At 72.5% G+C, this 55,368-nt stretch carries 54 protein-coding genes, 1 tRNA gene and 1 pseudogene (2 of these 56 cut by a window edge); 18 read left to right on the forward strand and 38 right to left on the reverse strand.

The features are described from left to right. Positions 1-137: the beginning of a histidinol-phosphate transaminase gene (locus tag JRG78_RS08505; protein WP_432806403.1), read on the reverse strand. The gene continues 964 nt to the left of window position 1, outside the view; only the first 137 of its 1,101 coding nucleotides appear in the window; its start codon is at positions 135-137; its stop codon lies beyond the left edge, outside the window. A 127-nt stretch (positions 138-264) separates the two neighbouring features. Next, on the reverse strand, positions 265-618 hold the full coding sequence (locus JRG78_RS08510) for a LysM peptidoglycan-binding domain-containing protein (RefSeq protein ID WP_259606278.1): 354 nt from the start codon (positions 616-618) through the stop codon (positions 265-267). Positions 619-881: 263 nt separating this feature from the next. On the opposite strand from JRG78_RS08510, the gene lexA reads away from it, so the two are divergent. After that, entirely contained in the window at positions 882-1,562 is a 681-nt protein-coding gene (gene lexA, locus JRG78_RS08515) for a transcriptional repressor LexA (protein ID WP_259606279.1), read from the forward strand. 96 nt (positions 1,563-1,658) lie between these two features. On the opposite strand, the gene metE is transcribed toward lexA, so the two are convergent. Together metE and JRG78_RS08525 are read right to left on the reverse strand one after the other, a co-directional pair. Further along, a complete protein-coding gene (gene metE / locus JRG78_RS08520) occupies positions 1,659-3,977 on the reverse strand; it encodes a 5-methyltetrahydropteroyltriglutamate--homocysteine S-methyltransferase (RefSeq protein ID WP_259606280.1) in 2,319 nt (772 codons plus the stop codon). Next, positions 3,974-4,918 carry a methylenetetrahydrofolate reductase gene (locus JRG78_RS08525; protein WP_259606281.1) on the reverse strand — a complete coding sequence of 315 codons (945 nt, stop codon included), beginning with the start codon at positions 4,916-4,918 and terminating at the stop codon, positions 3,974-3,976. The genes metE and JRG78_RS08525 overlap by 4 nt, the downstream gene beginning before the upstream one ends. A gap of 188 nt (positions 4,919-5,106) precedes the next feature. Here JRG78_RS08525 and JRG78_RS08530 point away from each other — a divergent pair, with 188 nt between their 5' ends. Continuing rightward, positions 5,107-7,098 carry a S9 family peptidase gene (locus JRG78_RS08530; RefSeq protein ID WP_259606282.1) on the forward strand — a complete coding sequence of 664 codons (1,992 nt, stop codon included), beginning with the start codon at positions 5,107-5,109 and terminating at the stop codon, positions 7,096-7,098. Positions 7,099-7,119: 21 nt separating this feature from the next. Here the strand turns inward: JRG78_RS08530 and smpB are convergent, their stop codons facing one another. The 3 genes from smpB to ftsE all read right to left on the reverse strand — a co-directional run bounded on the left by smpB (position 7,120) and on the right by ftsE (position 9,716). Then, positions 7,120-7,596 (reverse strand): SsrA-binding protein SmpB, encoded by a 477-nt coding sequence (gene smpB, locus JRG78_RS08535; RefSeq protein WP_259606283.1) that lies wholly within the window; start codon positions 7,594-7,596, stop codon positions 7,120-7,122. Between the two features lie 141 nt (positions 7,597-7,737). Further along, positions 7,738-8,652: a permease-like cell division protein FtsX gene (ftsX, locus tag JRG78_RS08540; protein ID WP_259606284.1), complete on the reverse strand. Its 915-nt coding sequence runs from the start codon at positions 8,650-8,652 to the stop codon at positions 7,738-7,740. Next, positions 8,649-9,716 (reverse strand): cell division ATP-binding protein FtsE, encoded by a 1,068-nt coding sequence (gene ftsE / locus JRG78_RS08545; RefSeq protein WP_259606285.1) that lies wholly within the window; start codon positions 9,714-9,716, stop codon positions 8,649-8,651. Before ftsE ends, ftsX begins: the two co-directional genes overlap by 4 nt. Before the next feature lie 169 nt (positions 9,717-9,885). On the opposite strand from ftsE, the gene JRG78_RS08550 reads away from it, so the two are divergent. Continuing rightward, a complete protein-coding gene (locus tag JRG78_RS08550) occupies positions 9,886-11,211 on the forward strand; it encodes a DUF2510 domain-containing protein (RefSeq protein WP_259606286.1) in 1,326 nt (441 codons plus the stop codon). Between the two features lie 65 nt (positions 11,212-11,276). Here the strand turns inward: JRG78_RS08550 and prfB are convergent, their stop codons facing one another. Further along, complete coding sequence (gene prfB / locus JRG78_RS08555) at positions 11,277-12,386, reverse strand: peptide chain release factor 2 (RefSeq protein ID WP_259606287.1); 1,110 nt, start codon at positions 12,384-12,386, stop codon at positions 11,277-11,279. A 107-nt stretch (positions 12,387-12,493) separates the two neighbouring features. On the opposite strand from prfB, the gene JRG78_RS08560 reads away from it, so the two are divergent. Continuing rightward, positions 12,494-13,714, forward strand: coding sequence for an MFS transporter (locus JRG78_RS08560; RefSeq protein WP_259608173.1), 1,221 nt, complete (start codon positions 12,494-12,496; stop codon positions 13,712-13,714). Positions 13,715-13,719: 5 nt separating this feature from the next. Here the strand turns inward: JRG78_RS08560 and JRG78_RS08565 are convergent, their stop codons facing one another. From JRG78_RS08565 to JRG78_RS08595, 7 genes are read right to left on the reverse strand one after another with little or no spacing between them, the layout of a single operon-like run. Continuing rightward, complete coding sequence (locus tag JRG78_RS08565) at positions 13,720-14,148, reverse strand: pilus assembly protein TadG-related protein (protein WP_336297678.1); 429 nt, start codon at positions 14,146-14,148, stop codon at positions 13,720-13,722. After that, positions 14,145-14,591 carry a TadE family protein gene (locus JRG78_RS08570; protein ID WP_259606288.1) on the reverse strand — a complete coding sequence of 149 codons (447 nt, stop codon included), beginning with the start codon at positions 14,589-14,591 and terminating at the stop codon, positions 14,145-14,147. Before JRG78_RS08570 ends, JRG78_RS08565 begins: the two co-directional genes overlap by 4 nt. 7 nt (positions 14,592-14,598) lie before the next feature. Then, positions 14,599-14,985, reverse strand: coding sequence for a TadE/TadG family type IV pilus assembly protein (locus JRG78_RS08575; protein ID WP_259606289.1), 387 nt, complete (start codon positions 14,983-14,985; stop codon positions 14,599-14,601). Between the two features lie 17 nt (positions 14,986-15,002). Further along, the gene (locus tag JRG78_RS08580) at positions 15,003-15,200 is read right to left on the reverse strand and encodes a hypothetical protein (RefSeq protein WP_259606290.1); all 198 of its coding nucleotides are present in this window, start codon (positions 15,198-15,200) and stop codon (positions 15,003-15,005) included. 22 nt (positions 15,201-15,222) lie between these two features. After that, positions 15,223-16,161: a type II secretion system F family protein gene (locus JRG78_RS08585; RefSeq protein ID WP_259606291.1), complete on the reverse strand. Its 939-nt coding sequence runs from the start codon at positions 16,159-16,161 to the stop codon at positions 15,223-15,225. Further along, on the reverse strand, positions 16,158-17,015 hold the full coding sequence (locus JRG78_RS08590; RefSeq protein WP_259606292.1) for a type II secretion system F family protein: 858 nt from the start codon (positions 17,013-17,015) through the stop codon (positions 16,158-16,160). Before JRG78_RS08590 ends, JRG78_RS08585 begins: the two co-directional genes overlap by 4 nt. Then, on the reverse strand, positions 17,012-18,154 hold the full coding sequence (locus JRG78_RS08595; protein WP_259606293.1) for a CpaF family protein: 1,143 nt from the start codon (positions 18,152-18,154) through the stop codon (positions 17,012-17,014). The genes JRG78_RS08590 and JRG78_RS08595 overlap by 4 nt, the downstream gene beginning before the upstream one ends. A 105-nt stretch (positions 18,155-18,259) precedes the next feature. Here JRG78_RS08595 and JRG78_RS08600 point away from each other — a divergent pair, with 105 nt between their 5' ends. The 3 genes from JRG78_RS08600 (at position 18,260) to JRG78_RS08610 (ending at position 19,563) form a co-directional block, all read left to right on the forward strand. Next, entirely contained in the window at positions 18,260-18,538 is a 279-nt protein-coding gene (locus JRG78_RS08600) for a hypothetical protein (RefSeq protein ID WP_259606294.1), read from the forward strand. Between the two features lie 84 nt (positions 18,539-18,622). Then, positions 18,623-18,704, forward strand: a tRNA-Leu gene (locus tag JRG78_RS08605). Between the two features lie 67 nt (positions 18,705-18,771). Beyond that, positions 18,772-19,563: a DedA family protein gene (locus JRG78_RS08610; protein ID WP_259606295.1), complete on the forward strand. Its 792-nt coding sequence runs from the start codon at positions 18,772-18,774 to the stop codon at positions 19,561-19,563. A gap of 28 nt (positions 19,564-19,591) precedes the next feature. Here the strand turns inward: JRG78_RS08610 and ku are convergent, their stop codons facing one another. Then, the gene (ku, locus tag JRG78_RS08615; RefSeq protein WP_259606296.1) at positions 19,592-20,452 is read right to left on the reverse strand and encodes a non-homologous end joining protein Ku; all 861 of its coding nucleotides are present in this window, start codon (positions 20,450-20,452) and stop codon (positions 19,592-19,594) included. Between the two features lie 67 nt (positions 20,453-20,519). Here ku and JRG78_RS08620 point away from each other — a divergent pair, with 67 nt between their 5' ends. Further along, positions 20,520-23,057 carry an ATP-dependent DNA ligase gene (locus tag JRG78_RS08620; RefSeq protein WP_272653296.1) on the forward strand — a complete coding sequence of 846 codons (2,538 nt, stop codon included), beginning with the start codon at positions 20,520-20,522 and terminating at the stop codon, positions 23,055-23,057. 45 nt (positions 23,058-23,102) lie between these two features. Here the strand turns inward: JRG78_RS08620 and JRG78_RS08625 are convergent, their stop codons facing one another. The 6 genes from JRG78_RS08625 to JRG78_RS08650 all read right to left on the reverse strand — a co-directional run bounded on the left by JRG78_RS08625 (position 23,103) and on the right by JRG78_RS08650 (position 27,294). Beyond that, complete coding sequence (locus JRG78_RS08625; RefSeq protein ID WP_259606298.1) at positions 23,103-24,023, reverse strand: cation diffusion facilitator family transporter; 921 nt, start codon at positions 24,021-24,023, stop codon at positions 23,103-23,105. A gap of 133 nt (positions 24,024-24,156) precedes the next feature. Next, positions 24,157-24,750: an RdgB/HAM1 family non-canonical purine NTP pyrophosphatase gene (rdgB, locus tag JRG78_RS08630; protein ID WP_259606299.1), complete on the reverse strand. Its 594-nt coding sequence runs from the start codon at positions 24,748-24,750 to the stop codon at positions 24,157-24,159. Then, the gene (rph, locus tag JRG78_RS08635) at positions 24,747-25,538 is read right to left on the reverse strand and encodes a ribonuclease PH (protein ID WP_259606300.1); all 792 of its coding nucleotides are present in this window, start codon (positions 25,536-25,538) and stop codon (positions 24,747-24,749) included. Before rph ends, rdgB begins: the two co-directional genes overlap by 4 nt. Before the next feature lie 28 nt (positions 25,539-25,566). After that, complete coding sequence (murI, locus tag JRG78_RS08640) at positions 25,567-26,406, reverse strand: glutamate racemase (protein WP_259608176.1); 840 nt, start codon at positions 26,404-26,406, stop codon at positions 25,567-25,569. 77 nt (positions 26,407-26,483) lie between these two features. Continuing rightward, positions 26,484-26,912 (reverse strand): N-acetylmuramic acid 6-phosphate etherase, encoded by a 429-nt coding sequence (locus JRG78_RS08645; RefSeq protein WP_259606301.1) that lies wholly within the window; start codon positions 26,910-26,912, stop codon positions 26,484-26,486. After that, entirely contained in the window at positions 26,896-27,294 is a 399-nt protein-coding gene (locus JRG78_RS08650; protein ID WP_259606302.1) for an RpiR family transcriptional regulator, read from the reverse strand. The genes JRG78_RS08645 and JRG78_RS08650 overlap by 17 nt, the downstream gene beginning before the upstream one ends. On the opposite strand from JRG78_RS08650, the gene JRG78_RS08655 reads away from it, so the two are divergent. Further along, the gene (locus JRG78_RS08655) at positions 27,293-28,702 is read left to right on the forward strand and encodes a nicotinate phosphoribosyltransferase (RefSeq protein WP_432806404.1); all 1,410 of its coding nucleotides are present in this window, start codon (positions 27,293-27,295) and stop codon (positions 28,700-28,702) included. The two genes, JRG78_RS08650 and JRG78_RS08655, sit on opposite strands and share 2 nt — an antisense overlap. Positions 28,703-28,711: 9 nt before the next feature. Here the strand turns inward: JRG78_RS08655 and JRG78_RS08660 are convergent, their stop codons facing one another. Genes JRG78_RS08660 through JRG78_RS08670 form a run of 3 tightly spaced genes read right to left on the reverse strand, consistent with a single transcriptional unit; the run spans position 28,712 to position 31,640 of the window. After that, complete coding sequence (locus JRG78_RS08660) at positions 28,712-28,978, reverse strand: DUF3039 domain-containing protein (protein ID WP_259606303.1); 267 nt, start codon at positions 28,976-28,978, stop codon at positions 28,712-28,714. A gap of 29 nt (positions 28,979-29,007) precedes the next feature. Beyond that, positions 29,008-30,567, reverse strand: a complete 1,560-nt coding sequence (locus JRG78_RS08665; protein WP_259606304.1) for a hypothetical protein — start codon at positions 30,565-30,567, stop codon at positions 29,008-29,010. Further along, positions 30,543-31,640 (reverse strand): ABC transporter ATP-binding protein, encoded by a 1,098-nt coding sequence (locus JRG78_RS08670; protein ID WP_272653297.1) that lies wholly within the window; start codon positions 31,638-31,640, stop codon positions 30,543-30,545. The genes JRG78_RS08665 and JRG78_RS08670 overlap by 25 nt, the downstream gene beginning before the upstream one ends. Positions 31,641-32,303: 663 nt before the next feature. Here JRG78_RS08670 and JRG78_RS08675 point away from each other — a divergent pair. After that, complete coding sequence (locus tag JRG78_RS08675) at positions 32,304-32,756, forward strand: hypothetical protein (protein WP_272653298.1); 453 nt, start codon at positions 32,304-32,306, stop codon at positions 32,754-32,756. Between the two features lie 71 nt (positions 32,757-32,827). Here JRG78_RS08675 and JRG78_RS08680 read toward each other — a convergent pair whose 3' ends face one another. Continuing rightward, positions 32,828-33,022: a hypothetical protein gene (locus tag JRG78_RS08680; protein WP_272653824.1), complete on the reverse strand. Its 195-nt coding sequence runs from the start codon at positions 33,020-33,022 to the stop codon at positions 32,828-32,830. On the opposite strand from JRG78_RS08680, the pseudogene JRG78_RS08685 reads away from it, so the two are divergent. From JRG78_RS08685 to JRG78_RS08700, 4 genes and pseudogenes are all read left to right on the forward strand, one after another. Beyond that, positions 32,942-33,600 (forward strand): annotated as a pseudogene (locus JRG78_RS08685) (phosphocholine cytidylyltransferase family protein). The gene JRG78_RS08680 and the pseudogene JRG78_RS08685 overlap by 81 nt on opposite strands. A 108-nt stretch (positions 33,601-33,708) precedes the next feature. Next, entirely contained in the window at positions 33,709-34,671 is a 963-nt protein-coding gene (locus tag JRG78_RS08690) for a hypothetical protein (protein ID WP_259606306.1), read from the forward strand. A 270-nt stretch (positions 34,672-34,941) separates the two neighbouring features. Then, entirely contained in the window at positions 34,942-36,540 is a 1,599-nt protein-coding gene (locus tag JRG78_RS08695) for an acyl-CoA carboxylase subunit beta (protein ID WP_432806405.1), read from the forward strand. Next, positions 36,537-36,749, forward strand: coding sequence for an acyl-CoA carboxylase subunit epsilon (locus tag JRG78_RS08700; protein WP_259606308.1), 213 nt, complete (start codon positions 36,537-36,539; stop codon positions 36,747-36,749). Before JRG78_RS08695 ends, JRG78_RS08700 begins: the two co-directional genes overlap by 4 nt. A 367-nt stretch (positions 36,750-37,116) precedes the next feature. On the opposite strand, the gene JRG78_RS08705 is transcribed toward JRG78_RS08700, so the two are convergent. The 4 genes from JRG78_RS08705 to JRG78_RS08720 are packed head-to-tail and all read right to left on the reverse strand — an operon-like array spanning position 37,117 to position 41,266. Further along, positions 37,117-38,118: a hypothetical protein gene (locus JRG78_RS08705; protein WP_259606309.1), complete on the reverse strand. Its 1,002-nt coding sequence runs from the start codon at positions 38,116-38,118 to the stop codon at positions 37,117-37,119. Further along, a complete protein-coding gene (locus tag JRG78_RS08710) occupies positions 38,115-39,350 on the reverse strand; it encodes a sensor histidine kinase (RefSeq protein ID WP_272653299.1) in 1,236 nt (411 codons plus the stop codon). The genes JRG78_RS08705 and JRG78_RS08710 overlap by 4 nt, the downstream gene beginning before the upstream one ends. Beyond that, positions 39,340-40,002, reverse strand: coding sequence for a response regulator transcription factor (locus JRG78_RS08715; RefSeq protein ID WP_259606311.1), 663 nt, complete (start codon positions 40,000-40,002; stop codon positions 39,340-39,342). Before JRG78_RS08715 ends, JRG78_RS08710 begins: the two co-directional genes overlap by 11 nt. 46 nt (positions 40,003-40,048) lie before the next feature. Beyond that, positions 40,049-41,266, reverse strand: coding sequence for a class I SAM-dependent RNA methyltransferase (locus JRG78_RS08720; RefSeq protein WP_259606312.1), 1,218 nt, complete (start codon positions 41,264-41,266; stop codon positions 40,049-40,051). A gap of 30 nt (positions 41,267-41,296) precedes the next feature. Between JRG78_RS08720 and JRG78_RS08725 the strand changes: the two genes are divergently transcribed. Both JRG78_RS08725 and JRG78_RS08730 read left to right on the forward strand, forming a co-directional pair. Next, positions 41,297-41,935, forward strand: a complete 639-nt coding sequence (locus JRG78_RS08725; RefSeq protein WP_259608180.1) for a Maf family protein — start codon at positions 41,297-41,299, stop codon at positions 41,933-41,935. A 107-nt stretch (positions 41,936-42,042) separates the two neighbouring features. Then, positions 42,043-43,812, forward strand: coding sequence for an acetyl/propionyl/methylcrotonyl-CoA carboxylase subunit alpha (locus JRG78_RS08730; protein ID WP_259606313.1), 1,770 nt, complete (start codon positions 42,043-42,045; stop codon positions 43,810-43,812). Positions 43,813-43,926: 114 nt separating this feature from the next. On the opposite strand, the gene JRG78_RS08735 is transcribed toward JRG78_RS08730, so the two are convergent. Continuing rightward, positions 43,927-45,372 carry an NAD(P)H-quinone dehydrogenase gene (locus tag JRG78_RS08735; RefSeq protein ID WP_259606314.1) on the reverse strand — a complete coding sequence of 482 codons (1,446 nt, stop codon included), beginning with the start codon at positions 45,370-45,372 and terminating at the stop codon, positions 43,927-43,929. Positions 45,373-45,420: 48 nt separating this feature from the next. Between JRG78_RS08735 and JRG78_RS08740 the strand changes: the two genes are divergently transcribed. Further along, a complete protein-coding gene (locus JRG78_RS08740) occupies positions 45,421-46,254 on the forward strand; it encodes a purine-nucleoside phosphorylase (RefSeq protein ID WP_259606315.1) in 834 nt (277 codons plus the stop codon). Next, complete coding sequence (locus JRG78_RS08745) at positions 46,251-47,921, forward strand: phospho-sugar mutase (protein ID WP_272653300.1); 1,671 nt, start codon at positions 46,251-46,253, stop codon at positions 47,919-47,921. The genes JRG78_RS08740 and JRG78_RS08745 overlap by 4 nt, the downstream gene beginning before the upstream one ends. A gap of 209 nt (positions 47,922-48,130) precedes the next feature. On the opposite strand, the gene JRG78_RS08750 is transcribed toward JRG78_RS08745, so the two are convergent. From JRG78_RS08750 to JRG78_RS08780, 7 genes are all read right to left on the reverse strand, one after another. Continuing rightward, entirely contained in the window at positions 48,131-49,111 is a 981-nt protein-coding gene (locus JRG78_RS08750; protein ID WP_272653301.1) for a hypothetical protein, read from the reverse strand. Positions 49,112-49,323: 212 nt separating this feature from the next. After that, positions 49,324-50,439 (reverse strand): adenosine deaminase, encoded by a 1,116-nt coding sequence (locus JRG78_RS08755; RefSeq protein WP_259606318.1) that lies wholly within the window; start codon positions 50,437-50,439, stop codon positions 49,324-49,326. Positions 50,440-50,451: 12 nt separating this feature from the next. Continuing rightward, complete coding sequence (locus JRG78_RS08760) at positions 50,452-51,750, reverse strand: thymidine phosphorylase (protein ID WP_259606319.1); 1,299 nt, start codon at positions 51,748-51,750, stop codon at positions 50,452-50,454. Next, positions 51,747-52,145 (reverse strand): cytidine deaminase, encoded by a 399-nt coding sequence (locus JRG78_RS08765; RefSeq protein WP_259606320.1) that lies wholly within the window; start codon positions 52,143-52,145, stop codon positions 51,747-51,749. Before JRG78_RS08765 ends, JRG78_RS08760 begins: the two co-directional genes overlap by 4 nt. A gap of 52 nt (positions 52,146-52,197) precedes the next feature. Beyond that, on the reverse strand, positions 52,198-53,478 hold the full coding sequence (locus JRG78_RS08770; RefSeq protein WP_259606321.1) for an ABC transporter permease: 1,281 nt from the start codon (positions 53,476-53,478) through the stop codon (positions 52,198-52,200). Further along, positions 53,475-54,746 carry an ABC transporter permease gene (locus tag JRG78_RS08775; RefSeq protein WP_259606322.1) on the reverse strand — a complete coding sequence of 424 codons (1,272 nt, stop codon included), beginning with the start codon at positions 54,744-54,746 and terminating at the stop codon, positions 53,475-53,477. Before JRG78_RS08775 ends, JRG78_RS08770 begins: the two co-directional genes overlap by 4 nt. Next, positions 54,743-55,368 carry the end of an ABC transporter ATP-binding protein gene (locus JRG78_RS08780; RefSeq protein WP_259606323.1) on the reverse strand. 883 nt of this gene lie beyond the right edge of the window, so 626 of the gene's 1,509 nt are visible here — the last part of the coding sequence; the start codon falls outside the window, past its right edge — the gene reads right to left on this strand; it ends in the stop codon at positions 54,743-54,745. The genes JRG78_RS08775 and JRG78_RS08780 overlap by 4 nt, the downstream gene beginning before the upstream one ends.

Below are 55,368 nucleotides of genomic sequence, written 5' to 3' on the forward strand. Positions count from 1 at the left end.
TCGCTGGCCACCTCGTCGGGCACCGGATGCGTGTTCTCGTTGACGTTCAGTGCGACGGGGAGAGGGGCCTGCGGCGCGCCGTACGGTGTGAGCCCGCGCAGATCGTCGCGGAGGGGCAGCTCATCGAGGGAGGTCACCCTTCCCATGCTAGGACGAACCGCCGGGGCGCTCGGCGCGTGCGACGAACGGTTCCGAGCCGGGCGCGGCCGGCGTGCCGGCGGGTCAGTCCGCGCAGCCGGCAGGAGAGCCCGCGCAACCGGCGGCTCAGTCCGCGTAAGCAGCGGGGATGGCGATCTCACTGCCCGCCTGCACCATGCCGCCCGGCAGATTGTTCAGGCGGATGATGTCGTCGACGACGTCGCGCGGATCAGCGTCCGGCGCCACGTGCGCGGCGATCGACCACAGCGTGTCGCCCGGCATCACGGTCACGGTCTCGAACGACGCCCGGTACGCCTGCTCACCCGAGGCGAGGGCGGAGCCGCCCGCGAGCGCCGAGAAGGCGATGCCGGCGGCGAGCGGGGCGGCGGCGAGAGCGAGGAGCACCCGGCGTCCGCGTGCGGTGAGGCGGAGACGCGTGCGCGGGCGGGCGATCGGACCCTGGATGGCGATGGTGCTCATGTGCTGTGCTCCTCGATGTGATCGGCAGCTTCGCATCCGACCCTCGGCCGGGAGAGCCGGATGCGAAGCTACGTTCCGAATCTATCTTCGATATCGAACATCTGTCAACACGTCTTCGAAATCCTGTCAGGTAGGTCTCCGACACGCTCGAACAGATCTTCCGAAATCGTGAGGATCTCGGATACGGTTTCGATATCGACACCCCATCACGGGCCACCGACATTCGAACCCGGTCGCCAGCGACGGCGCACGAAGGAGCACAGATGAGCGAGAACAACGCCGCCGAAGCGCCGCGCACGCGCCGGCGCAAGAGCCTCAGCCCGAAGCAGATGGCGATCCTCGAGGTCATCCAGACCTCGATCGCCAAGCACGGCTACCCGCCGAGCATGCGCGAGATCGGCGACGCCGTGGGACTGAAGTCCCTGTCGAGCGTGACGCACCAGCTCGGTCAGCTGGAGCTGAGCGGCTACCTGCGTCGCGACCCGGGCAAGACCCGAGCGATGGAGGTGCTGATCGATCTGCCCGGGGCGAGCGGCGAGAATCCCGCCGACGCGGGCCCGGCCGTGGGCGACGCCGCGCTCGTTCCGCTGGTCGGCCGGATCGCCGCAGGGGTGCCGATCACCGCCGAGCAGCAGGTCGAGGAGATCTTCCCGCTGCCGCGGCAGCTCGTCGGGAAGGGCGAGCTGTTCATGCTCAAGGTCTCCGGCGATTCGATGATCGACGCCGCGATCTGCGACGGGGACTGGGTCGTCGTCCGCACTCAGTCGACGGCCGAGAACGGCGAGATCGTCGCGGCGATGCTCGACGGCGAGGCGACGGTGAAGACCTTCCGCCGCCGGGACGGTCACACCTGGCTGCTCCCCCGCAACTCGGCGTTCGAACCCATCCTCGGCGACGACGCCACCGTGCTCGGCAAGGTCGTCGCGGTGCTGCGCGCGGTCTGACGCCTCGCGCCTGATCCGTTCGGGGCGGGTTCTCACGTTCGGGGCGGTTCTCCGCCGCCCCGGGTGTGAGAATCCGCCCCGAACGCGTGGGGCCGGTCAGGCCGTGACGGCGACGTCCTCGCGGACGCGGCGCGTCGCCTCCGCGATGTTGCGCAGCGAGGCCACGGTCTCCTCGTAGCCGCGGGTCTTCAGGCCGCAGTCCGGGTTGACCCAGACCTGGCGCAGCGGCAGCTCCTCGGTCGCGCGACGCAGCAGCGTCTCGACCTCGTCGACGCTGGGCACGCGGGGCGAGTGGATGTCGTACACGCCCGGGCCGATGCCGTGGTCGAAGCCGGCCTCCGCGACGTCGGCGACGACCTCCATCCGGCTGCGCGCCGCCTCGATCGAGGTGACGTCGGCATCCAGGGCGCGGATCGCGTCGATCACCACGCCGAACTCGGAGTAACAGAGGTGCGTGTGCACCTGCGTGGCGGCGGCGGCGCCGCCGGTGGCCAGGCGGAAGGAGCGCACCGACCAGTCCAGATACGCCGGCTGGTCGGCCCGCTTCAGCGGCAGCAGCTCGCGCAGGGCGGGCTCGTCGACCTGGATGATGCCGATGCCGGCCTCCTCGAGGTCGGCGATCTCGTCGCGCAGCGCGAGGGCGACCTGGTTCGCGGTCTCGCCGAGCGGCTGGTCGTCGCGCACGAACGACCAGGCCAGGATCGTCACCGGCCCGGTGAGCATGCCCTTGACCGGCTTCGCGCTCAGCGACTGGGCGTACGAAGCCCAGGACACCGTGATCGGCGCCGGACGCGACACGTCGCCCCACAGGATGGAGGGACGCGTCGCCCGCGACCCGTAGGACTGCACCCAGCCGTTCTCGGTGACCGCGAAGCCGTCCAGATTCTCGGCGAAGTACTGCACCATGTCGTTGCGCTCGGGCTCGCCGTGCACCAGCACGTCCAGTCCGAGCTCCTCCTGCAGCGAGACAACGCGGTCGATCTCGGCCCGCAGGAAGTCCTCGTAGTCCTCCTGCGGCAGCTCGCCGCGCAGGAACTGCGCCCGCGCCCGGCGGATGTTGCCGGTCTGCGGGAAGGAGCCGATGGTCGTCAGCGGCAGGGCGGGCAGGTCCAGCGCCTGCTGCGCAGCCTCGCGCTCCGCGTACGGGGCGCGGGCGAAGTCGGCCTCGGCGAGCCCGGCGGCGCGCTCGCGCACGGCGCCGTCGCGCACACCGGGTGCGGTGCGGCGGTCCTCGAGCGCGGCGGATGCGGCGTCGAGCTCTGCGGCGATGGCGTCGCGGCCCTCGGCGAGACCGCGCGCCAGGGTGACCACCTGGCCGACCTTCTGGTCGGCGAAGGCGAGCCAGGAGACCAGGCGCGCGTCCAGCTTCGACTCGTCCTCCACGTCGTGCGGCACGTGCAGCAGCGAGGTCGACGTGGCGGCGGTGACCGCCGCGGCGCCCAGCGTGCGCAGCGCCTCCAGCTTCGCGAAGGCCGCGTCGAGGTCGCCGCGCCAGATGTTGTGACCGTCGATCACGCCGCCGACGAGGGTCTTGCCCTCCAGGCCCGGGGCTCCGGCCGGGATGCCGCCGCGGACGAGGTCCACCGCGATGGCCTCGATCGGTGCGGCGGTGAGGACCGGGAACGCCGCGTCGAGGGCGGCGTACGGGGCGGCGACGAGGATCGAAGGGCGGTCCTGCGCACCGCCGAGGACGGCGAGGGCGCGCTCCGCGGCATCCGCGAGGGCCTGCGGCGACGCCGGCAGCGACTCGCTCACCAGCGCCGGCTCGTCCAGCTGCACCCAGGCGGCGCCGGCGGCCTTGAGCGCCGCGAGCAGTTCGGCGTACACGGGCAGCACATCGTCGAGGCGGGAGAGCGGGTCGAAGCCCTCGGGCGCGTCATCGGATGCCTTCGCCAGGGCGAGCAGGGTCACGGGGCCGACGACGACGGGGCGCGTGCGGAAGCCGGCGTCCGCGGCCTCGGCGACCTCGCGCACGAGGCGGTCGCTGGAGAGCGAGAAGTCGGTGTCCGGGCCGATCTCGGGCACGAGGTAGTGGTAGTTCGAGTCGAACCACTTCGTCATCTCCAGCGGCGCGCGGTCCCCCTCGCCGCGCGCGATGGTGAAGTAGGCCGGCAGGCCGATGCGGCCGTCCTCGTCGCGCAGGTCCTCGAAGCGGGCCGGGATCGCGCCGACCGTGACCGCGGCGTCGAGCACCTGGTCATAGAAGGAGAACGACTCCGGGATCGAGGAGTCGTCGCGGCCGAGGCCCAGCGCGGCGAGGCGCTCACGGTTCGCCGCGCGCAGCTCCGCGGCGGCGGTCTCGAGCGCGGCCTCGTCGATGCGGCCCGCCCAGAACGACTCGACGGCCCTCTTGAGCTCGCGGCGGCGTCCGATCCGGGGGTAGCCGAGGATGGTCCCGTCGGGGAAAGCGGTCATGGTGTTCCTTTCGATGAGAACTGCAGGGCGGGGATGATCCCGGCTTCGGCGAGAACCTCGAGCACGGTCTCGTGCTGGTTGAAGGCGTACAGGTGCACTCCCGGTGCGCCGCCGGCGACGACGGCTCGCGCCAGGCGGGCCGCCCACTCGATGCCGATGCGGCGACGGCCCTCGGCGGTGGGCTCCACCTCGAGCGCGACGGCGAGCTCGCCCGGCAGCTCCTCGCCGGTCAGCTCGAGCACGCGAGCGAGCCGGGCGGGCGAGGTGATCGGCATGATGCCGGGCAGGATCGGGATGGTCACGCCGGCGCGGCGGGCGCGCTCCACGAAGGCGAGGTAGTCGTCGGGGTGGAAGAACAGCTGGGTGATCGCGAAGGTGGCGCCCGCGGCCTCCTTCGCCAGCAGCGCCTCGACGTGCTGGGTGCTGTAGGCGGAACGCGGATGCCCGTTCGGGAAGGCGGCGACGGCGATGTTCACCTTGCGGCGGGGCGCGACGCGGACGGCGCCCGGATTGCCCGGGACCGGGGACTCCTCGTACGGGGCGCGCTCGGCCTGCACCCGGTCGATGAGCTGCACGAGCTGCGCGGCGCTCTCCAGGTCGCCGAGGAACGGGTCGCCCTCGTCCTGACCGGCGGGCGGGTCGCCGCGCAGGGCGAGGAAGCTGAGGATGCCGGCGTCGAGGAACTCGCGGATCAGCCGGGTCGCCCCGGCGTAGGTGTTGCCCACGCAGGTGAGGTGCGCGAGCGGCTCGACGTCGGTGTGCTGCCGGATGTGGCGGAGCACTTCGAGCGAGCGCCCGCCGGTGGATCCCCCGGCCCCGTAGGTGACGGAGAGGAACTCGGGCCCGACCGCCGCGAGCTGCCGGATGGTCTCGTGCAGGGCGTCCGCGTTGGCGGGTGAGCGCGGCGGGTAGAGCTCGAAGGAGAACGGCACTCGGGCCATGGTGCTGCTCCTCCTCCGGCTCGTCGGTCACGTCCTCCAGCAGGGTAGAACGGCCCCGGAACCGGGCGCACACTGTGTGACGCCATGTGTCGCACGGTATGACGGTGCATGTCGCGCGACGCCGCGGCGTGCCCGGCCGGATCGCACTCGGCCGTGTCGCGGACGGGCTGCTGGCTAGGCTCGGAGTCATGTCCGGCTCACCCGCATCCCTCCCCTACGGCTCCTGGCCGTCGCCGTTCACCGCCGCCCGCATCGCGCAGGCGTCGCCGCGCATCGACGGTGCGCGCTTCGTCGGCGAGGAGATCTGGTGGGGCGAGTCGGTGCCCGCCGAGGGCGGGCGGGTGAGCGTGCGGAGCTCGTCCGGCGCGGAGGTGCTCCCCGCGCCGTGGAGCGCGCGCTCGCGGGTCCACGAGTACGGCGGTGGGGCCTGGACGGCGGATGCCGAGGGCACTCTCTTCTTCGTGCACGCCGCCGATCAGCGGGTGTACCGGATGCCGCGCGGCGGCGAACCGCATCCGCTCACCGCTCCGGGGCCGCAGCACGGCGGCCTGTCGCTGCAGCATGGCCGGCTGCTGGCTGTGCGCGAGAACCTGCGCGAGCAGCCGCACCGGCGCGGGATCGTGGAGATCCCGGTGGACGGCTCCGCCGCCGCGGGCGAGGCGCGCGAGCGGGTGCTCGTGGACGGTCCGGGCTTCTTCGCGCATCCCGCGCTGTCGCCGGACGGCACCCGGCTGGCGTTCGTGGAGTGGAGCGGCACGCGGATGCCGTGGGAGGAGGCTCAGTTGACCGTGCTCCGCCTCGCCGACGGGGCGCGCACCACCGTCGAATCCCGCGCCGCGCTGCAACCGGAGTGGGTCGGCGAGGGCGGTCTCCTGTTCGCGGACGACCGTTCCGGCCGCTGGAACCTGCGCCGGCTCACCGTGGACGGCATCGGCGTGACCGACGACGCGGCGGTGGCGCCGGCGGATGCGGACACCGGCGGCGGCCTGTGGGTGCTCGGCACCCGCTGGTACCGGCCGCTCGACGACGGCCGCATCGTCGCGGTGCGCACGCACGGTGCCGACGAGGTGGTGCTGCTCTCCCCCGACCTCCCGGACGCTGAGCCCGGCCCGGACGCTGAGCCGGGCCCACGCGCCGGAGGCTCCGCGCGCCGCGTAGCGGCGGGTGGAGGGGGCGTGGGGATCGACGCGTCCCCCGCCCCGGCATCCGTCCACCGCCTCCCCGTGCCGGCGACGAGCGAGGTCAGCGTCGACGACGTCTCCGGCGACCGCGTGCTCGTCTCCGGGGTGGGCGCCGAGGTCGCGCGCGGCCTCTGGCTCCTCGAACTGAGCTCCGGGGCGGCGACCGCGGTCCGCGGCGGTGAGCCGTCCGACCCCGCGTGGATGCCGGCGGCCCGGCCGGTCACCTTCGAGGGCCCGCACGGTCCGGTGCACGCCTTCGACTACCCGCCCGCCAGCCCGGACGCGAAGGGCCCGTCCGGCGAGCGCCCGCCGTACATCGTCATGGTGCACGGCGGTCCCACCGCGCACGTCGCCGGCGCCGCCTCCGCCGCCTACGCCTTCTGGACCAGCCGCGGGATCGGCGTGCTCGACGTCAACTACGGCGGATCCACCGGGTACGGACGGGCGTACCGGGAGCGCCTGGACGGGCAGTGGGGTGTCGTCGACGTCGACGACGTGATCGCCGCCGCCCGCGGACTCGCCGCCTCGGGCGCCGCCGATCCCGCCCGCATCGCGATCCGCGGCGGATCCGCCGGCGGCTGGACGGTGCTCAGCGCCCTCGTGCGCGGCGGGGCGTTCGCCGCCGGGATCAGCCGCTACGGCGTCGCCGACCTGCGGATGCTGGCCGCGGAGACGCACGACTTCGAGAAGCACTATCTCACCGGGCTGGTGGGTCCTCTGCCCGAGGCCGAGGACGTCTACGTGGCGCGGTCGCCGCTCACGCACGCCGACCGGATCGACGTGCCGGTGCTGCTGCTGCAGGGCGAGGACGACCTGGTGGTGCCGCCCTCGCAATCCGAGGCGATCCGGGACGCGCTGGCCGCCCGCGGCATCCCGCACGAGTACGTGCTGTACCCGGGCGAGGGGCACGGATTCCGGCGCGCGGAGACGATCATCGCGTCGCTGGAGACCGAGCTGCGCTTCCTCGGCCGCGTGTTCGGGTTCACGCCCGCGCTCTGAGAGCGTGGGCCCGGCCGGGTGCTACTCGCCGAGGCGGTTGCGCAGCCGCATGGCGCGCTCGGCCTCGCGGTTGTCCTGCCGCTCTCGCAGCGCCTGGCGCTTGTCGTACTCGCGCTTGCCCTTCGCGAGCGCGATCTCGACCTTCGCCCGGCCGTCGGAGAAGTACAGCCGCAGCGGGATGAGGGTGTAACCGCCGGCCGAGACCGCGTGCTCGAGCTTGAGGATCTCCTCACGGTGCAGCAGCAGCTTGCGCACCCGCTTGGCGGAGTGGTTCGTCCAGTGGCCCTGGGTGTACTCCGGGATGTGCACGGCGTCGAGGAACGCCTCGCCGCCCTTGATGTACGCGTACCCGTCGGACAGGTTCGCCCGGCCCTGGCGCAGCGACTTGACCTCGGTGCCGGTGAGCACGAGGCCGGCCTCGTACGACTTCTCGAGGTTGTAGTCGTGGCGCGCACGACGGTTGGTCGCGATGAGCTTCTCGCCGCGTTCCCTGGGCATGGTTCTCTCCTGGTCCGCGCCGTGCGGGGATCGCACGCGCCCGGAGGCGCGTGAGGGCACGGCAGCCCATCAGCTTACACTCCGCCGCCGCGCACGGCGCAGCGGGCTCCGCTCCGCCACCTCGGCAGCCGGCGCCGGTGATCAGGTGCGCAGCCAGCGCCGGATCGCGAAGCCGGCCGAGAGCGCGGCGAGCACGACGCCGATCCCGATCAGCACGGGCACGACGACCGCCGCCTCCTGCATCCCGACCAGCGGCCGCATGAACGGCACGCGAGCCGACAGGTACCCCTCGACGCCGAAGTGCACGCCCGCGACGACGGCGCCGCTGGCGAGCAGGGAGCCGAGGAAGGCGGCGAAGACGCCCTCGAGCACGAACGGCGTCTGGATGGAGCGGTTCGATGCGCCGACGAGACGCATGATCCCGATCTCCTTCCGCCGTGCGTAGGCGGAGAGCCGGATGGTCGTCGCGATCAGCAGCACGGCCGCCACCAGCATGAGGGCGGCGATGCCGACCGCGATGTAGGTCGCCACGGTGAGGGCGGAGAAGAGCGGGTCGAGGTAGCGGCGCTGGTCGGTGACGGCGTCCACCCCGGGCTGACCGGTGAACGCTTCGACGATCACCTGCGACTGGCCCGGGTCCTTCAGGGTGATCTGGAACGCCTCGGACATCTGGTCGAGGGTGAGCACGCTCGCCTGGTCCTCGCCCAGCTGCTCGACGACGTTGGCGAGCGCCTCCTCCTTGGACTCGAAGCGCACCTCACTGATCAGCGGCGCGAGGGCGGGTCCGTCGATCTGGGCGCGCACCTCCTCCAGCTGCTCGGGGGTCGCGGCGCCGCCGACGCAGCTCTCCGACTCCGAGACGGAGGAGCACATGTACACGGTGACGGCCGCGCGCTCGCCCCAGAAGGCGCGCATGGTTCCGATCTGCGCCTGCATGAGCATGGCGGCGCCGACGAAGGTGAGCGAGACGAAGGTGACGAGCACGACGGAGATCACCATGGAGATGTTCCGCCGCAGGCCGAGCAGGGCCTCGGTGAGGATGAGACCGACGTTCACGACGTGGGACCCACTTCCTCGTCATCGGAGTCCGACAGGCCGAGGCGGTCCGCGACGCCGAGCTCGGCGACCTCCACCTCCGGCAGCACGATCGGGTGCGTGCGCGGCCCGGTCCTCGGGCGCGGCGGTTCGGGCGCGGAGGGCGTGCCCGGTTCCGGGGCCGGCGGGGCGGCCGGGGCCGGGCTCGGAGCCGGCGCTGCGCCCGGGGTGCGGGCGGGCTCGGCATCCGTGCGTGCCGGGCGGGGCGCGGCGTCCCCGGCATCCGGGGCCTGGATCGGCTGGATGCTCGCGGTCTCGCGCTGCACCTCCTTGACCGCCGTGAGCGCCGCCGCGGCGGCCGCGCCGCGGACCGCTTCGGGCGTGAGCCGCGGGATGTTGGAGGTGTCGCCGTATCCACCACCCGATTCGTCGCGCACCATCTCGCCGTCGCGCAGCTCGATCACGCGACGCTGCATCTGGTCGACGAAACCGGCCTCGTGCGTGGCCATCACCACGGTCGTGCCGCCCGCGTTGATGCGGGTGAGCAGCTGCATGATGCCGACGGAGGTCGCCGGGTCCAGGTTCCCGGTCGGCTCGTCGGCGAGCAGCACCTGCGGCCGGTTCACGATGGCACGGGCGATCGCGACGCGCTGCTGCTCGCCGCCGGACAGCTCGTGCGGCATCCGCTTGCCCTTGCCCTCGAGGCCGACGAGCTCGAGCGCCTCGGGGACGGCCTGCTGGATGAACCCGCGGGACGCGCCGATCACCTGAAGCGAGAACGCCACGTTCTGGTACACGGTCTTGGACGAGAGCAGCCGGAAGTCCTGGAACACCGACCCGATGTGGCGCCGGAAATAGGGCACCTTGCGGTTCGCGAGGGCCCGCAGGTCGCGGCCGAGGACGGCGACGCGGCCGGAGGTGGGCACCTCCTCCCGCAGGATCAGGCGCAGGCAGGTGGACTTCCCCGACCCGGAGGCGCCGATGAGGAAGACGAACTCCCCGCGCTCGACCTCGAAGTCGACGCCCGCGAGCGCCGGTCGTCTGGTGCCGCGGTAGCGTTTGGTGACGTTCTCGAACCGGATCATGGCCATTCGAGCCTAAGCGCGCTCCGCCCGTGGCGGATCAGCGACACTCCCCGCGCGGGATGGGCAGGGCTCCACATCGTGCGGCGTCGCCGGTGACTGCTATACAGGTTATTGCGCGATCGCGCCGTGACGGGGGTCGCTCATGCGACGCGAGCAGGAGGAGGGTGCCATGAGCGTTCCGGCGGGATGGTACGACGACGGATCAGGACGCCAGCGCTGGTGGGATGGCACGCAGTGGACGGAGCACTTCGCCCCCGAGCAGCCGCAGACCCAGGAGGCGCAGACTCCGCAGGCGCAGCCGGCCTCCGAGTCGGCCGAGGCCGCAGCGTCCGCCGAGTCCGCCGAGTCTGCGGAGTCCGCCGGGGCCGCGCAGTCTGCGCAGTCGGCCCCTGGCACGGAGTCCGATCAGGCGGCATCCGGCCCTCACGCCGAGCCCGACGCCGAGGACGCGTCGCCGGCACCCGGCCGCGACGACGTGGTCCCTCCGCCGACGGAGATCCCGGCGGAGACGACCGCCTTCCCGGCGCCCGGGGCCTCGCCGGCGTACGCGCCGCCGGCATCCGGGGGGTATGCGGCGCCGGGCTACACCGCCCCGCCCGCTCCCGGCGCCGGGGTGCCCCCGTACGCGGGACCGGCGGCTCCGGGCTACCCGGGCGCCGCACCCGGCGGTCAGCCGCCCTACGCCGCACCCGGCGGTCAGCCGCCCTACGGGGCGGCCCCCGGCTACGGTGCGCCGGCGTACGCGACGGCCACCGCGCCCGGGCCGCAGAAGCAGCCGATCGTCGGGTATGTGGGGCTCGGCCTCGCCGTCGTCGGCACGATCCTGGCGTGCATCTTCATCACCTTCGGCCTCGGCGTCTTCGTGCTGTTCGCGGCGTTCGTGGTGTCGATCGTCGCCCTGTTCCTGAAGAACACCCGCAAGTGGCCCGCGATCACCGGCCTCGTCCTGTCGATCGTGGGCGGCATCGCCGGCACGATCCTGTTCCTCGTGATCGTCATCAGCACCGCCAGCCAGCTCGAGGACTTCGCGGACGGGTTGCCCAGCGCGCCGCCGATCGACGAGCCGGCCGAGACGGGTGAGGGCTCCGCCCCGGTCGAGGAGGGCGCCCTCGGCGAGCCGGTCGCCGTCGTGCAGATGGACGGCACCGCGGAGGTGACGATCCGCAGCGCCACCTGGGGCGTCGACAACGGCTCGGACATCGGCATCGACGCCGTCAACGGCGGCTACCTGATCCTCGACGTGCTGTGGGAGGGCGTCGAGGGCACCACGAACGCCAACCCGCTGTACTTCAGCGTCCTCGACGCCGAGGGCAACGAGGGCGACTTCGACTTCATGGTCGACGGCGCGCTGCCCGGCGACTCCGTGCAGAGCGGCGACCAGGTGGAGGGACTGGTGTCGTTCGACGTCGCCGAGTCGCCGTCGTACACCGTGATCATCACCGACGAGCTGCTGCAGGAGGTCGCGCGCGTCGACGTCACCGCGACGGCACGCTGACCCTCCCCCAGACGACGGATCCCCCGGGCGCCGGCCCGGGGATCCTCGCGTTTCGGACGGGTGTCTCAGTCCTCGCTCTTGCGCTTGCGCCAGCGGATGCCGGCCGAGATGAACCCGTCCAGGTCGCCGTCGAACACGGCGGCGGGGTTGCCGGACTCGTGGCCGGTGCGCAGGTCCTTGACGAGCTGCTGGCCGTAGAGGAAGTAGGAGCGCATCTGGTCGCCCCAGCTCGCGGTGATGTTCCCGGCGAGCTCCTTCTTCTTCGCCGCCTCCTCCTCCTTCTGCAGGAGCAGCAGGCGGGTCTGCAGCACGCGCATGGCGGCGGCGCGGTTCTGGATCTGCGACTTCTCGTTCTGCATCGACACGACGATGCCGGTCGGGAGGTGGGTGATGCGCACCGCGGAGTCGGTGGTGTTCACCGACTGCCCGCCCGGGCCCGAGGAGCGGAACACGTCGACGCGGATGTCGCCCTCCGGGATCTCCACCTCGGTGGCCTCCTCCATCAGCGGGATGACCTCGACGGCGGCGAAGGAGGTCTGCCGCTTATCGGCGGACCCGAACGGGCTGATCCGCGCGAGGCGGTGCGTGCCGGCCTCCACCGACAGGGTGCCGAACGCGTAGGGGGCGTCCACTTCGAAGGTGGCCGACTTGATGCCGGCGCCCTCGGCATAGGAGGTGTCCATGACCTTGACCGGGTAGCCGTGCTGCTCCGCCCAGCGCAGGTACATCCGCATCAGCATCTCGGCGAAGTCGGTGGCGTCGTCGCCGCCGGCGCCGGAGCGGATCGTGATGATCGCGGCGCGGTCGTCGTACTCGCCGTCGAGCAGCGTCTGCACCTCGAGCTGGTTGATGGTCTCGGTCAGCGCGGCGAGCTCGGCACGCGCCTCGGCGGCGGACTCCTCGTCCTGCATCTCGTTGGCGAGACCGACGAGCACCTCGAGGTCGTCCAGGCGCTGCTCGACCTCGGTCACCCGCTTCAACTCGGCCTGCTTGTGGCTGAGCGCGCTGGTCACCTTCTGCGCCTTCTCGGGATCGTCCCAGAGGTCGGGCGCGCCGGCCTCCTCGCTGAGGCGCGCGATGTCCTCGCGCAGGGAGTTCACGTCGACGACCTCACGGATGTCGCCGAATGTCTGTCGCAGGGCCTGGATGTCGGCGGAGAGATCGAGTTCGAGCATGGCACTCCAGCCTATCGCGCCGCCGCTCCCCCGCGCCGCGCCCGGTCGCGGGTAGCGTGTGGGGCGTGACCACATCCGCGGCGACCGTCCTGCGCAGCTTCGGGCCGATGGTGTACGCGCCCACGGTGCTGTTCTCGCTGGGCGAGGGAGCGGTCATCCCGCTGATCCCGGTGCTGGCCACGCAGCTGGGCGCCGGCGTCGCGGGCGCGGCGCTCGTGGCTTCCGCTCTCGTCGTCGGGCAGCTGTGCGGCAACCTGCCCGCCGGGTGGGCGGTGGCGAGGATCGGCGAGCGGATGACGATGGCGGTGGCGGGCCTGGTCGCCATGCTCGCCGCGACCGGGATGCTCCTCGCGCCGGCGCTGGGCCTGTTCACCGCGGCGGTGTTCCTGCTCGGGTTCTGCGCCGCCGCGTTCGGGCTGGCGCGGCACGCGTTCATGACGACGCGGGTGCCGCCGCGATTCCGCGCGCGCGCGCTGTCGCTGCTGGGCGGCAGCTTCCGGCTCGGGATCTTCGTCGGCCCGTTCGTCGCGGCCGCGCTGATCGGGCTGTTCGGCGGCGAGCGCTCCTCGATCTGGTTCCTGCTGGCGTGCCTCGCGGTCATGGTGGTGCTCGTCCTGGTCGGGCCGGACCCGGAGAAGAGCGCTCCGCCGATCACGAAACCCACCGACACGCCGTCCGAGGAGGACTCGGGCGAGCCGGTGAGCGGCTCCATCCCGACCGTGGCGCGGCACGGCGTGTTCCGCACGATGTGGGAGTACCGCGCGGTGCTCTCCCGGCTCGGGCTGGCCGCGGCGTCCCTGTCGGCGGTGCGGTCGGCGCGTCAGGTGGTGCTGCCGCTGTGGGGTGTGACGCTGGGCCTCGACGCCGAGACGATCGCCCTCGTCGTCGGCGTCTCGGGGGCGATCGACTTCGCACTGTTCTACGCCAGCGGCCAGGTGATGGACCGGTTCGGCCGGTTGTGGGCGGCGATGCCGGCCATGCTGCTGATGGGGTCGGCGTTCCTGGTGCTCGCCGTCACCCACGCCCTCGACGCGGGGATGCTGTGGTTCGGCATGATGGCGGCGGTGCTCGGTGTCGGCAACGGCCTCTCCAGTGGCATCCTGCTCACCCTCGGCGCGGACCTCGCGCCGACGCGGACCCCGGCGCCGTTCCTCGGATCGTGGCGCACGCTGACGGATGCCGGCGGCGCCGTGGCGCCGCTGATCGTCTCGGCGGTGACCGCGATCGCGTCGCTGCCGGTGGCTGCCGGGACGATGGGCGGCCTGGCCCTGCTCGGCGCCGCCGGCTTCCTGCGCTGGATCCCCCGCTACGTCCCGCGCCGAGACTGACAGGTCTATTCGAGGGCGGTGCGGGTGGTCGCGGTGGCCTCCAGCGGCACCCCGGCGGGCACGAACGCGGAGACGAGGGGCGGATGCCAAGCGGCGCCCACCGTGACCCGAGCCGAGACGCCGTCGGGGGTGCCGGCGGCGAGGAGCGCGACCCCGGGTGCGGTGCCGGCGATGACGGCGGCGGCCTGCTCCTGCACGCCCGCGTCGGTGAGCTCGGCGCGGACGGCGCCGCCCTCCACCTGCAGCGTGAAGCCGTCGGCGCCGGCCAGCGCCGCGGCGTCGGCGACCGCGTCCAGCCGCTTCTGCGCGATGTAGAGATCGGTCGCGCAGACGCAGACGAGCACCACCGCGACGGCGAGCAGCACGTAGCCGAGGATCAGGGGCAGGATGCTGCCGTCCTCGTCGCGTCCGAGCGCCGGCCGGAGCCGCATCATCCGCTCCCCCACAGTCGCGAGATCTTCTGCGCCGCCTGCGCCTCGATCGGGATGGAGGCGAGCCGGTCCAGGCCGAACAGCGGCGGCAGGAGCGGCAGGCTCACCCGCGTCCGCACAGTCACCACGACCACGGCCCCGGCATCCGGGCACGGGTCGGTCGCCGGCGCGCAGGACATCGACACCTGCACGGCATCCGCCTCCATGCCGTACTCGCGGACGACGCTCGCCAGCACGGCGTCGCCGCGGGCGGCGGCGGTCTCGGCATCCGGCGCCTGCCCGATCACGCGGGCGGTGTGTCGGGCGGCGGCCTCGGCCCCGAGCGTCTGCTCCTGCACGGCGCCGAGCGTGATCACGAGGTACACCAGCGGAACCAGCAGCAGCAGTCCGACGACGATGAACTCCAGCGCAGCGGAGCCCTCCTCTCCTCGCGCCCGCGCGTTCACCCGCTCCTCATTCCCCGCCGAGGGTCTCGACCGGTGCACGCCCCTCCACCTCCAGTCCGTACGGGATGCCGATGAGCCCCAGGACGGGGAGCGTGGTGCGCACGCGCACCACGACGGTCGGATGCCCGAGCGCGGTGTCCTCCCCGACCGTGACGTCCTGCGCGTACTCGGCGCCGATCGCCCGCTCGATCACCGCCCGGGTGCGGGCGACGCCCTCCGCGGGTGCGGTGTCGGCGAGCGCGGCATGATGCGCGCCCTCGACGGCGGCGTCGTGCACGACGTTGCGGACGTACACGGCGAACGCGACCTGCAGCACGGCCAGGGTGAGGGCGGTGAGCAGCGTCCCGACGAGCACGAACTCGACCGGGGTGGAACCCCGGTCGTCGCCGAGCATCCGCCGCCGCATCGCGCTCAGAGCCCGGAGACCCGGCCGATCGCCTGCTCGAACAACGACACCAGCGCGGGGCCGGCGACCGCCCAGATCACGACGACCAGGGCGGCGGTCATCAGGGTGACCAGCACCCAGCCGGGCACGTCACCGCGCTCGTCCTGAAAGGTCTCTCGGGCGCTCGCGCGGAGGGCGGCGTACCATCGTCCGATCGTCGACATGGGCAGCTCCTTGGGTCGGGGCTCAGCCGAGGCCGAGCCGGAGGATGAACAAACCGGGGTACACCGCGAACAGCACGGAGAGCGGGAGGATCAGGAACACCAGGGGCAGGAGCATCAGGATCTCCTTGTGCCCGGCCTGCTCGATGAGCACGCGCTTGGCCTCGTCCCGGGCATCCGCCGCCTGCGCGTGCAGCACCGCCGCCAGCGGTGCTCCATGCTCGAGGGCGGCGACGACCTGGTCCACCGCGCGGGTGAGGCCGGGCAGGCGCAGCCGTGCCGCGAGCTCGCCGAGGGCGTCCGCGAGCGGCGAGCCGGTGTGCACCGCGAGCACCGAGCGGCGCAGCTCCGCGGTGAGCTCGCCCGTGCCGATCGCGGACACCCGGCGAAGCGCGTCGAGCAGGGACTCCCCCGCCGACAGGCACAGAGCGAGGAACTCCAGGGTGGTCGGCAGCTCGTCAGCGAGACGCGCCCGGCGGGCACGGGCCCGGCCGCTCAGCCGCAGGTCGCAGCCCACCGCCGCCCCCGCCGCGAGGAGGACGGGCAGCAGGGCCGCCAGCGGCGTCATCCGCCCGCCGACCGCGAGAGCCACCACGACGAGGGCCCCGGCGACCAGCCCGCCGACCGCCCAGGCGAGCTGCCGGCCGCGGAAAGCCGCCGGAGTGCTGTCGATCCCGGCCTGCGCCAAGCGCAGCCGGAGCTCGTCGCCGCCGCCCAGCATCCGTTCGAAGCCCTCGCGCACCCGCGTCCACAGCCACCGGCCCGGCATGCGCATCACACCCGGGGCGGGGAGGATGCCCGGCGGCAGCAGCTCGTCGGGCACGGCGTCGCGCACGTAGGGGGCGATGCGGCGCTCCAGCGGAAGAGCCCGCCAGCGCGGCAGCGCGGACAGCAGGACGATCAGCCCTGCGGCGAGCGCGCCGCCGAGTAGGACGGCGATCGCGAGATCGGTGACCGCCCTCATCCGAACCACCGCTCCGGCTCGGGCAGGCGACCGATCCGCAGCATGATGCGGAAGGCGACGAAGGACACGACCGCGCCGACCGCGATCACGATCACGCCCTCCGGGCTGGCGTACGCGTCGCGCCCTTCCGGGCGCAGAGCCAGGAGCCCGAGGATGACCCAGGGAGCCACCGCGCCGAGCACGGCGGCGCCGCGGATCCAGGACTGCCGCGCCTCCACCTCGCCGCGCAGTGCCGCATCCGCGCGGACCGAGGACGACAGCGCGCGCAGCACCGTGGTGAGCTCCGTGCCGCCCACCTGTCTGGCCATCCGCAGCGTCTCCAGGATGCGATCGGCGATCGGGTCGGCCAGCGCCGCCTTCAGCCGGTCGAGGCTGGTCTCGAAGCGGCCGGTCGCCTGAAGATCGCGGGCGAACACCGCGAAGGCGGGCCGTACGGCGGGAGGGGCGGAGTCGGCAAGGCTGGCGACCGCATCCGGCAGCGGGAGCCCGACGCGGATGGCCGCGACGAGCAGGTCGCACACGTCCGGCCACAGCTGGCGGCGCGCCTTGCGCAGGCGCAGCCGCCGCCCGCGCAGGTGCAGAACGGGCGCGGCGCCGCCGGCGAGGCCGGCGACCGCGGCGAGCGCGGGGATGGCGGTGAGCAGCCAGACCACGGATGCCGCCAGCAGCGCCGCGGCGACCATCACCGCGATCAGGGTGCGCGGGGCCGCCCGCGGGAATCCGGCCTCCTCGAGCAGCCGGGCGAGACGGCCGCGCCGCGACGGGCGCTCGGCTCTCGCCGCGAGCGGCCACAGCCAGGGCGAGACGCACAGCAGCAGGCCGGCGCCGAGCAGGGTGCCCACGAGGAGTGTCATGCGGGCGCTCCGGCACGGTACACGTCGCGCGTGACGATCCGCCCGTCGACGACCTCGCCGGTCGGCGCGACCACTTCGGTCACCCGCCGGCCGCCGTCTGGTTCGCGGGTGCAGTGCACGACGTAGGAGATCGCCCCGGCCAGCGCGGGGGCGATGAAGGCGCGGTCGATGTTGCGGCCGGCCAGCAGCGGGAGCAGGGCGAGCTTCTCGAGCGCCTCCACCGCGGAATTGGCGTGCACCGTGCCGGCCGCGGGCACGCCGGTGTTGAGCGCGAGCACCAGGTCGAGCGCCTCCGCGTCGCGCACCTCGCCGACGACGAGGCGCTCCGGGCGCATCCGCAGTGCCTCCTTCACGAGCCGGCGCAGCGTGATCTCCCCGGTGCCCTCCAAGCTCGCCTGCCGCCCCTGCAGGGCGACGACGTCGGGACCCTCGACGGCCAGCTCGAACGTCTCCTCGACCGTGATGATCCGCTGCCGGTCCGCGCAGGAGGCGAGGAGCGCCCCGAGCAGCGTGGTCTTGCCGGCGTGTGTGGCGCCGGAGACGATGATGCTCCGCCCCTCCAGCAGCGCCCGGTGCAGCAGCTCGGCCACCTCGGCGGGCACGGAGCCCTGGGCGACGAGCGACTCCAGGCTTCGGTGCCGGCGGAGGAACTTGCGGATGTTCACCGCCCACGATCCGCGGACGACGTCGGCGATCGCGACGTGCAGGCGGGAGCCGTCCGGGAGGGATGCGTCGACGAACGGCTGGCTGATGTCCACCCGACGGCCGGTGGAGTGCAGCATCCGCTCGACGAGATCGCGCAGCGTCGCCTCCGTGAGCGGCAGGTCGATCCTCTCGCTGACCCCGCCGCGCGCGACGAAGACGCGATCCGGACCGTTCATCCAGATCTCCTCGATGTCGGGGTCGTCCAGCAGCGGCTGCAGCACCCCGAAGCCGGACACGGCCGCCAGCACGTCGCGGACACACGCCGCCTCGTCGTCGATCATGGCGTGGCCGCGGGCGAGTGCCAGGTCGTTGTGCCGGCGCACTTCGGCCTGGGCGATGCGGCGCGCCTGCTCCGGCGCCGCCGACGGGTCGGTGTTCTCCAGGCGCAGCCGCCGCCGCACGCTCTCGGCGACGAGGACGGACGGATGACTCACGCGGGCATCATGACAGAACGGCGGCGACGGCCGCGGAAGTTATCCACACCCCGTCCGCGGCCGGCGCTACCCTCCCGGTATGACGCCGTACGAGATCAGCTCGCTGTGGGCCCAGTGGGTCGGGTCCATCGCCGGGGCGAGACCTGGCTGCTGGTGAACGAGGGCACGGTGCCCGCGCTCGACGTGCACGTGGAAGGCCTCACCGAGCTCGACCGCCGGCGCCTGAGCGCCGCGCCGCGGCCGCTGCTCGCGCCGGGCGAGGCGGTGGAGTTCACGCTGGTCTCCCGGCTCACCCTGTCCGGACCGGCGAACGTCGTCGTCACCTACCGCCTCGACGGGGACGGCGCGGAGCGGCGCCGGGTGCTGCAGGTGCCCTCCGCCTAGCGGCGCGGCCGTCCACCGGCTTCGCGGACGGCGCGAGGATCCCGGTCAGCAGGAGGATCCCGGTCAGTAGACTGAACGGACCGCGCGGGAGTGGTGAAACTGGCAGACACGCAGGATTTAGGTTCCTGTGCCTTCGGGCGTGTGGGTTCGAGTCCCACCTTCCGCACGAGCGTCGGGGGCGCAGGCTTCCCGCTGACGCCGCCCACCGCCGACCTCTGACACGACGGGACGTCATGCTTCACACCGCTCTGCAGGCGCCGACGGCGCTGATCCCCTGGCTCGATCCTGAGACGATCATCGGCGCGGCAGGTCCCTGGGCCCTGCTGGTGGTGTGCTTCATCGTGTTCGCCGAGACCGGTCTGCTCGTCGGCTTCCTGCTGCCCGGCGACACCCTGCTGGTCATCTCCGGTCTGCTCGCCCACGCGCAGTCGTACGCCCCGAACGGGGTGTTCGGCATCAGCGTGTGGTGGGTGGCGCTGCTGATCGGCCTGGCGGCCTTCGTCGGCGGAGAGGTCGGCTACCTGATCGGCCACAAGGGCGGCCCTGCGGTGTTCGAGCGCAAGGAGTCCGGCCTGTTCAGCCGCAAGAACGTCGAGCGCACCAACGCGTTCTTCGAGCGGTTCGGCGGCATCACGATCATCCTCGCCCGCTTCGTGCCCATCGTCCGCACCTTCGCGCCGGTCGCCGCCGGCGTCGGCCACATGCACAAGGGCAAGTACACCCTCTACAACCTCATCGGCGCCGTGCTGTGGGGCTTCGGGCTGACCATGTTCGGCTACGTGATCGGGTTCATCCCGCCGGTGGCATGGTTCGTCAAGGAGTACATCGATCTGATCCTGCTCGCCGCGGTCGGCGGCACCGCCGTCGTCACGCTCTGGCACTACCTCGTCGAGCGGCACAAGGCGAAGAAGGCCGCGGCGGCCGGGGAGGACGTGATCGTGGACCGCGAGGAGGCCGCTCACCTCGCCCTCGACCCGGAGGTGTTCGAGCGGGCCCCCGACCTCGACGGCGACGGCAAGCGCTGAGCCGCCGCCTGCAGCCCACGTCGGAGGCTCAGCCGGCCTTCTTCTTGCCCTTCTTCGCCGGCGCCCCGGACTCCTTCGACTCCTTGCCGCCGGCATCCTTCCGCGCGGCCTTGGACTTCTCCACGCTCGCGCGCAGCGCCTCCATCAGGTCGATGACCTCGCCGCCCTTCTCCTCGCCCTCCTCGGCGAAGGTCTCGGCGACGTCGAAGCCCTCGCCGGCCTCGATCTTGGCGTCGATGAGGGTGCGCAGCTCCTTCTGGTACTCGTCGACGTACTCATCCGGGTCGAAGTCGCTGGAATAGCTGTCCACGAGCGAGGCCGACAGCTCGAGCTCCTTCTTGCTGATCGTCACGTCCTCCTCGAGGGCCGGGAAGGATGCCTCGCGCACCTCGTCCGCCCAGAGCAGGGTCTGCAGCACGAGCACGTTCCCGCGCACCCGCAGCGCCGCCAGCCGGGTCTTCTGCCGCAGCGTGAACCGCACGATCGCGGTGCGATCGGTCTGCTCCAGGGTCTTCCGCAGCAGCACGTACGCCTTGGGCGACTTCGAGTCCGGCTCCAGGTAGTACGCCCGGTCGAGCGTGAGCAGGTCGACCTGGTCGCTGGGCACGAACTCGACCACGTCGATCTCCCGGCTCTTCTCGGCCGGCAGCGCGTCGAGGTCCTCCTTGGTGATCACGATGGTGCGCCCGTCGTCGACGTAGGCGCGGTCGATGTCGGCGTAGGGGACCGTCTCGCCGCACACCTCGCAGGTGCGCTGGTAGCGGATGCGGCCGCCGTCCTTGGCGTGCACCTGATGCAGCGGCACGTCGTGGTCCTCCGTCGCCGAGTACACCTTCACCGGCACGTTCACCAGGCCGAAGGTCAGCGCGCCCTTCCAGATGCTTCTCATCACACCAGTAGACACCAGGCACACCTTTCACGACCAGGGGGTTGCGCACGGCGGATACGCTGGCGGCATGGCATCCGGCGGGCAGGTCGTGCAGATCGACGGGCGCCGCCTGCGCGTGACCAATCTCGACAAGATCGTCTACCCCGAGACCGGCACCACCAAGGGCGAGGTGATCGCCTACTACACGCGGATCGCCCCGGTGATGCTCCCGCACGTCCGCGGTCGTCCGGCGACGCGCAAGCGGTGGGTGGACGGCGTGGGGACGACGGATGCCCCGGCCGAGGCGTTCTTCACCAAGCAGCTCGAGCAGGGCGCCCCGGACTGGATCCGGCGGATGCCGATCGAGCACTCCGACGGGCCGAAGGAGTACCCGCTCATCGAGGACGTCCCCACCCTGGTGTGGATGGCGCAGATGGCGGCCCTGGAGCTGCACGTGCCGCAGTGGCGGTTCACCGCCTCGGGCGGACGGGGCCGTCCCGATCGCATGGTGCTCGACCTCGATCCCGGCCCGGGGGTCGGGTTGCCCGAGTGCGCCGAGGTGGCGCGGCTGGCCCGCGGCATCCTGACCGGGATGGGGCTGGAGCCGATGCCGGTCACCAGCGGCAGCAAGGGCATCCACCTCTACTGCCGGCTGCCCACGAGCGAGGACGGCACCGGCCTGCAGACCAGCGACGAGGTCTCCGCGGTGGCGAAGGAGCTGGCCCGGCTGATCGAGGCGGACCACCCCGACCTGGCGACGCACGTGATGGCGAAGTCCGCGCGCGGCGGAAAAGTGTTCATCGACTGGAGCCAGAACAGCGCGTCGAAGACGACCATCGCGCCGTACTCGCTGCGCGGCCGCGCGCACCCCTGGGTCGCGGCGCCGCGCACGTGGGAGGAGCTGGACGACCCCGAGCTCGCGCACCTCTCGTTCGGCGAGGTGCTGGACCGGGTGGATGCCGGGATCGACCCGTTCGCCTCCCTCGCCCCGCCGTCCACCGCCCTCTCCTCGTATCTGGCCAAGCGCGACGCGTCGAAGACGCCGGAGCCCATGCCGCGGACGGCATCCGCCGGCGGCTCAGGCGCCCCGCGGTTCGTCATCCAGGAGCACCACGCCTCACGGCTGCACTACGACCTGCGCATCGAGCGCGACGGGGTGCTGATCAGCTGGGCGGTGCCGAAGGGGGTGCCGGAGACCTCGGATCGCAATCATCTGGCCGTGATGACCGAGCCGCATCCGCTGGAGTACCTCACCTTCGAGGGGGAGATCCCGAAGGGCGAGTACGGGGCGGGCACCATGACGCTGTGGGACACCGGCACGGTGGCACTGGAGAAGTGGCGCGACGACGAGGTGATCGGCACCTTCACCGGCCGCCCCGGCGGGCGGCTGGGGTCGGTGCGGCTGGCGCTCATCCGCACCGAGGGCAGCGGGGAGAAGTCGCAGTGGCTCCTCCACCGCATGAAGGACCCGCACGGGCATCCGACGGCCCACCCGGGCGAACCCCCGTCGGCCCCCGAGCCTGTCGCCGGGTCCGCGGCCACGCACGGCGACGCTTCGACGGGCTCAGCGTCCGGAGGCTCGGCGTCCGGAGGCGACGCTTCGACGGGCTCAGCGTTCGCAGGCTCGGCGTCCGGAGACAAGCCCACCCTCGCGACGCTCGAGCCGATGCTGGCCGAGGCGGGGACGCCCGGCCTCGCCCGCGCCCTCGGGGATCCGGCCTGGGCGGAGATCAAGTGGGACGGCATCCGCGCCCTCGGCACGTGGCGGGACGGGCGGATGCGGCTGCACGCCCGCCGCGGCACCGACATCACCGCCCGCTACCCCGAGCTCACCGCCGACGGCGCCCCTCTCCTGCCCGCCGACGAGGCGGTCGTGGACGGCGAGATCGTCGCCTTCGACGCGGCCGGACGCCCCAGCTTCGCCCGGCTGCAGAACCGGATGCACCTGACCCGGCCTCGGGAGATCGAGCGCGAGGTGGTGCGCACGCCCGTCGTGTACCTGCTGTTCGACCTGCTGCGGCTGAACGGGCACGAGCTCACCGGGATGCCGCTGCGGCAGCGCCGGGAGCTGCTCGAACAGGTCGCCGCCGATCTCGACGCCCCGGTGCAGGTCGCCCCGGTGTTCGACGACATCGACGCGGCGCTGGACGCCAGCCGGCAGTACGGTCTGGAGGGGGTGGTCGCCAAGGACCCCGCCTCCCGCTACCGGCCGGGCGTGCGGTCGTCGGCGTGGCTGAAGCTCAAGCACACCCGCACCCAGGAGGCGGTGATCGTGGGCATCCGTCCCGGGCAGGGCAACCGGCAGGGCACGATCGGGTCGCTGCTGCTGGCCGTGCCGGAGGAGGATGCCGGCACGCTCCGGCTGCGCTATGTGGGCAAGGTGGGCAGCGGGTTCACCGAACGGATGCTGGCCGACCTGTCCGCCCGCCTTGAGCCGCTGCGCACGCCGGCCCCGGCGGTGCCGGACGTGCCTCGACCGGAGGCGAAGGACGCGCAGTGGGTGCGACCCGAGCTCGTGGGCGAGGTGGAGTTCTCGGAGTGGACTCCCGGCGGCATCCTGCGGCACGCGCGCTGGCGCGGCCTCCGACCGGACAAGACACCCGACGAGGTGCGCGTGGAGCCGTGACCGGCGTCGAGCCCCGACCGGCGCCGAGCCCGACCGGCGGCGTGGTCAGGCGTGCGCCGCCTCGCAGTCCGGGTGATCGGCGGGCTCGAGCTGGAAGGTGGAGTGCTCCACGTCGAAGTGGTCGGCGAGGCAGGCCTGCAGATCCGCGAGCAGGGCCGACGACCCGCCCGACGCGAGCAGCGCGGGGTCGACCGCGACGTGGGCGGTGAACACCGGGGCGCCGCGGGTGAGTTGCCAGACGTGCACGTCGTGGACGCCGACGACCCCGGGGTAGCCCTCCAGGTGGCCGCGGATCTCGCTCACCGCGGTGCCTTTCGGTGCGGACTCGGCCAGCACGGAGAACACCTCGCGCAGCAGCGAGACCGCCCGCGGCAGGATCATCACCGCGATGACGAGCGAGGCGATCGCATCCGCCGGCATCCATCCGGTCGCGACGATCACGATCGCCGCGGCGATCACGAACACCGAGCCGATGAGGTCGCCCAGCACCTCCAGGTACGCGCCGCGCACGTTGATGCTCTTCCGCTGCGCCGCACTCAGCAGCCACAGCGAGAAGCCGTTCGCGAGCATGCCGACCACGGCGACGATCAGCATCAGCGGGCCGGCGACCTCGGCCTCGCCGGGCTGGATCAGCCGGGTAACCCCCTGCACGGCGACGACCGTCATCAGCACGAGCAGCACGACGGCGTTGATCAGCGCCCCGAACACCTCGGCGCGCTGGTAGCCGAACGTGCGCCGGTCGTCGGCCGGGCGGGCGGCGACGATGCTGGCGATGAGTGCGATCACGAGCGCCGAGGAGTCGGTGAGCATGTGCGCCGCGTCGGCGAGCAGCGCGATCGACCCCGACAGCACGGCGCCGACGATCTGCACGACCATCACGGTCGCGGTGAGCGCGAGCGAGATCGCGAGCAGCCGGCGCCCGCCGGCCTCCCGGATGCTGCCGTGTGCATGTGCGTGGTCGTGCATGCATCCAGGCTAGGACGGCACCGCCCCGGCACGGCGCAGGTCGGCGCAGTCGGGAATGGTGATGATTCTCAGAAGGCGGATGCGGACGGCCGGATGCCCGACCGACGGACGTCCGCCGCCGGGCGTCGGATGCTCAGAGCTCGGCGAGCAGCGGGATCAGCGCCGCGAAGGCGCGGGCGCGGTGGGATTCGGCCTGCTTCTCCTCGGCGGTGTACTCCCCCACGGTGCGCTCGGCGCCGTCAGGCTGGCCGTCCGGGATGAAGATCGGGTCGTAGCCGAAGCCGCCGCTGCCGGACGGGGCGTGTGCGAGCCGGCCGCGCCAGATCCCCTCGACGACGCGCTCCCGGCCGTCGGGTGTGACCAGCGCGATCGTGGAGTGGAACTCGGCGCCGCGGTGCGCGTCGGCGATGTCGCGCAGCTGGTCGAGCAGCAGATCGAGGTTCGCCGCGGCGTCCTTGCGCTGGCCGGCCCAGTACGCGGAGAAGACGCCCGGTGCACCGCCCAGCACGTCGACGCAGATGCCGGAGTCGTCGGCGAGCGCGGCGAGCCCGGTGTGCGCGGCGGCGGCACGTGCCTTGATCAGCGCGTTCTCCGCGAAGGTGACCCCGTCCTCGACCGGCTCCGGACCGTCGTAGCCGATCACCTCGAGGTCCGGGCGGGCCTTCGCCACGATCTGCTGGAACTCGGCGACCTTGTGCGGATTGTGCGTGGCGAGCACGACCTTCATCGCGCGGACCCCGGGTCGGGCGCTTCGACGGGCTCAGCGTCCGAGACCGGCTGAGCGTCCGACAGGGCGGCGGCCTGCAGCTGGGTGAGCCGCGCGCATCCGGCCAGTCCGAGGTCGAGGAGGGCGTCCAGCTCGCTCTTGTCGAACGGCGCCCCCTCGGCGGTGCCCTGCACCTCGACGAAGAGTCCGCGGCCGGTCACGACGACGTTCATGTCGGTCTCGGCGCGCACGTCCTCCACGTATGCCAGATCCAGCATGGGCTCGCCGTCGATGATGCCCACGGACACCGCCGCGACCGAATCGCGCAGCGGCACCGCGTTCTTCCCGATCAGCTTCTGCGCACGGCCCCACGCGATCGCGTCCGCGAGGGCGACGTAGGCGCCGGTGATGGCGGCCGTGCGTGTGCCGCCGTCGGCCTGCAGCACGTCGCAGTCGATCACGATGGTGTTCTCGCCGAGGGCCTTGGTGTCGACGACGGCGCGCAGCGCACGGCCGATCAGCCGGGAGATCTCGTGAGTGCGCCCGCCGATGCGGCCCTTCACGCTCTCGCGGTCGTTGCGGGTGTTCGTCGATCGCGGCAGCATGGCGTACTCCGCGGTCACCCAGCCCTTGCCCTTGCCGGTGAGCCAGCGCGGCACGCCGCTGGTGAACGAAGCGGTGCACAGCACGGTGGTGCCGCCGAAGCTGATCAGCGCGGAGCCCTCGGCGTGGCGCGACCAGCCGCGCTCGATCCGGACCTCGCGGAGCTGGTCGGGGGCGCGGCCGTCGGCGCGGACGATGTCGGTCATGGTGTCCTCTCGGATGTGCGGATGACGCTCAGGCGCGGTCGGCCCGCGACAGGTGGGGAAGGGTGATCGCCCCGGTCTGCACGAGCTGCACGTCGCGCACCTCGCGCCCCATCAGGCGGTTGGCGAGCCGGGTGAAGTCGTCTGCGGACTCCCCCGTCGCCTCGTACACGTAGCTCGGCACAGCGCCCTCCGGCGCCAGCAGGTCGCCGCGCACGAGCTGCCGGTACACGTCCGCGGCGGTCTCGTCATCGCTGGAGACCAGGGTGACCCCGTCGCCCATCACGTAGCTGATCGCCCCGCGCAGGAACGGGTAGTGGGTGCATCCGAGCACCAGCGTGTCGACGCCCGCATCCCGCAGCGGCGCGAGGTACTCCTCGGCGGTCGCGAGCACTTCCGGAGTCCCGGTGATCCCGGCCTCGACGAATTCGACGAAGCGCGGGCACGCCGCTGTGAACACCTCCAGGCGCTCGTTCACCTCGAGCATGTCCTGATAGGCGCGGGAGCCGATCGTGCCCACGGTCCCGATCACGCCGACCCGGCCGTTGCGGGTGGTGGACACGGCGCGGCGCACGGCGGGCCCGATCACCTCGACGACGGGGACGTCGTAGCGCTCGCGGGCGTCGCGCAGCATGGCGGCGGATGCCGTGTTGCACGCGATCACGAGCATCTTCACGCCCTGGTCGACGAGGGTGTCCAGCACCTCGAGCGCGTACCGGCGCACCTCGGCGATCGGCTTGGGCCCGTAGGGCGAGTGGGCGGTGTCGCCGATGTAGACCAGCGACTCCTGCGGCAGCTGCGCGCGGATCGCGCGTGCGACGGTGAGCCCGCCGACACCGGAGTCGAAGATGCCGATCGGCGCGTCGTTCATGATCATCCAGCCTATCCCGGCACGGCGGGTGCGATCGGGCGGTGGCAGCCCCGGCCCGGCAGCTCCCGACGCGGCTCCTAGGCTCCGGACGCGCCGAGCGTCCGGAGCGCCTCCCGCAGCACGCCGCCGGAGGCGGCCAGGGCCTCGCGCGCCCGCGCGGCATCCGTCCCGCCCGCGACGATCGCGATCGCGAGCTTCGCCGAGCCGTCGGCGGCCTCGAGCGCCTGCGCGGACACTCGGGCGTCGCAGCCGGTCGCGTGCATCACGATCCTCTCCGCGCGGGCGCGAAGCTTCGCGTTCGTGGCCTGCACGTCCACCATGAGGTTCCCGTGCACGGCGCCGAGCTGCACCATCGTCAGGGTGGAGAGCGTGTTCAGCACCAGCTTCTGCGCGGTGCCCGCCTTCAGCCGGGTCGACCCGGCGACGATCTCGGGGCCGACCTCGACCTCGATCGCGACGTCCGCCTCGCCGGACATCTCGGCGCCGCGGTTAGCCGCCAGCGCCACGGTGAAGGCGCCGCTCGCCCGCGCGGCCCGCAGCGCGGCGCAGCGCGGTCTCTCCGCCCGCGACGATGCCGACCACGAGGCCGGGATCGGCGCCGAACGTGGGCGGCACCTCGCTGGCGTCGAGCACGCCGAGGCGGCCGGGCGTGCCGGCGCCGATGTAGACGAGCCGGCCTCCGCCGCGCAGCCTCGCCACGATGCCGTCCACGGCACGGGCGATGCTCGCCTGCGCCCGGCGGACCGCCTCGGCCGCGGCGACCCCCTGCTCCGCCATCGCCGCGACCTGCTCCGCCGTGCTCATCAGGTCGAGCTCGGCGTAGGCCGGGTCCACGGCCTCCGTCGCCAGCGTGTCCAGTTCGTCCCGCACTCCGTCGTTCCCGGTCATGCGATCACGGTACCGGGGCCGCCGCCGCGGCGGCATCCGGCCGCATCCGGCGGCGGGTCGGCCGGAGCCCGCTCAGTACACTGAGCCCATGAGCACCGCGTTCCTCACCGACCGCTACGAACTGACCATGCTGGCGGCATCGCTGCGCGACGGGACGGGGCGGCGGCCCAGCGTGTTCGAGCTGTTCTCCAGGCGCCTGTCCGGCGGCCGGCGGTTCGGGGTCGTGGCCGGGACGGGGCGCCTGCTGTCGCTGCTGCGCGACTTCCACTTCGGCGAGGACGAGCTGCGTTATCTGCGCGACAACCGCGTGGTGGATGCCGACGCTCTGCGCTACCTGGAGGGCTACCGGTTCACCGGGACCATCCGCGGATACCGGGAAGGGGAGCTGTACTTCCCCGGATCCCCCATCCTCACCGTGGAGGGCACCTTCGCCGACGCGGTGGTGCTGGAGACGCTCGCGCTCAGCGTCCTCAACCACGACTCGGCGGTGGCGACGGCCGCCTCGCGCATGAGCATCGCGGCCGGTGAGCGCCCGCTCGCCGAGATGGGCTCCCGCCGGGCTGCGGAGGAGTCCGCGGTGGCGGCCGCGCGGGCTGCGTTCATCGCCGGGTTCGGGGCGACCAGCAACCTCGAGGCCGGCCGGCGCTGGGGCATCCCCACCATGGGCACGGCCGCGCACTCCTGGACACTGCTGCACGACACCGAGGAGGACGCGTTCCGCGCCCAGGTGGAGGCGCTCGGCACCGGGACGACCCTGCTCGTCGACACCTACGACATCCGCGCCGGCGTCGAGACTGCGGTGCGCGTGGCCGGCACCGGCCTCGGCGGCGTGCGCATCGACTCCGGCGACCTGCCGATCGTGGCCGCCGAGGTGCGCGCGCACCTCGACGAGCTGGGCGCCACCGGGACGAAGATCACCGTCACCAGCGACCTCGACGAATACGCGATCGCCGCTCTCGCCGCCTCGCCCGTGGACGCCTACGGCGTCGGCACCTCGGTCGTGACCGGATCCGGCTACCCGACCGCGAGCATGGTGTACAAGCTCGTCGCACGCCAGGCGCCGGACGGCTCGTGGGTGGCCGTCGCGAAGGCGTCCACCGACAAGGGGTCCAAGGGCGGCCGGAAGGCCGCGTTCCGGACGCTCGAGGACGGCGTGGCCACCGCGGAGACGATCGCGGTCTCCGACGGCTTCGAAGAGGTCGACGTGCCGTCCGAGCACCCCGGGTCCCGGCCGCTGCAGATCACCCTGGTCGACCACGGCGACATCGACACCGCGCACGAGGGGCCCGAGGGCACGGCCGCCGCGCGCGCCCATCACCTGCAGGTGCGCGAGGAGCTGCCGATCCGCGCTCTCGCGCTCAGCAAGTCCGACCCGGCGATCCCGACCGTCTTCGAAGACGCCCGTTAGGGCCCGGCCTCAGTTCTTGAGGCCCTCGTAGATCTCCTTGCAGGTGGGGCAGATCGAGAACTTCTCCGGGTCGCGCCCGGGCGTCCACTTCTTGCCGCACAGCGCCCGCACAGGCTTGCCGGTAATCGCGGACTCGAGGATCTTGTCCTTCTTCACGTAATGCGAGAAGCGCTCATGGTCGCCGGGCTCGAGGTTCTCCTCGCGGAGGATCTCTTCGAGTTCACGATCAAGCGTTGCCACGCCGCCCTGATCGGGGCTGTCCAGCGGAGTACTCATGCCGCGAGTCTAGTCGCGCCCGGCCCGGCTCAGGTCGTCTCCGCGAACTCCATCAGCCGCTCCCCGCTGCGTTCGAAGATGCGCCCGCCGAGCATCACGCCGCCGGCGACGACGACCGCGCCGGTGAGGACGCCCACCCAGAACGCGGCGGCCCCGTGGCCGCCCGTGATCACCGCGAGAACGAACAGCCAGATCGTCGGGCCGCTCAGCAGGATCGCACCCACGAAGGTCAGCGCCGGGCCGAACGATCCGTACGAGGAGCGCTGCGGCTGCTGGAACGGGCTGTCGCCCGGCCGGGAGACGGCGTAGGGCGCGATGACCGACGCGATGCTGGACATGCCCAGGCCGGTGAGCAGGAGGCTCGCGGCGAGGCCGATCATCGGCATCAGCAGATGCCAGCGGGATGCCACGGCGAGGCTGACCGAGATCGCGACAGCCAGGGTGGGCACCGCGACCAGCGTCACCGGCACCAGCCGGCCCAGCCGGTCGGGGATGCCGCGCAGGCCGCTGGCGACGTGGATCCACACGGCGGTCGAGTCGTAGGCGACGTCGTTGTGCGGCAGCCAGCCGAAGAAGAGCGCCATCACCGGGACCGGGACCAGCGCGGCGATCGACAGCGGCACTCCGGCCACCAGCAGCGGGAAGACGGTGAGGACGCCGGCGATCGGCACGACGATCACGTTGACGATGTAGCGCCGGTCGCGCAGCCAGTACACCAGGCTGCGCGCGGCGACGGCGCCGAACGCGGTGGACGGCATGATGCCGAACCAGCCCATGCCGGAGCGCTCCCGGGCGGCGACCGGGCGCTCGGTGGTCGTGAGCATGTGCCGCACGAGCGCGTTCCACAGCCAGGCGATGCCGACCGCGGTGGCGAGGGCGACGATGCCGGAGAGCCACGCCCCGCCGGTGTCTCCGGATTCGGCGGCGAAGATGAGCCCGTACGGGGCGGCGAGCGGTGTCGCACCGGCGATCGCGGACATCGTCTCGACGCCGTGCGGCACCCGCCCCTTCCACGCCAGCGAGGCGAAGTACACCGCGACCGGGAACGCGATCACGATGACCGGGATCGTGAACAGCACGGTCAGCTCCCGCGAGCGCCGCTCGGGCAGCAGGATCGCGCTGGCCGCCATGCCGATCCGCGCGACCATGATCGTGGTCATCGCGCCGACGAGGCTGCACAGCACGGCCAGCAGCCACGGCACGCCGGCGCCGATCGCGACGACGGCGACGCAGGCGGCGATGGCCAGCATCGCCAGGCTCGGAACGCTGACCACCGAGGCGAGCAGGAGGATCCACGGCATCCGCCGTTCGTCGACGCCGAACGGGGCGAAGCGCCTCGGGTCGAGCTGGTCCACCGTGCCGGAGAGCATCGGCCCGACCAGGAAGGCGAGGAAGGCCGCGGCCCCGCCGAGCACGATGACGGCGCGCGCGACGGGCGCGGGCGCGTCGTCCAGGCCGAGCACGGCGACGCACACCGCGACGGTGAGCACGACCGCGATCGCGAACCCGAGCGCGGTGCGCACCGGCCGCTCGCCGCGCAGCGCTCCGACCAGGAGCGCCAGCCTCAGGCGGAGAACGTGTGCAACCACTCGAGGCCCTCCACTTCCCCGCCGCCGCCGGACAGCTCGACGAAGCGCGTCTCCAGGGACTTGCCGGCGCGCACCTCGTCGATCGTGCCCTCTGCGAGGACCTCCCCCTCGACGATGATCGCGACGCGTGAGCAGACCCGCTCGACGAGGTCCATGCCGTGGCTGGACAGGATCACGGTGCCGCCGTGCGACACGTACGAGCGCAGGATGTCGAGGATCACGCCGGAGGACACCGGGTCGACGGCCTCGAACGGCTCGTCGAGCACGAGCACGCGCGGCGAGTGGATCATCGCGCCGGCGAGCATCACCTTCTTGGTCATGCCGGCCGAGTAGTCCGAGACGACGCGACTGAGAGCCTCGGTCAGGTCCAAGGCGCGGGCGAGGTCGGCGATGCGCTTCTCGATCACGGCGTGCTGCAGGCCGCGCAGCTGCCCGTAGTAGTGCAGCAGCTGCCGCCCGGTGAGGCGGTCGAAGGTGCGCAGCCGGTCGGGGAGCACGCCCATCACCCGCTTGGCGGCCAGCGGCTTGACCCGCTGGTCGATGCCGCAGATCATCACGCTGCCCGCGTCCGGCCGCAGCAGCCCGGCGATGACGGAGAGGGTCGTGGTCTTGCCGGCGCCGTTCGGGCCGACGAGCCCGTAGAAGGAGCCGGCCGGAACCGTGATGTCGATGCCGTCCACCGCCCGGCTCTCGCCGAAGCGCTTGACGAGCCCACGGATCACGATCGCCTCGGCCGGGGCCGCCGAGGCGGCGGGCGTCACGCGCGGGGTGGTGGCGGTTTCGGCGGCGGGCGCTTGGGTCGGGGTGGTCTCCCCGGCAGGCGCGTCGGCGGGGGTGGCTTCCGCGACGGGCGCTTCAGCCGCGGCCGCATCGGCGGCAGGGCCGTCGGATGCCGGGGACGCGTCCTGCTCCAGGCCAGGCTCCTCGACGGCCGGCGCAACCTCCGCGACGGCCGGTTCAGGCTCCGCGACGGCGGACGTGGACTCGTCGACGACCGACCCGGACTCGTCGACCGCCGGCGCGGGCTCCTCGACCGAGGCCGGCTTCGAGATGGTCTCGATGGGCCCGGACACGACGTCGATCTCGGTGCGCTTGGCGTCGTCGCTGGAGACGGTCGCCCGCGACCCGCGAGCGCTCCCGGAGCCGGACGAGGTGCGCGACGCGGGCCGGGTCGCAGCGGTCTTCGCGGACGTCGCGCGCGCCGGCTTCCTGCGCGGGGTCGCTTCCGTCGCGGCGGGCTCGGTCGCCGGAGGTTCGGTCGAGACGGCCTCGGTCGGAGCAGGCTGGGTCGAGTCGGACGGCGCCTCCGCATCGGCGGCCAGCGTGGCCGCCGCGGACTTCCGCGCCTTCGTGGTCCGTGCCGTCGTGGTGGTCGTCTTCGTCGTCGCGCCCTCGGCCGCGGTGGTGGCGGCGCTGGTCGGGTCCTCGACGGATGCCGCTTCGCCGGCGGCGTTCTTCCTCGCGGTGGTCTTGGCGGTCGCGGTCTTCGTGCCGGACGTCTTCGTCGCGGCGGTCTTCGCGGCCGTGGTCTTCGTTGCAGTGGTCTTCGCGGCCGTGGTCTTCCGCGCAGCCGGCTTCTTCGCCGCCGTCTTCGTCGTCGCGGTCTTCTTCGCCGCCGTCTTCTTCGCGACAGCCGCGTCCCCGGGCTTCCCCCAGCAGCCGCCTCCGCCTCCGCCTGCGCGGCCTCCGCCTTCGCCGCTTCGGCCTTCGCAGCGGCGGCCTTGGCGGCAGCCGTCTTGGCCGCCGTCGTCCTGGCGGCGGTTGTCCTCGCGCTGCTCTTCGCCGCCGCGGCCTTCGCGGCCGCCTCCTTCACCGCGGCGGTCTTGGCCGCGGCGGCCGCCGACGCTCGCTTGGTGGCGGCCGCCTTCGCGGCGGCGGTCTTGCGTGCGGCCGCCTTCGCGGCGGCGGTCTTGCGTGCGGCCGCCTTCGCCGCGGCGGTCGCGGCGGCATCCGGGGATGCGGCGGGAGTCTTGCCAGCAGCGGTCTTCTTCGCCGACTTCCGCGCGCCGGCGTCGTCGGTCGCGCCCTCGGATGCGGTGCGCCCGGACGCGCCTCCCGCCCGGGCGCCGCCCGCGCGGGCATCCGTCATCTCGTCCGTCGCGGCGTCAGCAGGATCGGCTCCGGAATCGAGAGAAGAAGTCACGTGCCTAAGGTATCAAGCCGCTTCCCGCGCACTCCGGCGAACCTGAGCGTTCGGTGTGCACTCGGTCACGAAACGGCAACGGCATCCGCGCGACCGGCGCTCTCCCAGGTGACATCGCTAGCATGACAGCGGCACGAAGAGGTGTCCCGTCGATGAACCGACAGTGAACGAATCGACAGCGAACCTTAGGAGAATTTCGTGGCTCTTCAGACCGTCATCCTCGCCGCCGGCATGGGCTCGCGCCTCGGTCGCGCCCTGCCCAAGCCGCTCACCGAGTTGAGCGACGGCCGCACGATCATGCAGCAGCAGCACGACAACATCCGTGCCGCGTTCGGCGACGACGCCCTCATCACCACGGTCGTCGGCTACCGCGCCGAGACCATCATCGAGGCGTTCCCGAACGTGAACTACGTGCACAACGAGCGCTACGACGTCACCAACACCTCCAAGAGCCTGCTGCGTGCGCTCAGCGTGACCGGCAAGGGCGGCGTGCTGTGGATGAACGGCGACGTCGTCTTCGACCCGCGCATCCTGGGCCGCGCGATGCCCTACATCGAGCGGGACCAGTCGTTCGTCACCGTCAACACCTCCAAGGTGAGCGACGAGGAGGTCAAGTACACGGTCACCCCGAGGGCTACATCAAGGAGCTGTCGAAGACCGTCAAGGGCGGGCTCGGCGAGGCGGTCGGCATCAACTACATCTCCGCGGCGGACAAGAAGGCGTTCATGCGCCAGCTGCAGCGCGTGGACGACCAGGACTACTTCGAGCGTGGCCTCGAGCTCGCGATCGCCGAGAACGGCCTGCTGCTCGAGCCGATGGACATCTCCGACCTGTACGCGGTCGAGATCGACTTCGCCGAGGACCTCGAGCGCGCCAACCACTACGTCTGATCCTGCGATCGCGTCGAGAGCCCGGTTCCCCCAGCGGATGCCGGGCTCTCGGCGTTCTGTATGCCGGGCTCTCGGCGTACTCGCGGATCTCGCACATAGGATCGCCTCATGCGCGAGAAGGTTCACAAGATCCACTCGCTCCCTGACGACGCCCCGTGGGACTCCCCCGTCCCGCCGGTGGGATCCCCGGAGCATCCGCTCGTCGTGCGCGGCCTCGACCGCGTCATGACCGTGCAGCGCCCGCTCGTCGTGGCGCACATCCGCAGCATCCGCCGGCGCCATCCCGAGGCGACGCCCGCGCAGATCGTGAAGATCCTGGAGAACCGCTACCTCACGGCGGTGACCACCGGGGGCGCAGCGGTGGGCGCCACCGCGGTCATCCCCGGGATCGGCACGGGCGTGACGCTGGCGCTGTCGGGCGTGGAGACCGCCGGATTCATGGAGGCCACCGCCCTGTTCGCCCAGTCGCTCGCCGAGGTCCACGGCATCGCGATCGACAACCCGGATCGCGCGCGGGCGCTGGTGATGACGCTCATGCTCGGCAAGGAGGGCGTCGACCTGGTCTCCCAGCTCGCCCGGCAGGCCGTCGGAAAGGGCGGCCCTCGCTCGGCGTACTGGGGCGAACTGGTCACCAAGTCGCTGCCGCGCGCCGCGGTCGGGCCGCTCCTGGACCGGCTGAAGTCCGCGTTCATCCACCAGTTCGCCACCCGCGACAGCGCCTCGCTGCTCGGGAAGGCCCTGCCCTTCGGCATCGGCGCCGCGATCGGCGGCGCCGGCAATCACCTCCTCGGCCGTCGCGTGCTGACCACATCGCGGCGTGCGTTCGGGATCGCCCCCGCCAGCCTGCCGGCCGAGCTCGAGCCGGTGCCCGGCACGGAGCGGATCGAGAGCAGGATCGTCGACGGCGCGAAGTTCGTCGGCAATGCCGTCGCCGGAGCGGCAGGCTCCGCCGTGCGCGGCCTGGGCGCCGCAGGCCGGAAGACGGGCGGGATGCTGCGTCGCAGGGATCGCGAGCAGGCCGGCGACGAGGTCGCCGCCGCGGAGCGCTCCTCCTCCACAGACGAGGCCTGAGCCCGGCTTCTCCCCCGGTCACGGCGACGGGGGTCCAGCGGCCGTGTGCGGGTCGGCGGCCGCTCCTACCGTGACCGCATGCTCTACCCGATCGACCCGAAAGCCCCGCCGCCGCCCATCGCGCACTGAATCTTCGGCCTTTTCTCGTTACACCGAGGTGATACGCGGAGGAGCGCACGACGGCCGTGCTCCCAGTGCGCGGCATCCTGCAAACCATCCGCGGACCCGTTGTGGCGAGCGTCCAACGGCTCCCCGCGCCCCGGCACTAGGGTGGATTCCGTGACGGACACGCCTGACCTCTCGACCACGGCCGCCAAGATCGCGGACCTGCGCGCGCGATACACCGAAGCGGTCATCGACGCGGAGAAGAAAGCCCAGGAGAAGCAGCACGCCAAGGGCAAGATGACCGCCCGCGAGCGGATCGAGCTGCTGGTCGACAAGGGCAGCTTCGTCGAGTTCGACGAGTACGTCCGACACCGCACCACCGCCTTCGGCATGGACCGCAACCGCCCTTACGGCGACTCCGTCGTCACGGGCATCGGCACGATCCACGGCCGCACCGTGGCGGTGTACTCCCAGGACTTCACCACCTTCGGCGGCTCGCTCGGCGAGGTCTCCGGCGACAAGATCATCAAGATCATGGAGTTCGCCCTCCAAGGCGGGATGCCGATCGTCGGCATCCTCGACTCCGGCGGGGCGCGCATCCAGGAGGGCGTGCTCGCGCTCAGCAAGTACGGCGAGATCTTCCGGCTGAACACCCGCTCGTCCGGGGTCATCCCGCAGATCTCGATCATCATGGGACCGGCCGCCGGCGGCGCCGTGTACGGCCCGGCGCTCACCGACTTCGTCATCATGGTCGACAAGACCAGCCAGATGTTCGTCACCGGCCCCGACGTGATCAAGACGGTCACCGGCGAGGACGTCGGCATGGAGGACCTCGGCGGCGCGCTCACGCACAACACCCGCTCCGGCGTCGCGCACTACCTCGCCGAGGACGAGGACGATGCGATCGACTACGCACGCACGCTGCTCGGGTTCCTGCCCGACAACAACATGGCCGAGATCCCGGCGTACGAGACGTCGTTCGAGTTCCAGACGACGGATGCCGACCGCAGCCTGAACACGATCATCCCCGACTCCCCCAACCAGCCCTACGACATCCACGACGTCATCCAGCACGTGGTGGACGACGGCGACTTCCTCGAGGTGCAGCCGCTGTTCGCGCCGAACATCGTGATCGGCTTCGGCCGGGTCGAGGGCCGCTCGGTCGGGATCATCGCCAACCAGCCGTCGCAGATGGCCGGCACGCTCAACATCGACGCGGGCGAGAAGGCCAGCCGCTTCGTCCGCTTCTGCGACGCGTTCTCGATCCCGATCGTCACCCTCGTCGACGTGCCCGGATACCTGCCCGGCACCGACCAGGAGTGGACCGGCGTCATCCGCCGCGGCGCCAAGCTGATCTACGCCTACGCCGAGGCGACCGTGCCCCTGGTGACCGTGATCCTGCGCAAGGCCTACGGCGGTGCCTACATCGTGATGGGCTCGAAGCAGCTGGGCGCCGACGTGAACCTCGCCTGGCCCACCGCCGAGATCGCGGTGATGGGCGGCCAGGGCGCCGTCAACATCCTGTACCGGGGAGAGATCAAGCGGGCCGAGGAGGCCGGTGAGGACGTCGCGGCGGTGCGCACGCGGCTGGCCAACGAGTACACGTACAGCGTCACCTCGCCGTTCCTCGCCGCCGAGCGCGGCGAGATCGACGGCATCATCGAGCCCGCGGCCACCCGCGTCGCCATCGCCAAGGCCCTCCGGGCCCTGCGCGGCAAGCGGGCAGAGCTGCCGCCGAAGAAGCACGGGAACATCCCGCTGTGAGCGAGCCGTCGCCGCAGCCGGCCATCGTGCGCGGAGCACCCACCGAGGAGGAGCTCGCCGCGCTGATCGCCGTCGTGAGCGAGGCCTACGCGCACGAGAGCGAGGAGGCCGTGGCGGAGCAGCCGCCGGTCTCGGTGTGGCAGCGCACCCAGCGCGGGCTGCGCCGTCCACTGCGGCGCGACATCCCCTGGGGCCGCTTCTCCGGCTGAGGATGCCGTCCGAGCGGCGATCCCTTCCGGAAGGCCGGATCTGCCCCCGAAGAGCCGGTTTTGTCCCCCGAAATACCTACAGACAGACCCGTTGCGAATCGGAAGACTGGTGTCAACGCTTCGCGTTAGGCGGATGCTCTGTCCCAGGGTAGGCAGACGCACAACCGCCCTTTAGCGGACAGTTTTCGGGTAGCTGTTCCGCGCTGGCGAGGGGCGGGCGGCTTCGCCGCCCCTCGCCCTCTCTCCCCCAGCCGATCGGATCCCCAGCCGGTCGGCCCTGGACGACCGGGCGGTCCTGGACAGCCGCGCTCACGCCCGATCCGTCCGTCTGCGCGACGGATCGGACGACGCCGGGCGGATGCCGCGCTCAGTCCGCCTTCCGACGCGGGATCTCGTGCCACAGGTCGACCCCGTCCTCGTCGTGCCCGCCGGCCGCCCGGCCGACCACCGTCACCGCGACGGTCTCATCCCGGCCGGCGCGGATGATCACCCGCTCGGACCGCACCTCAGCGAGCACGTCGGCGAGCTCGTCCCGGATCTGCGCTCGCCGCTCCTCCGGCACGTCATCCAGACCGCCCTCGTCGAACACGGTGACCACGACGCCACGGCGCCGGGCAGCCTGGATCGCGTCCCGCACCGCATCGTTGAGCAGACTCGCCCCGCGCAGCTCGTCCCGCAGCCGCCCCTCGGCGAGCCGCGCCTCCAGCCGCTCCTCCGGAGTGAGCCGACCCTGCGCGGCGACCGTCCTGCCCAGCACGGGGCCGGCCACCTCGAGCGCGAGCTGCACCCGCATCCGCCTCTCCCGCTGCCGCACCAGCTGCGTCGCATGCCAGGCCGACACGGCCTGCTGGATGTCCGCCAGCCGCTCCGTGTCGCGCACCGCCCGCCCCCAGAAGAACACCAGCAGCTGCGCCAGCACGAGCCAGGTGATGGAGCCGACGAGACCGAAGGTGAAGGCCTCGCCGATGCCGAGGAAGGCGCAGGCCGACACGATCAGCGTCGCCAGGATCACCCAGCCGAACATCGGTCGCCGCCGCACCACGCAGACCACGCCGAGCAGGCCGATCCCCCCGATGTACCAGGTGGCGAAGGGCGCGGTGCGCACCGCCGGCTCGAGGGACAGGTTGACCAGCACGGGGATCACGGCGCTCGCGGCGAGCGCGAGGACGGCGGCCCACAGCGGCATCCGTACGCTCACCGCCTGCTGCACGAGGACGACGGTGAGGATCGTCGCCAGGTAGAGGAAGATCGCCGCGACCATCAGCAGCGGCGCTGTGGGCTGCACGATCCACCACACCGCGCGCGCAGCGAAGTACACCGCGAACCCGAGGGCGAGACCGGTGGCCATGCTGCGGACGGTGCGCCTCATGCCGCCTCCCACGACAGGGTGACGGTCGTCCCGCCGGGCCCGGACCGGACGTCCGCGGTCCCGGCGATGGCCGCCATCCGGGCCAGGATCGATGCGCGGATGCCGAGCCGGTCCGCCCCGATCGCGTCGACGTCGAAGCCGGGGCCGCTGTCGAGGACCGTCACCGACATGGCATCCGGTCGCGCGGCCTCCACCACGACGTGCAGGCCGCGCCCGCCCGCGTGCGTCATCGCGTTGCCGATCGCCTGACGCGCGGCGAGCACGATCGCGCGCGCCACCCGCTCCGGGATCGCCGCCGGGACGCCCCGCTCCTCCACGACGGCGTCGGCGCCCAGCTCGGACAGCGCCCGCCGCAGCTCCGCGACGACCTGCACGCCCGCGATCGGCTGCTCGTTGCCCTCCTGCGCGATCGACGCCTCCGTGTTCGCCAGCCGGGTGAGCGCCTCCCTCGCCATCCCCGCGGCCAGGCCGCGCTCGCGGTCGCTCTCGGCGCGCTCGGCCGCGATGAGCGCCGCGAGCACGCTGTCGTGCATGAGCGCGGCCAGCGACACCCGCTCCTCCTCGGCGGCGGTGGCGGCCGCGGCCCGGGCGTAGGCGGAGACGGTCTGCGAGCGCACCTCGTCGACCCCGCCGGCGACCTGACGGAACATCCACGCCAGGGAGACGATCACCATGCCGAGGATCAGGGTGAACGACACGTCGAACGCGGTCGAGATCCAGAAGCTCTGCGAGAACTCCCCCTGCACGAGCCGCACGAAGCCGTACACGAACGGGACGGCGATGGCCCACGCGAACTGCAGCACCACGGGGAAGGCGATCATGGCCGCGGCCACCCCGATGTTGACCAGGAAGAAGATCCACGGCTGGGTGTCCGGCGTGCGCACCGCCGGGTTCACCACCTGCGGCCACAGCAGCAGCGCCAGCACGTACACGACGGCGAACGTCCCGCACGCCTGCCGGGCCCACCGGCCGGTGATGCAGGCCAGGATCATCGCCAGCAGCGGGCCGAACACCATGATCATCATCGCGATGCGCGCGGGGTCCGCCTCGGGCAGCCGGGTGATCGCGGCGAACAGCGCCTGCGCCCCCAGCGCCGTGGATCCGATCGCGGTGACGATGCCGAGGATGCGCTCCATCCGCTCCCCGGTGAAGCGCTCGAACTCGCCGCCGTTCACCCCGAGCGACGGGATGCGGCTCCACGCCTCCCGGATGGACCCGGCCTCAGCCGCCACTCGTCACCCCGTCGGGGGAGACGATGCCGTCCTCCATCGCGCGGCGCAGCAGGTCGACCTTCGTCGGCGCGGGGCGTCCGACCTCGACGTACTTCACCCGGATGCGGGTGATGTTCTCCTTCGCCGTGGAGTACGCGACGCCGAGCCGCTCCGCCACGACCTTCAGCGGCAGCCCCGTCGCGTACAGGCGCAGCACCTCGCGCTCCCGGCTGGAGAGCTGCGCGTGGGCGAACTCGCGGTCCCCGTCGACGGCGCTGGCCCATTCGACGTTGTTCAGCGCGTCTCCGCGGGCGACCGTGCGGATCGCGTCGAGCACGTCGTCGAGCGCGGAGGACTTGCTCACCACCCCGGCGGCGCCGGCCACGAGCGCCTCGCGCACCGCGGCCGGCCGGTCGGCGACGCTGTGGATCACGACGCTCGCGCCGTCGGCGACGAGGGTCGCCACGTTCTCGGTCACCGTGGTGCCGTCCCCGAGGGTGAGGTCGAGGACGACGACGTCCACCGGCGGGGCATCCGACGACGCGCGCCATGCGAGGTACTCGCGCACGGTCGCGCCGGAGAACACGACGGTCTGCTCACCGTCGCGCTGGCAGGCCGCTTCCAGGCCGAGACGCACGGACTCGTGGTCGTCGATGAGGGCGACGGTGCTCATACGCTCAGCCTACTGACGGCTTCCGCGGTCGCGAGACGGCCCGCCGTCACGACGCCGCGGGCAGCAGCAGCGCCACCGTCTCGAAATGGTGCGTGTGCGGGAACAGGTCGAAGGCGCGCAGCCGCTCCACCCGCCAGCCGAGGTCGCGGAACGTGCCGAGATCGCGGGCGAGCGCCACCGGATCGCACGCGACGTAGGCGATCGCCTCCGGGGAGAGCGCGTGCACGCCCTCCACGACCGCGCGCCCCGCGCCCGAGCGCGGCGGGTCCAGCACCACGGTTCCTGCGCGCGTGCCCTCGGGCGCACCCGCCAGGAACCGGTCGACGCGGGCGGTGACCGCCTCGACGTCGAGGTCTGCGAGATTCTCCCGCGCGTGGGCCGTGGCGCGCGGATCGGACTCCACCGTGACGATGTCCGTGGCGCCGAGCCCGGCGAGGGTGGCGGAGAGCAGGCCGACGCCGCCGTACAGGTCGAAGTGCGTGGCATCCGGATCGACCCGCCCGGCGAGGGCGTCCACGACCGCGTCGTGCAGCGTCCGCGCGGCCGCCGGATGCACCTGCCAGAACCCGCCGGCATCGAGCCGGAAGTCGCGTCCGGCCACCGTCTCGACGATGGTCTCCGGCGCCGGACGGTGCCGTCCCCGGTCCGGGCGGGCGAGCACCCGCACGCGGCCGTCCGCGGGCTCGACGAGATCGACGCGCCCGGGCTTCAGGCCCCGCAGCCCGCGCGCCGCCTCCGCCACCGCGGGGCGGGCGAGCGGATGCGAGGACACCTCGATCACCCGGTGGCTGCGCGGCGCGTATGGGCCGATCCGCCCGTCCTCGGCCACGTGCAGGGTGAGCCGCGTGCGCCACCCCAGCCCGTCGCCATCGTCGAGACCGGCCACCGCCGGGGCCTCCAGGCCGCCGCCGGCGAACCGGTCCAGCGCCTCCTGCAACACCCGCCGCTTGAGCACCCGCTGATGGTCCAGGGCGATATGCCCCAGGTCGGCGCCGCCGGCGCGGTCCTGCGGCGCGCGCGTGATCTCCGCCTCCGGCCACACGTGCGGGCGGCGGTGGGGGGATGCCTCGAGCACGTCCACGGCGTCGGCCCGCCAGAACCGGCGGGTCTCCCCGCTGCCCTCGGCCAGCCGCGCACGCACCCGCTCCCCGGGGATGGCATCCGACACGAACACCACCCGTCCCTCGTGCCGGGCGACGACCGTGCCGCCGTGGGCGATGCCGGTGATATCGAGATCGAGGGTGTCGCCAGCGGGAGAGGTCATCCTCCGATGATCCCAGATACCGTGGAGGGCATGCGCGTGTGCCTGGCATCCACCTCCCCCGCCCGTCTGATGCTGCTGCGGCAGGCCGGGATCGAGCCGGTCACGATGGCGCCGCAGGTGGACGAGGAGGCGGTGGCGGCCGCCGCGGAGAGGGCGCGCGGCACCGCCCTGGCACCGGACGAGCTGGTGCTGCTGCTCGCTCGCGAGAAGGCCGCCGACGTGGCCCGGCGGCTGCGCGCCGAGCAGCCGGACTTCGACGGCCTCGTCGCCGGCGGCGATTCCATGTTCGAGATCGGCGGTCGGGTGTACGGCAAGCCCTACACGCCTGAGGAGGCCACCCGGCGCTGGCGCGGGATGCGCGGATCCACCGGGACACTGCACTCGGGGCACTCCGTGTTCCGGCTCTCCCCCGGCGCCGACCCGCGCGAGGCAACGGCGGTCGCGGAGGCGTCGGTGACGTTCGCGGCGGACGTGTCGGATGCCGAGATCGCCGCGTACGTGGCATCCGGCGAGCCGCTGCACGTGGCCGGCGCGTTCACCGTGGACAGCCTCGGCGGCGCGTTCATCACGCGCGTCGAGGGGGACCCGTCGACCGTGGTCGGGATGTCGCTGTCCACCCTCCGGCGCCTGGCCGGCGAGCTGGGCGTGGTGTGGACCGAGCTCTGGTGACGCGCGGGACGCCGCAGGCGCAGTGGTAGCCGGGACGACACGATCTCCGCGATTTCTTGTGGAGAGTCGTCAAAAGGAACGCGCGCGCACTCGCTAGGCTGACAGTCATGCCTGATATCGCCAAGGTGCTCATCGCGAACCGCGGCGAGATCGCCGTACGCATCATCCGCGCCGCCCGTGACTCCGGGATCTCCTCCGTCGCCGTGTACGCCGACCAGGATCGGGATGCGATGCACGCGCGACTCGCCGACGAGGCCTACGCCCTGGACGGCTCCACGAGTGCGGAGACGTACCTGCAGATCGACAAGATCCTGTCGGTGGCGCGCCGGTCCGGCGCCGACGCCGTGCACCCCGGCTACGGCTTCCTCGCCGAGAACGCCGAGTTCGCGCGCGCCGTGATCGGGGCAGGGCTCACCTGGATCGGGCCCTCGCCGGAGGCGATCGAGGCCCTCGGCGACAAGGTGACCGCCCGGCACGTGGCGGAGAAGGTGGGCGCGCCGCTCGCCGCCGGCACCCCGGGGCCGGTGGACTCCGCCGACGAGGTGATCGCCTTCGCGAAGGAGCACGGCCTGCCCATCGCGATCAAGGCCGCGTACGGCGGCGGCGGGCGCGGGCTGAAGGTCGCCCGAGAGCTGGACGAGGTCGCCGAGCTGTTCGAGTCCGCCACGCGCGAGGCGGTCGCCGCCTTCGGCCGCGGCGAGTGCTTCGTGGAGAAGTACCTCGACAAGCCCCGGCACGTCGAGACGCAGTGCCTCGCGGATGCCGCCGGCAACGTCGTCGTCATCTCCACGCGCGACTGCTCGCTGCAGCGGCGGCACCAGAAGCTGGTCGAGGAGGCGCCCGCGCCGTTCCTCACCGAGGAGCAGAACCGCGCCCTGTACGACGCATCCAAGGCGATCCTGCGCGAGGTCGGCTACGTCGGCGCCGGCACCTGCGAGTTCCTCATCGGCGCGGACGGCACCGTGTCCTTCCTCGAGGTGAACACCCGCCTGCAGGTGGAGCACCCCGTCTCCGAGGAGGTCACCGGCATCGACCTCGTCCGCGAGCAGTTCCGCATCGCCGCGGGCGGCACCATCGACTACGCCGACCCCGAACCGCAGGGCCACTCGATCGAGTTCCGCATCAACGGCGAAGACCCCGGCCGTGGCTTCCTGCCGCAGCCCGGACCGATCCACGTGTTCAAGACGTTCGGCGGCCCCGGCATCCGTCTCGACTCCGGCGTCACCGCCGGCGACACGGTCTCCGGCGCGTTCGACTCGCTGCTGGCGAAGATCATCGTCACCGGCCGCAGCCGCGAGGAGGCCCTGGAGCGCGCCCGCCGCGCCCTGGACGAGTTCGAGGTCGCGGGCCTGCCCACCGTGCTCCCGTTCCATCGCAAGGTCGTCCGCGACCCGGCCTTCACCGCCGAGAACGGCGAGTTCGGCGTGTACACCCGCTGGATCGAGACCGAGTTCGTGAACGACATCCCGGCATGGGACGGCGAGCTGGAGGACCCGGCGTCGGCCCCCGGCCGGCACACCGTCGTCGTCGAGGTCGGCGGCAAGCGCCTCGAGGTGAGCCTGCCCGACCGCGTCGCCGCGCCGGTCGCGAACACGGCGGGTCGCCCGGCCGCCGTGCCGCCGTCGCGCCGCAGCCACGCGGCGACCGTGAACGCGGGAGCCTCCGGCGACGCGGTGAAGTCGCCCATGCAGGCCACCGTCGTCAAGGTCGCCGTCGAGGAGGGCCAGCAGGTCGTCAAGGGCGACCTGGTCGTGGTGCTCGAGGCGATGAAGATGGAGCAGCCGCTGCAGGCGCACAAGGACGGCGTCATCGGCAACATCAACGCCGAGCCGGGTGCGACCGTGTCGGCGGGGCACCAGCTGCTGACGATCTCCTGAGCCGTGGGCGGCGACGTCTGAGGCGACCCGTGGTTCGTCTCGGGCGCGCCGCACGCGTCCCCGCCCGACGACCGGGACGGGGACGGCGCGGCCCGCGGCGGGCGCGTCCAGACGCTACGCGATGTTGACGTGCATCGCCCGGCTGGCGTCGGTGATGCTCGTGGACAGCGACGGGTATGCGGCGAACACGCGGGAGACCTGGTCGACCGTCAGGCGTCGCTCCACCGCCACGGCGAGCGGGTAGATCAGCTCGGAGGCCTTCGGCGCGACGATCACCCCTCCGATCACTGTGCCCGACCCCTTGCGGGCGATGACCTTCACGAACCCGTCGCGGATGCCCATCATCTTTGCGCGCGGGTTGGCGGCCAGCGGCAGCTTGTAGACGATGCCGTCCGCGACCCCGTTCTCGACGTCCTGCTCCGAGTAGCCGACGGTCGCGATCTCCGGCGCGGTGAAGATGTTCGCGGTGATCTTGCGCTGCTCCAGCGGGATCACGATGTCGCCGAGCGCGTGGAAGACCGCGGTGCGCCCCTGCATGGAGGCGACCGAGGCGAGCGGGAAGAAGTTGGTGCAGTCCCCCACCGCGTAGATGTTCGGCACCGAGGTGCGCGCCACCCGGTTCACCCGGACGTGCCCGGACTCCGTCAGCTCCACACCGGCGTCCTCGAGGCCGATGCCGGCCGTGTTCGGGATCGACCCGACCGCCATCAGGCAGTGGCTGCCCTCCACCGTGCGGCCGTCCGCGAGCGTCACGCGCACGCCGTCCTCAGTGGTCTCCACCGTCTGCGCGCGGGACTTGGACAGCACCTGCATCCCGCCGCGCGTGAACACGCTCTCGAGCACCTTCGCGGCGTCCTTGTCCTCGCCGGGGAGCACCTGGTCACGGCTGGAGACCAGGGTGACCTTGGCGCCGAGGTTCATGTACGCGGACGCGAACTCGGCGCCGGTCACACCGGAGCCGACCACGATGAGGTGCTCGGGCAGCTCCTTCATGTCGTACAGCTGCGTCCAGGTGAGGATGCGCTTGCCGTCGGGTTTGGCGGAGTCCAGCTCGCGCGGCGAGGCGCCCACCGCGACGACGAGCGTGTCGGCCTCCACCCGGTCGAAGTCCGTGCCGCCGGGGGCGGTGGACACGACGATCGCGTTCGCCCCTTCCAGCCGGCCGTGCCCGGACAGGATCCGCACGCCCGCCCCGAGCAGGGCGGTGCGCATGTCCTCGGACTGCTGACCGGCCAGCGCCAGCAGGCGCTTGTTCACGGCGGCGAGGTTGATGGCGATCTCGGGCTTGAGCGGCTTGCCGTTCGCGCCCTTCGCGTAGAACTGCACGCCGAGATCGGATGCCTCGGCGATCGCCACCGCGGCATCCGCCGTCGCGATCAGGCTCTTCGAGGGCACCACGTCGGTGAGCACGGCCGATCCGCCGACCCCGACGCGCTCCACGAGAGTCACCTCCGCGCCCAGCTGCGCGGCGGCGAGTGCCGCCTCGTAGCCGCCGGGACCGCCGCCGAGCACGGCGACACTCTGCCTGTTCGCGAAGGGAGTCTGAGACATGGATTCCATTCTTCCGCAATCATGGCCGCGGAGCCTGCACGTTCATAGAGTGGACTCATGCCTGAGACATCCACGAACCCCCTGGACGACGCGAGCGCGAACCCCTTCGTGGTCGCCGCCGAGGCCGCCGCGGACATCGCGCGGCTGACCGGGGTCGAGCATCACGACATCGCCCTCACCCTCGGGTCGGGCTGGGGCAAGGCGGCCGAGCTGATCGGCGAGACCGTCGCCACGATCCCCGCCACCGAGGTGACCGGGTTCTCCAAGCCCGCCCTCGAGGGGCATGTCGGCACCCTCCGCAGCATCCGCACCCCGCAGGGGAAGAACGTGCTCGTGATCGGCGCGCGCACGCACTACTACGAGGGCCACGGGGTCCGCCGGGTCGTGCACTCCGTCCGCACCGCCGCCGCCACGGGGTCGAAGATCATGGTGCTCACCAACGGCGCCGGCGGCATCCGCGAGACGTGGAAGCCCGGCCAGCCGGTGCTGATCAGCGACCACATCAACCTCACCGCCGACTCCCCGCTCGAGGGCGCCACCTTCATCGACCTCACCGACCTGTACGCGAAGCGCCTGCGCGACATCGCCCGCTCGGTCGACCCCACCCTCGACGAGGGCGTGTACACCCAGTTCCGCGGGCCGCACTACGAGACGCCCGCCGAGGTGCAGATGGCGAAGGCGATCGGCGGCCACATCGTCGGCATGTCCACCGCGCTCGAAGCCATCGCTGCCCGCGAGGCGGGCATGGAGGTCCTCGGCTTCTCGCTGATCACCAACCTCGCCGCGGGCATCCAGCAGACGCCGCTCAGCCACGCCGAGGTGATCGAAGCCGGACGCGAGGCGGAGCCGGTGATCTCGGCCCTGCTCGCCCGAGTGATCGAGGCGCTGTGAGCGACCGACTGACCCAGGCCCGCGCCTGGCTGCGGCAGGACCCCGACCCCGAGACCCGGGACGAACTGGCCGGCCTGATCACGCGCGCCGCCGGCGGCGACACCGCTTCGCTGGCCGAGCTGGACGACCGGTTCGGGTCGCGGCTGGCGTTCGGCACCGCGGGGCTGCGAGGGGCGCTCGGTGCCGGCAGCAACCGGATGAACCGGGTGCTCGTCGCGCAGGCGGCGGCCGGTTTCGCCTCCTACCTGCTGGCGCGGTCGGCGGGTGCGCGGCCGACCGTGGTGGTCGGCTACGACGGCCGCCGCAACTCCCGGCGCTTCGCCCTGGACTCCGCCGAGCTGTTCGCCGGGGCCGGGCTGCGCGCCATCCTGCTGCCGCGCTTGCTGCCCACCCCGGTGCTCGCGTTCGCGGTGCGCCACCTTGGCGCGGATGCCGGGGTGATGGTGACCGCCAGTCACAACCCGCCGGACGACAACGGGTACAAGGTGTACCTCGGCGGCGCGGACCAGGGGTCGCAGATCGTGGCGCCGGCGGATGCCGAGATCGCCGGACACATCCAGCGGGTGGCGGATGCCGGGGACATCGGGCTGCTGCCGCGCTCGGACGCCTACGAGATCGCCTCCGAGGAGGTCGTCGACGCGTACGTGGCGGCGACCGCCGCCGTGGCGCCGGCCCCGTACGGGGTGCAGGAGATGCGCTGGGTGTACACCGCCATGCACGGCGTCGGCTGGGAGACGTTCTCCCGCGTGCTGAAGAGCGCCGGCTACCCGGCGCCGCGGATCGTGGAGGAGCAGCGCGACCCCGACCCGACGTTCCGGACGGTGGCCTTCCCCAACCCGGAGGAGCCGGGGGCGATGGACCTCGCCTTCGCCCGTGCCCGCGCGGTGGATGCCGAGTTCGTGCTCGCGAACGACCCCGACGCCGACCGCCTCGCCGTCGCCGTGCCCGATCCGGATGCGGAGGGCGGCTGGCGCCGGCTCACCGGCAACGAGGTCGGTCTGCTGCTGGGCTGGCGCGCCGCCCGGGCCGCGCAGGACACCGAGGGGGCCTCGCTGGCGTGCTCGCTGGTGTCCTCGCCCGGGCTGGGTGCGATCGCGGAACGGTACGGTCTGGACTTCCACGAGACGCTGACCGGCTTCAAGTGGATCTCGCGGGCGCCGGGGATGGTCTTCGGGTACGAGGAGGCGCTCGGCTATCTCGTCAACCCGCAGACCGTGCGCGACAAGGACGGCATCTCCGCGGCCGTGGCCATGCTCGGCCTCGCGGCCGATGCGCGCGTGCGCGGCACGACGATCAGCGGGCTGCTGGAGGAGCTGAGCGCTCAGATCGGGCACTTCGCGAGCGGGCAGGTCTCCATCCGCGTCGACGACCTGTCGGTGATCTCGGGAGCGATGGCCTCGCTGCGCGCCCAGGCGCCGGCATCCTTCGGCGACCGCGCCGTGGCATCCGCCGAGGATCTCGCCTTCGCGGTGGACGGCGGGATGCCCGCGGGCGATGTGCTGCGCTACCGCCTGGCCGACGGGTCGCGCGTCATCGTGCGCCCGAGCGGCACCGAGCCGAAGCTGAAGGTGTACATCGACGCCCGCGGCGAGTCGGCCGAGGCGGCGCGCGCCGCCGTCGCCGAGCTCGAGGCCGCCGTCCGCGCCCTCCTCGCCGATCGCGCCTGACCCCGCGTCCTCCCCCACCCCCGTTCCCCCACCTCCCCACCTTCCCCACCTCCCCACCTCCCCACCTTCCCCACCTTCCCCACCTTTCCGGGTTTGGGGCGGATTTTCGCGTTCGGGGCGGTTCTGCGCCGCCCCGAGTGCGAGAATCCGCCCCCAACTCGAGGGAAGAGGGCCCGGGGGATGAGGGAGAGGTCGGGGAACGAGGGTGATCAGCGGGGCGGACGGATGCCGAAGGCGCGCAGCCGTGCGCCGAGCAGGTCCGCGGTGTCGATGTGCGGCCACCCCCACCGCGCCATCGGCTGCTGCCGGACGCCGCGGATCCAGTCCTCGCGGCGCTTCTCGTCGTCGACGACGCTCTCGACGGACCGTCCGCTGCGCAGGTCGGCGTCGGCGTACTTGATCCGGCCGTCGAACTCGCCGAGCCAGCCGGCGCGCCCCTCCCCGACCGCGAAGTCCACGAGGTACGACTCGCCGTGCGGACCCGGCACCGGCAGCTGCAAGGAGATGCCGCGGAAACCGAGTTCCGTCAGGCGGATGCGGCTGATGCTCTCGCCGGGGAGCTGTGCGCGCCCGTCGGCGAACGCCAGCACCCTCGATGCCCGCGCGACACCGTGCGCAGAGCGCTCCGCCACGGACATCACCTCGCGCCGGAATTCCGCGGCGCGGACCTCGTCGTACCGATCGGGGCGCTCCCCCGCGACCCGCCGCAGAGCCGCGTCCGCGACCACGACCGCCTGCTCGAAGGATGCGGTGCGGGCGACATCGGCGACCGTGCGGACCATCGAGGTGACGCGGAGGCCGTCCACGATGACGATGTCCTCGTCCCGCAGCTGTGCCCTGTGCCGGATGGTCCCCCGCGCCGCGCCCGGCCGGCACGGCTCGAGGCTGACGTGGACCTTGGTCGCATGCGGCCGGAACAGCGGGAACCCGTGCACGGCCGCCGCCGTTTCGTGCGACAGCACCGGCTCGGCGGATGCCCCCATGATCAGGGCGCGCGCCCGTGCGACGACGCGCCCTTCGGGCCGGGCGCGCCGCCACTCCTCGTCGCGGGCGTACACGCCGGGCCGGACGCGCACCAGGTCGCCGTCCACGGCGGACGAGCGGTATGCGGCCGCCCGGCGACGGACGGCGCCCAGATCGGTTCCGCGAAGAAGTGCCGGCACGTACAGCATCCGACCAGCATCCGGCATCCGTCCTCGTCGCCTGCGCGAGAACCCCCTGATGTGCACAACCCGGGCAGACCCCGCCGATGTGGAGGAGGACCTCACCTCCCGTTCGGGGCGGATTCTCACGTTCGGGGCGGTGCTGCGCCGCCCCGAACGTGAGAATCCGCCCCAAACCCGACAAGACGAAGGGGGAAGACGACGGGAGAAATACGACGGGAGAAGGGGCGCGGGAGGGGTCAGCGCTCGAAGCCCTCGGCGATCATCTCGACGAGCTCCTCGCGCTCCTCGACGGGGAGGAACGCGGCGGCGGCCGCGTTGAACTGGAACGCCTCCAGGTCGTCGAGGTCGTAGCCGAAGGCGTCGACGAGCAGGGCCAGCTCGCGGGTGAGGGAGGTGCCGCTCACGGTGCGGTTGTCGACGTTCACCGTGACCGCGAAGCCGAGCTGGTAGAGCAGGTCGAACGGGTGGTCGGCGAGCTCGGCGCCCCACTGTGCGATGGCTCCGGTCTGCAAGTTCGAGGACGGCGACAGCTCCAGCGGGATCTCCCGGTCGCGCACCCAGCGCGCCACATCGCCGAACTGCACCTGCACCTCGTCGCCCTCACGGTCGACCACCTGCAGGTCCTCGGCGATGCGCACCCCGTGGCCGAGCCTCAGCGCGCGGCCGTCGATGAGCGCGGAGCGGATGGATGCCAGGCCCGCGGCCTCGCCGGCGTGCACGGTGACCGGCAGGAACTCGCCGGCGAGGTAGTCGAACACGTCCCGCAGTCGGGATGCCGGGTAGCCGTCCTCCGGCCCGGCGACGTCGAAGCCGACCACCCCGCGCTCCCGGAAGGACACCGCGAGCTCGGCGATCTCGCGGGCCCGGTCGGCGTGCCGCATCGCGGAGAGGATCTGCCCGACCCGGATGCTGCGGCCCGCCGCATCCGCCTCGTCCTCCCCCTCCTCGATGCCGCGCTGCACGGCCTCCACGGCCTGCGCCGGGGTGAGACCGCCGCCGACGTGCAGCTCGGGCGCCCAGCGCACCTCGCCGTAGATGACGCCGTCGGCGGCGAGGTCGGTGACGAACTCGCGGGCGACGCGGGTGAGCGCCTCCTCGGTCTGCATCACCGCGGTGGTCAGGTCGAAGGTCTTCAGGTACTCGACGAGGGACCCGGCGGCGCTGCGCTCGGCGAACCAGCGGCGCAGCGCCTTCGGGTCGGATGCCGGCGCCGCCACGCCCTGCGCGTCGGCGAGCTCCAGGATCGTCTCCGGGCGCACCGCCCCGTCGAGGTGGTCGTGCAGCGACACCTTCGGCAGGCGGCGCAGCGACATGCCCTGCACGCGGACGTCGGCGTTGCGGTCCATGGTCATCCTGTCCTCTTCTCAGCTGTCGGCGGTGATGCGCTCGCGCACGATCGGTCCCCGCTCGGGCGCCTCGGCGCCGATCGCGTAGGCGCCGTCCAGTGCCTCGAGCGCGCGGGCGAACCGGGCCTCGTCGTCGGCGGAGAGCGTGAACAGCGGCTGGCCCGCGGCGACGGCGTCGCCGGGTCTGACGTGCAGGTCGATGCCGGCCGCGTGCACCACGGGGTCTTCGGCGCGGGCGCGTCCGGCGCCCAGACGCCAGGCGGCGATGCCGAACGGCAGGGCGTCCATGCGGCCGACGACGCCGTCCGCCTCCGCGGTGACGACGTGGGTCTCACGGGCGACGGGCAGGGGCGCGTCCGGGTCGCCGTCCTGCGCGCGGATCATCGCCTTCCAGCGGTCCATGGCGCGGCCGTCGTCCAGGGCGGCCTCGACGTCGGCATCCGGCTGCCCGGCGAGGGCGAGCATCTCCCGGGCGAGCGCGAGGGTGAGCTCCCGCACGTCGGCGGGGCCTCCCCCGGCGAGGATCTCCACCGACTCGCGCACCTCGTTGGCGTTGCCGATGGCGCGGCCGAGCGGCACGTTCATGTCGGTGAGCAGGGCGGTGGTGGACACGCCCGAGTCGGTGCCGAGGGCGACCATGGTGCGCGCGAGCTCGCGCGCCCGGTCGATGTCCTGCATGAACGCCCCCGAGCCGAACTTCACGTCCAGCACCAGGGCGTCGGTGCCCTCCGCGATCTTCTTCGACATGATGCTGGAGGCGATCAGCGGGATCGACTCCACCGTGCCGGTGACGTCGCGGAGGGCGTACAGCTTCTTGTCGGCGGGCGCCAGCCCGGAACCGGCGGCGCAGATCACCGCGCCGACCTCGCCCTTCATCTGGGCGAACATCTCCTCGTTCGACAGCGCCGCGCGCCAGCCGGGGATGGACTCCAGCTTGTCGAGCGTGCCGCCGGTGTGGCCGAGACCCCGCCCCGACAGCTGCGGCACCGCCACCCCGAACACGGCCACGAGCGGCGCCAGCGGCAGGGTGATCTTGTCGCCCACCCCGCCGGTGGAGTGCTTGTCGACGGTGGGCTTGCCGAGGCCGGCGAAGTCCATCCGCTCCCCGGAGGCGATCATGGCGTCGGTGAGCACGCGGATCTCCTCGCGCTCCATCCCGCGCTGGTAGACCGCCATCGCGAAGGAGGCCATCTGCGCGTCGGACACGTAGCCGCGGGTGTAGGCGTCCACCATCCAGCGCAGCGCCGGCTCGGGGACGACGCCGCCGTCGCGCTTGGCGCGGATGACATCGACCGCGTCGAAGGGCTCGACCGTCATCGTGCCTCCTCCAGATCGCGGGGCCCGAAGGCGTCGGGCAGGACTTCGTCGATGGTGCGGATGCCGGAGACGGTCTCCAGCAGCATCCCGGGCATGGCGTGCTCGAACAGCAGCTGCCGGCACCGTCCGCACGGCATGATCGTCTCCCCGTCCCCGTTCACGCAGACGAAGGCGACCAGGCGGCCGCCGCCGGACATGTGCAGGTCGCCGACCAGGGCGCACTCCGCGCACAGCGTCACCCCGTAGGAGGCGTTCTCCACGTTGCATCCGGCGACGATGCGCCCGTCGCCGACGAGCGCCGCGGCCCCCACCTTGTAGCGGGAGTACGGCGCGTACGCCTTCCGCATGGCCTCGGTCGCGACCTGGCGCAGCTCGTCCCAGTCGATGTCGGTCACCGTCTCTCCTCCACTCCGACGCCCGCGGCGCGCATCCCCGCGCACGTGACGCCTATGCCTTGATGTACGGCTCGCCGTCGGCCGCCGGCGGGCGGGAGCGCCCGACGAGTCCGGCCACCGCGAAGATCGTCACGACGTACGGCAGCATGAGCATGAACTGGCTCGGCACCGGCGAACCGATCACCGACAGCACACCCTGCAGATTCGTCGCGAAGCCGAACAGCAGCGCCGCCAGGGTCGCCCGGATCGGATCCCACTTCCCGAAGATGACCGCCGCGAGGGCGATGAAGCCGGCGCCCGCGGTCATCTCCTGGTTGAACCGCGGCACGGCCACGAGCGTGTAGAACGCGCCGCCGAGCCCGGCCACCGCGCCGGCGAGCAGGATCGCCCGGTAGCGCGTCGCCAACACCTTGATGCCGACCGTGTCGGCCGCCTGCGGATGCTCGCCGACGGCGCGGAGCCGGAGGCCCCAGCGGGTCCGGTACAGGCCGTACCAGACCAGCGCCACCACGAAGAACATCAGGTACACGATGAACGACTGGCGGAACAGGATCGGCCCGATCACCGGGATCTCGCTGAGCACGGGGATCGCCACCGCGTCGAAGGTGGGCGGGCTGTTCAACGCCTCGGTGTTCGGCGCGAGCACCTGCCGGAACAGGAAGGTGGTCAGGCCGATCACGAGCACGTTGAGCACCACGCCGACGATGACCTGGTCGACGTAGTAGGTGATCGTGAACAGCCCGAGCACGAGCGCGACCAGCACACCCGCCGCCATCGCGGCGACCAGCCCGGCCCACGGCGTGCCCGCCAGCGATCCGGCGATCGCCGCTGCGAAGGCGCCGGCCAGCAATTGTGCCTCGATGGCGATGTTGACCACACCCGCCCGCTCGCCGATCACGCCGCCCAGCGCCCCGAAGATGAGCGGCGTCGCCAGGGCGAGCGCGCCGCCCAGCAGACCGATCATCGGCAGGGTGCTACCCGCGGCCGCCCAGGCCAGGAACCCGATCAGCAGCACGGCGACGTAGCCGATCACGAGCCAGAGCGGGATGCGGCGGCGCGCGGCCGCGAGCGAGAACGCGAGCACGGTGGCGGCGGCGAGCAGGCCCACCGCGATCCAGGCGGTCGCCGTGGCCGGCACGACGACGTCGGGCACGGTGAAGAACGCGGCACCGGAGGTGAGGCGGAAGGTGGTCGCGCCCTCCCGCGGTGCCAGGCCCGGCAGCAGCGCGAGCAGGACGGTGAAGATCCCGAAGATGATCGGGGCCTTCCAGGACGCGACCGCGATGGTGCGGTGCTCCTCGGTCTGCGGGGCGACGTTCGCGGCGGTGGTCATGCCGGCACCTCCTGCTTCGTGGACGATGCCGCCGCGCGGGTCTTCCGGCGCGACGGCCGGCCCGGCTGCGGAAGGCCGAACATCGCACGCACCAGCGGCGGCGCCGCGATGAACAGCACGATGAGGGATTGCACCACGAGCACGATCTCGATCGGGATGCCCTGCGAGGACTGCATCGTGAAGCCGCCGGTCTTGAACGCGCCGAAGAGCAGCCCCGCGGCGAGGATGCCCAGCGGCGAGGAGCGGCCGAGCAGCGCCACCGTGATGGCGTCGAACCCGATGCCGGCGTCGATGCCGCCGCCGAAGCCGTTCGTCTCGGTGCCGAGGATCTGGCTGATCCCGGCGATGCCGACCAGCGCTCCGGCGATCAGCATCACGATGAAGTACATCCGGCCCACGTCGATGCCCGCGACCCTGGCCGCCGCCGGGTTCTCGCCGACGGCGCGGAAACGGAACCCGAGCGCGGAGCGCTCGAGCAGCCACCACGTGAAGGCGACCGCGGCGAGCGCGATCAGCAGGCCGAAGTGCAGCTTGTAGCGCTCCCCCAGCAGCAGCGGGAGCACCGCGGAGTCCGGCATCGGCGCGGTCTTCGGGTTGCTCGAGCCCGGCGCCTGCAAGACGCCCTGGGTGGCCAGCATCCAGGCCAGCAGGTAGACGGCGATGTGGTTGAGCATGATCGTCGTGATCACCTCGTGCGCGCCGGTCCTCGCCTTCAGCAGCCCCGCGATGCCCGCCCAGATCGCCGCGGCGGCCATGCCCGCGACGACGGCGGCGATCAGGTGCAGCGGGAAGGGCAGGTCGATCATCGTGGCGACGTAGCCGCCCGCGGCGGCGGCCATGAGCATCTGACCCTGGCCGCCGATGTTGAACAGCCCGGCCCGGAACGCCAGGCCGACGCCGAGGCCGGCGGCGATCAGCGGCGTGGCGAACTTGAGCGTCTCGGTGAGCGGGCGCAGGCCGGTGAGGACGTCGTCGGCGTTGAAGTTGTAGACGGCGCCGCGGAACAGGGCCGCGTACGCGCCGGAGACGGCGGACCAGATCGCGGCGAACGTGTCGCCTGGCCGGGCGAAGAAGTAGCCGGCGGCTGTCTGCACGTCCTCGTTCGTGGCCGCGATCATGATCGAGCCGACGATGACGGCGAGCAGGACCGCCAGCACCGAGATGATGCCGCTGCCGGTGACGATCCTCTGGAAGGCGACGCGCCAGCGGGACGGCGCCACCGGGGTCTCCGGCTCGGCCAGCGGTGCCCGGGTGTCAGCGCTGCTCATTCGCCCTCTCCCTTCATGCCGGCCATCATCAGGCCCAGCTGGTCCCGCGGGGTGTCGCCGGGCACGATGCCGACGACGCGGCCGCGGTACATCACGAGGATGCGGTCCGCGAGCGCGCTGACCTCGTCGAGCTCCGTGGAGATCACGATCACCGGGATCCCGGCATCCCGCGTCTCGACGATGCGCTTGTGGATGAACTCGATCGAGCCGACGTCGACGCCGCGGGTGGGCTGGGCCGCCACGAACAGCGACAGGTCGCGGCTGAGCTCGCGCGCCAGCACGACCTTCTGCTGGTTGCCGCCGGAGAGACGCCCGGCGGACTGCGCCGGACCCTGCGTGCGGATGTCGAACTCGCGGATCTTCTCGCGCGCGAACTCGTCGAGAGCACCTCGGCGGATCGTGCCGGCCGAGACGAACTCGCCGCCGTGGGAGCGGTCGAGCATCAGGTTCTCGGCGATCGAGAACTCCTTCACCAGGCCGTCGACGCTGCGGTCCTCGGGCACGAACCCGACGCCGGCGTCGAGGATCTCACGGACGCTGCGCCCGACCAGCTCGTGGCCGTTCAGGCGGATGCTGCCGCGCACCCGCGGCTGCAAGCCGACGATCGCCTCGGTCAGCTCGG

Origin of the sequence: Microbacterium sp. EF45047 (assembly GCF_028472845.1) — a bacterium.
Classification (GTDB): domain Bacteria; phylum Actinomycetota; class Actinomycetes; order Actinomycetales; family Microbacteriaceae; genus Microbacterium; species Microbacterium neungamense.

Excerpts from the sequence above, each read along its gene's own strand:
- JRG78_RS08510 (WP_259606278.1), bottom strand. The coding sequence starts at position 618 with ATGAGCACCATCGCCATCCAGGGTCCGATCGCCCGCCCGCGCACGCGT.
- lexA (WP_259606279.1), top strand. The coding sequence starts at position 882 with ATGAGCGAGAACAACGCCGCCGAAGCGCCGCGCACGCGCCGGCGCAAG.
- metE (WP_259606280.1), bottom strand. The coding sequence starts at position 3,977 with ATGACCGCTTTCCCCGACGGGACCATCCTCGGCTACCCCCGGATCGGA.
- JRG78_RS08525 (WP_259606281.1), bottom strand. The coding sequence starts at position 4,918 with ATGGCCCGAGTGCCGTTCTCCTTCGAGCTCTACCCGCCGCGCTCACCC.
- JRG78_RS08530 (WP_259606282.1), top strand. The coding sequence starts at position 5,107 with ATGTCCGGCTCACCCGCATCCCTCCCCTACGGCTCCTGGCCGTCGCCG.
- smpB (WP_259606283.1), bottom strand. The coding sequence starts at position 7,596 with ATGCCCAGGGAACGCGGCGAGAAGCTCATCGCGACCAACCGTCGTGCG.
- ftsE (WP_259606285.1), bottom strand. The coding sequence starts at position 9,716 with ATGATCCGGTTCGAGAACGTCACCAAACGCTACCGCGGCACCAGACGA.
- JRG78_RS08550 (WP_259606286.1), top strand. The coding sequence starts at position 9,886 with ATGAGCGTTCCGGCGGGATGGTACGACGACGGATCAGGACGCCAGCGC.
- prfB (WP_259606287.1), bottom strand. The coding sequence starts at position 12,386 with ATGCTCGAACTCGATCTCTCCGCCGACATCCAGGCCCTGCGACAGACA.
- JRG78_RS08560 (WP_259608173.1), top strand. The coding sequence starts at position 12,494 with ATGGTGTACGCGCCCACGGTGCTGTTCTCGCTGGGCGAGGGAGCGGTC.
- JRG78_RS08565 (WP_336297678.1), bottom strand. The coding sequence starts at position 14,148 with ATGATGCGGCTCCGGCCGGCGCTCGGACGCGACGAGGACGGCAGCATC.
- JRG78_RS08575 (WP_259606289.1), bottom strand. The coding sequence starts at position 14,985 with ATGCTCGGCGACGACCGGGGTTCCACCCCGGTCGAGTTCGTGCTCGTC.
- JRG78_RS08580 (WP_259606290.1), bottom strand. The coding sequence starts at position 15,200 with ATGTCGACGATCGGACGATGGTACGCCGCCCTCCGCGCGAGCGCCCGA.
- JRG78_RS08585 (WP_259606291.1), bottom strand. The coding sequence starts at position 16,161 with ATGAGGGCGGTCACCGATCTCGCGATCGCCGTCCTACTCGGCGGCGCG.
- JRG78_RS08590 (WP_259606292.1), bottom strand. The coding sequence starts at position 17,015 with ATGACACTCCTCGTGGGCACCCTGCTCGGCGCCGGCCTGCTGCTGTGC.
- JRG78_RS08610 (WP_259606295.1), top strand. The coding sequence starts at position 18,772 with ATGCTTCACACCGCTCTGCAGGCGCCGACGGCGCTGATCCCCTGGCTC.
- ku (WP_259606296.1), bottom strand. The coding sequence starts at position 20,452 with ATGAGAAGCATCTGGAAGGGCGCGCTGACCTTCGGCCTGGTGAACGTG.
- JRG78_RS08620 (WP_272653296.1), top strand. The coding sequence starts at position 20,520 with ATGGCATCCGGCGGGCAGGTCGTGCAGATCGACGGGCGCCGCCTGCGC.
- JRG78_RS08625 (WP_259606298.1), bottom strand. The coding sequence starts at position 24,023 with ATGCACGACCACGCACATGCACACGGCAGCATCCGGGAGGCCGGCGGG.
- rdgB (WP_259606299.1), bottom strand. The coding sequence starts at position 24,750 with ATGAAGGTCGTGCTCGCCACGCACAATCCGCACAAGGTCGCCGAGTTC.
- rph (WP_259606300.1), bottom strand. The coding sequence starts at position 25,538 with ATGACCGACATCGTCCGCGCCGACGGCCGCGCCCCCGACCAGCTCCGC.
- murI (WP_259608176.1), bottom strand. The coding sequence starts at position 26,406 with ATGAACGACGCGCCGATCGGCATCTTCGACTCCGGTGTCGGCGGGCTC.
- JRG78_RS08655 (WP_432806404.1), top strand. The coding sequence starts at position 27,293 with ATGCGATCACGGTACCGGGGCCGCCGCCGCGGCGGCATCCGGCCGCAT.
- JRG78_RS08650 (WP_259606302.1), bottom strand. The coding sequence starts at position 27,294 with ATGACCGGGAACGACGGAGTGCGGGACGAACTGGACACGCTGGCGACG.
- JRG78_RS08660 (WP_259606303.1), bottom strand. The coding sequence starts at position 28,978 with ATGAGTACTCCGCTGGACAGCCCCGATCAGGGCGGCGTGGCAACGCTT.
- JRG78_RS08690 (WP_259606306.1), top strand. The coding sequence starts at position 33,709 with ATGCGCGAGAAGGTTCACAAGATCCACTCGCTCCCTGACGACGCCCCG.
- JRG78_RS08705 (WP_259606309.1), bottom strand. The coding sequence starts at position 38,118 with ATGAGGCGCACCGTCCGCAGCATGGCCACCGGTCTCGCCCTCGGGTTC.
- JRG78_RS08715 (WP_259606311.1), bottom strand. The coding sequence starts at position 40,002 with ATGAGCACCGTCGCCCTCATCGACGACCACGAGTCCGTGCGTCTCGGC.
- JRG78_RS08720 (WP_259606312.1), bottom strand. The coding sequence starts at position 41,266 with ATGACCTCTCCCGCTGGCGACACCCTCGATCTCGATATCACCGGCATC.
- JRG78_RS08725 (WP_259608180.1), top strand. The coding sequence starts at position 41,297 with ATGCGCGTGTGCCTGGCATCCACCTCCCCCGCCCGTCTGATGCTGCTG.
- JRG78_RS08730 (WP_259606313.1), top strand. The coding sequence starts at position 42,043 with ATGCCTGATATCGCCAAGGTGCTCATCGCGAACCGCGGCGAGATCGCC.
- JRG78_RS08735 (WP_259606314.1), bottom strand. The coding sequence starts at position 45,372 with ATGGAATCCATGTCTCAGACTCCCTTCGCGAACAGGCAGAGTGTCGCC.
- JRG78_RS08740 (WP_259606315.1), top strand. The coding sequence starts at position 45,421 with ATGCCTGAGACATCCACGAACCCCCTGGACGACGCGAGCGCGAACCCC.
- JRG78_RS08750 (WP_272653301.1), bottom strand. The coding sequence starts at position 49,111 with ATGCCGGATGCTGGTCGGATGCTGTACGTGCCGGCACTTCTTCGCGGA.
- JRG78_RS08755 (WP_259606318.1), bottom strand. The coding sequence starts at position 50,439 with ATGACCATGGACCGCAACGCCGACGTCCGCGTGCAGGGCATGTCGCTG.
- JRG78_RS08760 (WP_259606319.1), bottom strand. The coding sequence starts at position 51,750 with ATGACGGTCGAGCCCTTCGACGCGGTCGATGTCATCCGCGCCAAGCGC.
- JRG78_RS08770 (WP_259606321.1), bottom strand. The coding sequence starts at position 53,478 with ATGACCACCGCCGCGAACGTCGCCCCGCAGACCGAGGAGCACCGCACC.
- JRG78_RS08775 (WP_259606322.1), bottom strand. The coding sequence starts at position 54,746 with ATGAGCAGCGCTGACACCCGGGCACCGCTGGCCGAGCCGGAGACCCCG.